The organism is Sphingopyxis sp. LC363, assembly GCF_000756385.1.
Classification (GTDB): Bacteria; Pseudomonadota; Alphaproteobacteria; order Sphingomonadales; family Sphingomonadaceae; genus Sphingopyxis.
Window position 1 is genome coordinate 170752 of record NZ_JNFC01000001.1, and the last position, 57671, is coordinate 228422.

General features: G+C 64.6%; 54 protein-coding genes and 1 tRNA gene (2 of these 55 only partly in view). 25 read left to right on the top strand and 30 right to left on the bottom strand.

The annotated features are described in order from the left end of the window. Positions 1-477: the start of an FtsK/SpoIIIE family DNA translocase gene (locus FG95_RS00725; protein WP_037553265.1), read on the bottom strand. It extends 1836 nt beyond the left edge of the window; the window shows 477 of its 2313 coding nt (coding positions 1-477); the start codon lies at positions 475-477; the stop codon falls past the left edge of the window. Positions 478-601: 124 nt separating this feature from the next. On the opposite strand from FG95_RS00725, the gene FG95_RS00730 reads away from it, so the two are divergent. After that, positions 602-1843, top strand: coding sequence for an FAD-dependent monooxygenase (locus tag FG95_RS00730; RefSeq protein WP_037553266.1), 1242 nt, complete (start codon positions 602-604; stop codon positions 1841-1843). A gap of 97 nt (positions 1844-1940) precedes the next feature. Next, positions 1941-2624 (top strand): sigma factor, encoded by a 684-nt coding sequence (locus FG95_RS00735; protein ID WP_037553267.1) that lies wholly within the window; start codon positions 1941-1943, stop codon positions 2622-2624. Between the two features lie 2 nt (positions 2625-2626). On the opposite strand, the gene FG95_RS00740 is transcribed toward FG95_RS00735, so the two are convergent. Both FG95_RS00740 and FG95_RS00745 read right to left on the bottom strand, forming a co-directional pair. Further along, entirely contained in the window at positions 2627-3277 is a 651-nt protein-coding gene (locus FG95_RS00740) for an LON peptidase substrate-binding domain-containing protein (protein WP_037553268.1), read from the bottom strand. Continuing rightward, positions 3277-4188: a tetratricopeptide repeat protein gene (locus FG95_RS00745; RefSeq protein ID WP_037553269.1), complete on the bottom strand. Its 912-nt coding sequence runs from the start codon at positions 4186-4188 to the stop codon at positions 3277-3279. Before FG95_RS00745 ends, FG95_RS00740 begins: the two co-directional genes overlap by 1 nt. A gap of 270 nt (positions 4189-4458) precedes the next feature. Here FG95_RS00745 and FG95_RS00750 point away from each other — a divergent pair. Then, positions 4459-4533, top strand: a tRNA-Gly gene (locus tag FG95_RS00750). 195 nt (positions 4534-4728) lie between these two features. Here FG95_RS00750 and FG95_RS00755 read toward each other — a convergent pair. The 6 genes from FG95_RS00755 to FG95_RS00780 form a co-directional block, all read right to left on the bottom strand. After that, on the bottom strand, positions 4729-5325 hold the full coding sequence (locus FG95_RS00755) for a cation transporter (protein ID WP_003046522.1): 597 nt from the start codon (positions 5323-5325) through the stop codon (positions 4729-4731). A gap of 117 nt (positions 5326-5442) precedes the next feature. Further along, complete coding sequence (locus FG95_RS00760) at positions 5443-8604, bottom strand: efflux RND transporter permease subunit (RefSeq protein WP_037553392.1); 3162 nt, start codon at positions 8602-8604, stop codon at positions 5443-5445. 17 nt (positions 8605-8621) lie between these two features. Beyond that, a complete protein-coding gene (locus FG95_RS00765) occupies positions 8622-9884 on the bottom strand; it encodes an efflux RND transporter periplasmic adaptor subunit (protein ID WP_003046516.1) in 1263 nt (420 codons plus the stop codon). Next, complete coding sequence (locus FG95_RS00770) at positions 9881-11116, bottom strand: TolC family protein (RefSeq protein ID WP_003046513.1); 1236 nt, start codon at positions 11114-11116, stop codon at positions 9881-9883. The genes FG95_RS00765 and FG95_RS00770 overlap by 4 nt, the downstream gene beginning before the upstream one ends. Before the next feature lie 65 nt (positions 11117-11181). Continuing rightward, positions 11182-11520, bottom strand: a complete 339-nt coding sequence (locus tag FG95_RS00775; protein ID WP_003046510.1) for a hypothetical protein — start codon at positions 11518-11520, stop codon at positions 11182-11184. A gap of 49 nt (positions 11521-11569) precedes the next feature. Further along, a complete protein-coding gene (locus FG95_RS00780) occupies positions 11570-11944 on the bottom strand; it encodes a DUF3703 domain-containing protein (RefSeq protein ID WP_037553271.1) in 375 nt (124 codons plus the stop codon). 446 nt (positions 11945-12390) lie between these two features. Between FG95_RS00780 and FG95_RS00785 the strand changes: the two genes are divergently transcribed. From FG95_RS00785 to FG95_RS00840, 12 genes are all read left to right on the top strand, one after another. Beyond that, positions 12391-12753, top strand: a complete 363-nt coding sequence (locus tag FG95_RS00785; protein ID WP_003046504.1) for a hypothetical protein — start codon at positions 12391-12393, stop codon at positions 12751-12753. A gap of 65 nt (positions 12754-12818) precedes the next feature. After that, positions 12819-14126, top strand: coding sequence for a TolC family protein (locus FG95_RS00790; RefSeq protein ID WP_037553274.1), 1308 nt, complete (start codon positions 12819-12821; stop codon positions 14124-14126). A gap of 109 nt (positions 14127-14235) precedes the next feature. Continuing rightward, positions 14236-15405 carry an efflux RND transporter periplasmic adaptor subunit gene (locus tag FG95_RS00795; protein ID WP_003046498.1) on the top strand — a complete coding sequence of 390 codons (1170 nt, stop codon included), beginning with the start codon at positions 14236-14238 and terminating at the stop codon, positions 15403-15405. Between the two features lie 3 nt (positions 15406-15408). Next, positions 15409-18651, top strand: a complete 3243-nt coding sequence (locus tag FG95_RS00800; protein WP_003046495.1) for an efflux RND transporter permease subunit — start codon at positions 15409-15411, stop codon at positions 18649-18651. A 12-nt stretch (positions 18652-18663) separates the two neighbouring features. After that, positions 18664-19008 (top strand): DUF190 domain-containing protein, encoded by a 345-nt coding sequence (locus FG95_RS00805; protein WP_003046493.1) that lies wholly within the window; start codon positions 18664-18666, stop codon positions 19006-19008. Between the two features lie 81 nt (positions 19009-19089). Next, complete coding sequence (locus FG95_RS00810; RefSeq protein WP_003046490.1) at positions 19090-19560, top strand: SRPBCC family protein; 471 nt, start codon at positions 19090-19092, stop codon at positions 19558-19560. 190 nt (positions 19561-19750) lie between these two features. Further along, positions 19751-22291, top strand: a complete 2541-nt coding sequence (locus tag FG95_RS00815) for a heavy metal translocating P-type ATPase (protein WP_003046486.1) — start codon at positions 19751-19753, stop codon at positions 22289-22291. Positions 22292-22335: 44 nt separating this feature from the next. Beyond that, the gene (locus tag FG95_RS00820; RefSeq protein ID WP_037553276.1) at positions 22336-25515 is read left to right on the top strand and encodes an efflux RND transporter permease subunit; all 3180 of its coding nucleotides are present in this window, start codon (positions 22336-22338) and stop codon (positions 25513-25515) included. Positions 25516-25528: 13 nt separating this feature from the next. Beyond that, entirely contained in the window at positions 25529-26014 is a 486-nt protein-coding gene (locus tag FG95_RS00825) for an SRPBCC family protein (protein WP_003046480.1), read from the top strand. Further along, positions 26011-26445, top strand: a complete 435-nt coding sequence (locus tag FG95_RS00830) for a disulfide bond formation protein B (RefSeq protein ID WP_003046478.1) — start codon at positions 26011-26013, stop codon at positions 26443-26445. Before FG95_RS00825 ends, FG95_RS00830 begins: the two co-directional genes overlap by 4 nt. After that, a complete protein-coding gene (locus tag FG95_RS00835) occupies positions 26442-27086 on the top strand; it encodes a DsbA family protein (RefSeq protein ID WP_003046475.1) in 645 nt (214 codons plus the stop codon). Before FG95_RS00830 ends, FG95_RS00835 begins: the two co-directional genes overlap by 4 nt. Before the next feature lie 191 nt (positions 27087-27277). Next, positions 27278-27583, top strand: coding sequence for a hypothetical protein (locus tag FG95_RS00840; protein ID WP_003046472.1), 306 nt, complete (start codon positions 27278-27280; stop codon positions 27581-27583). Between the two features lie 27 nt (positions 27584-27610). Here the strand turns inward: FG95_RS00840 and FG95_RS00845 are convergent, their stop codons facing one another. From FG95_RS00845 to FG95_RS00860, 4 genes are all read right to left on the bottom strand, one after another. Further along, positions 27611-28270: a class I SAM-dependent methyltransferase gene (locus FG95_RS00845; RefSeq protein WP_037553277.1), complete on the bottom strand. Its 660-nt coding sequence runs from the start codon at positions 28268-28270 to the stop codon at positions 27611-27613. 47 nt (positions 28271-28317) lie between these two features. Next, complete coding sequence (locus FG95_RS19715) at positions 28318-28833, bottom strand: helix-turn-helix transcriptional regulator (RefSeq protein WP_161786522.1); 516 nt, start codon at positions 28831-28833, stop codon at positions 28318-28320. A gap of 300 nt (positions 28834-29133) precedes the next feature. Next, entirely contained in the window at positions 29134-31080 is a 1947-nt protein-coding gene (locus FG95_RS00855) for a cytochrome c/FTR1 family iron permease (protein ID WP_003046463.1), read from the bottom strand. 5 nt (positions 31081-31085) lie between these two features. Further along, positions 31086-31727: a cation transporter gene (locus FG95_RS00860; protein ID WP_037553278.1), complete on the bottom strand. Its 642-nt coding sequence runs from the start codon at positions 31725-31727 to the stop codon at positions 31086-31088. A gap of 70 nt (positions 31728-31797) precedes the next feature. Between FG95_RS00860 and FG95_RS00865 the strand changes: the two genes are divergently transcribed. Continuing rightward, positions 31798-32211, top strand: coding sequence for a MerR family transcriptional regulator (locus FG95_RS00865; RefSeq protein ID WP_003046458.1), 414 nt, complete (start codon positions 31798-31800; stop codon positions 32209-32211). A 35-nt stretch (positions 32212-32246) separates the two neighbouring features. Here FG95_RS00865 and FG95_RS21285 read toward each other — a convergent pair whose 3' ends face one another. Continuing rightward, complete coding sequence (locus tag FG95_RS21285; protein ID WP_081611194.1) at positions 32247-32474, bottom strand: GDCCVxC domain-containing (seleno)protein; 228 nt, start codon at positions 32472-32474, stop codon at positions 32247-32249. Then, positions 32467-32826 (bottom strand): mercuric ion transport protein, MerT, encoded by a 360-nt coding sequence (locus tag FG95_RS00870; protein ID WP_051066412.1) that lies wholly within the window; start codon positions 32824-32826, stop codon positions 32467-32469. The genes FG95_RS21285 and FG95_RS00870 overlap by 8 nt, the downstream gene beginning before the upstream one ends. Before the next feature lie 72 nt (positions 32827-32898). Between FG95_RS00870 and FG95_RS00875 the strand changes: the two genes are divergently transcribed. Beyond that, the gene (locus FG95_RS00875; RefSeq protein ID WP_003046453.1) at positions 32899-33300 is read left to right on the top strand and encodes a MerR family transcriptional regulator; all 402 of its coding nucleotides are present in this window, start codon (positions 32899-32901) and stop codon (positions 33298-33300) included. A gap of 84 nt (positions 33301-33384) precedes the next feature. Here the strand turns inward: FG95_RS00875 and FG95_RS00880 are convergent, their stop codons facing one another. From FG95_RS00880 to FG95_RS00910, 7 genes are all read right to left on the bottom strand, one after another. Continuing rightward, complete coding sequence (locus FG95_RS00880) at positions 33385-33753, bottom strand: copper-binding protein (protein WP_003046451.1); 369 nt, start codon at positions 33751-33753, stop codon at positions 33385-33387. Next, the gene (locus FG95_RS00885; protein WP_037553279.1) at positions 33750-36884 is read right to left on the bottom strand and encodes an efflux RND transporter permease subunit; all 3135 of its coding nucleotides are present in this window, start codon (positions 36882-36884) and stop codon (positions 33750-33752) included. The genes FG95_RS00880 and FG95_RS00885 overlap by 4 nt, the downstream gene beginning before the upstream one ends. Beyond that, complete coding sequence (locus FG95_RS00890) at positions 36881-38107, bottom strand: efflux RND transporter periplasmic adaptor subunit (protein WP_003046445.1); 1227 nt, start codon at positions 38105-38107, stop codon at positions 36881-36883. Before FG95_RS00890 ends, FG95_RS00885 begins: the two co-directional genes overlap by 4 nt. After that, positions 38104-39330 carry a TolC family protein gene (locus FG95_RS00895; RefSeq protein ID WP_003046442.1) on the bottom strand — a complete coding sequence of 409 codons (1227 nt, stop codon included), beginning with the start codon at positions 39328-39330 and terminating at the stop codon, positions 38104-38106. The genes FG95_RS00890 and FG95_RS00895 overlap by 4 nt, the downstream gene beginning before the upstream one ends. Positions 39331-39396: 66 nt before the next feature. Continuing rightward, the gene (locus tag FG95_RS00900; RefSeq protein ID WP_003046439.1) at positions 39397-39663 is read right to left on the bottom strand and encodes a hypothetical protein; all 267 of its coding nucleotides are present in this window, start codon (positions 39661-39663) and stop codon (positions 39397-39399) included. A 64-nt stretch (positions 39664-39727) separates the two neighbouring features. Then, positions 39728-40090, bottom strand: coding sequence for a hypothetical protein (locus FG95_RS00905; RefSeq protein WP_037553280.1), 363 nt, complete (start codon positions 40088-40090; stop codon positions 39728-39730). 102 nt (positions 40091-40192) lie between these two features. After that, positions 40193-41014, bottom strand: a complete 822-nt coding sequence (locus FG95_RS00910) for a MauE/DoxX family redox-associated membrane protein (RefSeq protein ID WP_003046430.1) — start codon at positions 41012-41014, stop codon at positions 40193-40195. An 80-nt stretch (positions 41015-41094) separates the two neighbouring features. Between FG95_RS00910 and FG95_RS00915 the strand changes: the two genes are divergently transcribed. Beyond that, positions 41095-41493 (top strand): MerR family transcriptional regulator, encoded by a 399-nt coding sequence (locus FG95_RS00915; protein WP_003046425.1) that lies wholly within the window; start codon positions 41095-41097, stop codon positions 41491-41493. Between the two features lie 642 nt (positions 41494-42135). Next, entirely contained in the window at positions 42136-44250 is a 2115-nt protein-coding gene (locus FG95_RS00930; protein WP_052181951.1) for a TonB-dependent receptor, read from the top strand. A 307-nt stretch (positions 44251-44557) separates the two neighbouring features. Here FG95_RS00930 and FG95_RS00935 read toward each other — a convergent pair whose 3' ends face one another. The 8 genes from FG95_RS00935 to copC all read right to left on the bottom strand — a co-directional run bounded on the left by FG95_RS00935 (position 44558) and on the right by copC (position 52740). Next, on the bottom strand, positions 44558-45835 hold the full coding sequence (locus tag FG95_RS00935; protein WP_037553287.1) for a hypothetical protein: 1278 nt from the start codon (positions 45833-45835) through the stop codon (positions 44558-44560). Positions 45836-46020: 185 nt separating this feature from the next. Next, a complete protein-coding gene (locus FG95_RS00940; protein WP_223181176.1) occupies positions 46021-46614 on the bottom strand; it encodes a c-type cytochrome in 594 nt (197 codons plus the stop codon). 264 nt (positions 46615-46878) lie between these two features. Next, positions 46879-47355: a YybH family protein gene (locus tag FG95_RS00945; RefSeq protein WP_037553291.1), complete on the bottom strand. Its 477-nt coding sequence runs from the start codon at positions 47353-47355 to the stop codon at positions 46879-46881. 52 nt (positions 47356-47407) lie between these two features. Further along, positions 47408-49729: a heavy metal translocating P-type ATPase gene (locus FG95_RS00950; RefSeq protein WP_037553293.1), complete on the bottom strand. Its 2322-nt coding sequence runs from the start codon at positions 49727-49729 to the stop codon at positions 47408-47410. A gap of 166 nt (positions 49730-49895) precedes the next feature. Beyond that, a complete protein-coding gene (locus FG95_RS00955) occupies positions 49896-50573 on the bottom strand; it encodes a class I SAM-dependent methyltransferase (protein ID WP_003046415.1) in 678 nt (225 codons plus the stop codon). A 137-nt stretch (positions 50574-50710) separates the two neighbouring features. Then, positions 50711-51400, bottom strand: a complete 690-nt coding sequence (locus FG95_RS00960; protein ID WP_003046411.1) for a helix-turn-helix domain-containing protein — start codon at positions 51398-51400, stop codon at positions 50711-50713. A 32-nt stretch (positions 51401-51432) separates the two neighbouring features. After that, positions 51433-52401, bottom strand: a complete 969-nt coding sequence (gene copD / locus FG95_RS00965) for a copper homeostasis membrane protein CopD (RefSeq protein WP_003046408.1) — start codon at positions 52399-52401, stop codon at positions 51433-51435. 6 nt (positions 52402-52407) lie between these two features. After that, positions 52408-52740 (bottom strand): copper homeostasis periplasmic binding protein CopC, encoded by a 333-nt coding sequence (gene copC, locus FG95_RS00970; protein WP_231732871.1) that lies wholly within the window; start codon positions 52738-52740, stop codon positions 52408-52410. A 215-nt stretch (positions 52741-52955) separates the two neighbouring features. Between copC and FG95_RS00975 the strand changes: the two genes are divergently transcribed. From FG95_RS00975 to FG95_RS01000, 6 genes are all read left to right on the top strand, one after another. Continuing rightward, positions 52956-53201 carry a hypothetical protein gene (locus tag FG95_RS00975; RefSeq protein ID WP_137870392.1) on the top strand — a complete coding sequence of 82 codons (246 nt, stop codon included), beginning with the start codon at positions 52956-52958 and terminating at the stop codon, positions 53199-53201. A 2-nt stretch (positions 53202-53203) separates the two neighbouring features. Beyond that, complete coding sequence (locus FG95_RS00980) at positions 53204-53641, top strand: periplasmic heavy metal sensor (RefSeq protein ID WP_003046401.1); 438 nt, start codon at positions 53204-53206, stop codon at positions 53639-53641. Beyond that, positions 53638-54222: an RNA polymerase sigma factor gene (locus FG95_RS00985; protein ID WP_003046398.1), complete on the top strand. Its 585-nt coding sequence runs from the start codon at positions 53638-53640 to the stop codon at positions 54220-54222. Before FG95_RS00980 ends, FG95_RS00985 begins: the two co-directional genes overlap by 4 nt. A gap of 119 nt (positions 54223-54341) precedes the next feature. Beyond that, positions 54342-56177 carry a copper resistance system multicopper oxidase gene (locus FG95_RS00990; protein WP_374046507.1) on the top strand — a complete coding sequence of 612 codons (1836 nt, stop codon included), beginning with the start codon at positions 54342-54344 and terminating at the stop codon, positions 56175-56177. Continuing rightward, positions 56174-57385 carry a copper resistance protein B gene (locus FG95_RS00995; protein WP_003046391.1) on the top strand — a complete coding sequence of 404 codons (1212 nt, stop codon included), beginning with the start codon at positions 56174-56176 and terminating at the stop codon, positions 57383-57385. Before FG95_RS00990 ends, FG95_RS00995 begins: the two co-directional genes overlap by 4 nt. A 92-nt stretch (positions 57386-57477) precedes the next feature. Next, positions 57478-57671: the 5' portion of a DUF305 domain-containing protein gene (locus FG95_RS01000; protein ID WP_223181178.1), read on the top strand. 196 nt of this gene lie beyond the right edge of the window; the window shows 194 of its 390 coding nt (coding positions 1-194); the start codon lies at positions 57478-57480; its stop codon lies beyond the right edge, outside the window.

Here is a 57671-nt window from a genome sequence, read left to right on the forward strand (position 1 = left end):
CTGCGCGAAGAGTGGCGCGATCGCGCCGCCGAGCAGCAGCGCGATGATTCCGCCCCAGCCCGCGGGCAGCGGCGCGTTGGTCGCCGGCGACCAGAGTTCGGCGCCCAGCCCCACGAAGAGGATGCCGATGAAGCTGTAGGCGAGCTGGCGCGGCCAATAGGGCTGCGCTTCGCCGGTCCATAGCCGCCAGGCGATGATGCCGAGCAGCGGCAGCAACAGCGCGACGCCGACGCCGCCGATCGACAGGCCGAGGTCGGCGAACCAGGCGCCCGCGCTGCCCATCCAGTTGGCCGCGGTGCCGTGCGCCGCGGTGTTGAGCGCGGCGTCGGTGCTGTCGTAGGTGATCAGCGCGAGCGTCAGGAACAGCGTGAAGAGCCCGAGCGCCACCGCCGCCGCGATCACGAGCGATCGCGCGACGCTCTGGCGGAAAACGGTGCGCCAATCGGCCTTTGCGGGTGCGGCCTTGCGGCTTGCCATGCTCTCTTCCGGTCCCTGTCAGTTAACCCCGGCGATATGCGCATGCGGCGGACTCGCCGTCAAGCGCGGCTCCGCGCTCGCCCACAGCCTTTCCAACCGTCCCGCCGCACGCTAGGGCGAAGCGATGAAAGAAACGCTGCGCAGCGATGTCCTGATTTCGGGCGGCGGCCTTGTCGGCCAGGCGCTCGCCCTTGCTCTCGCCCGTCACGGCCTGTCGGTCCAGATCGTCGATCCCGCCGACCCGGTGACGACGATCGCGCCCGGCTTCGATGGCCGCGCCTCGGCGATCGCCAGCGCGACGTGGCAGATGTTCGAAGTGCTGGGGATCGCCGGCCGCCTCGCCGGGCACGGCTGTCCGATCCGCGCGATCAAAGTGGGCGACGGCGCCCCCGACAGCGGCCGCGGCGGCGAACTCGACTTCGTCACCGCCGACGGCGACCCGCCGCTCGGCACGATGGTCGAAAACCGCCAGCTCCGCCTCGCGCTCGCCGCCGCGCTTGCCGATGCGCCGCTGGTGCGGTTCTGGATGCCCGCGACCGTCGTATCGCGCGTGATCGACGGGCATGGCGTCACGCTGACGCTCGCCGACGGCACGAAACTCGCGGCGCCGCTGCTGGTCGTGGCCGAGGGTCGCCGCTCGCCGACGCGCGACGCCACGGGGTTCAGCATCGCCAACTGGTCCTACCATCATCATGCGATGATCGGCGCGGTCGCGCACGAAAGGCCGCATGGCAATGTCGCGCACGAAATCTTCTATCCCTCGGGGCCCTTCGCGCTGCTGCCGCTCGTCGATGACGAACGGGGGCGCCACCGCTCGGCCTTTGTCTGGACCGTGTCCGAAAAGGACGGCCCCGGCTTCGCCAAGCTCGGGGAGCGCGGCTTCGTCGCCGAACTGCAGAAACGCGCGGGCGGTGTGCTCGGCGCGATGGAACTCGTCGCGCCGCGCATGACCTATCCGCTCGGTTTCCACCACAGCGCCTCGATCGTCGCCGACCGCATCGCGCTCGTCGGCGACGCGGCGCACGGCATCCACCCGATCGCGGGGCAGGGGCTGAACCTCGGGCTTCGCGACGTCGCGGCGCTCACCGAAGTGCTCGTCGGGGGGGCGCGGCTCGGGCTCGACCTCGGCGATGCGGCGCTGCTCGCGCGCTATCAGCGCTGGCGCGGGCTCGACAATATGATGGTCAGCCTCGCGACGGACGGGCTGACGCGGCTGTTCGGCATCCCGGGGCGCACCGCCGCCGCGATCCGCCGCACAGGGCTCGGCGCGGTGCAGCATATGCCGGCGCTCAAGCGATTCTTCATGGACGAGGCGCGCGGCGAGGCGGGCGACCTGCCGCGCCTGCTCGCGGGAGCAGAAATCTAGGTATTATTACCTAGGCGTCCGGCAGGTCGCGGCTAAGCATGACCGCCTATCCCCTACCCATGCGGCAACCACGCCGCGGCAGGATGGGGGCAGGGCCATGTCGACAAAGAGCGATGCGCTCGAGACGGCGGTAACCGATTATATCCGGGCGCGGACGGCTCTCGACGCGATGCCGGGCGCCCGGGCCCGGGCGCTCGCCGATCGCGCCTTCGCACGCCTCGCGGCGCTGGCGGCGCCGCGGATCCGCTATTTCACACGCCGCTATGGCCTCGCCGACGTCGCCGAGGATGCGGCGCAGGTGTGCGCGATCGCGCTCCACCGCGCCGCCGAACATTATGATCCCGCGCGGGCGCGCTTCACCACCTATGTGACCTGGCAATTGCGCGCCGAACTGCAGGCGCTGCGCCACCGCCTGCACGGCGACCAGCGCTGCGCGGGCCGCCGTCACGTCACCGCGACGCTGTCGCTCGACGCCATGCAGGCGGAGGGCATCGACGATTGGCTGGTCGATCCCGCCGCCGAAATCGAAACCGAACAGGGCGCCGCCGACAATCTCGCCGCGCGTCTCGCCGACCGGCTGGTCGCGGATTGGGCCGACCGCCGCGGCGCCCGGTCATGCGGGCCGCGCGGCAATGCGCGGCTTGCGGCCGAGAAGGAACTCGTTCGCCGCCATCTGACGGTAAGCGACGCCGCCGCGCGCCTGCGCGAAAGCGACCGCCATGTCGTGCGCCGCGCGCTCGCCGACATCGCGCATCACGCATCAGCCCGCAAGCTCCACTAAATTTATTGCAGCGTCGCGCGCCCGTCGTCGCTGTCGAAGCGACCGAAGAATTGCATCAGCTGGACGACCAACTCGGCGCGCGCGTCGATCGGCGACGCTTCGAGCAGCGCCTGCTTCGCCGCCGCGTCGAACGGCGCGACCTGCGCGATGCCGTTGACGAGCGTCGCGTCGTCGAGCTGGCCGACCGAATCCCAGTCGACGACATAACCCTGCCGCTGCGCAAAGCGCTTCGCCTCGCGCTCGAGGCTGGCGCGCTCGATGCTCGCGAGCACGGCGTCGTCCTCCGCCTCGACTTCGATCTCGGCCTCGACCTGCCGGAAGGGCGTGGTGACGTCGAGTTCGCGGCGGACGCGAAAGCGCGCGACGCCTTCAAGCACAAGGTTGAAGCGCCCTTCGTCGAGCGCTTCGACATCGATGATCCGCCCGACACAGCCGACGTCATAGAGCGCCGGCGGCTCGCGATCCTCTTCGCCCGGAATCTGGCGCGGCTGGATCATTCCGATCTGCCGGTCGCGCGCCAGCACCTCCTGCACCATCGCCGAATAGCGCGGCTCGAAAATATGCAGCGGCAGGTGCAGCCCGGGAAACAACACCGCGCCGGTGAGCGGAAAGATCGCGATCCGCTGGATAGTCAGAGGCGCGTCGGTGTTCATCAGCCGAACAGGATCAGCGACAGGCGGCGGCGTTGCGCGGCGACCCATGGGTCCTCAAGCCCGACGGCTTCGAACAGCGACAGCAATTTCGCGCGCGCCGCATCGTCGTTCCATTCGCGGTCGGCGGCGACGATGTGGAGCAGATTGTCGGCGGCAGCATCGCGCTGGCCCGCGCCGATCTGCGCGCTCGCAAGGTCGAATCGCGCCTGATGATCGCCGGGGTCCGCCGCGACCGCGGCTTCGAACGCCGTGAGTTCGCCCGCGTCGGGTGCGTCCGCGGCAAGCGCGAGGGCGCTCTTCGCCTGCGCGATCGCGGGATCGGCCGCGATCCCGGCGGGCACCGCGTCCAGCACCTCCTGCGCGCCGGCAGCATCGCCCGTCAGCACGAGCGCGCGAATCAGCCCGCCGTGCGCCGCGGCATTGTCGGGCGCCATGTCGAGGATTTGCGCAAAGATGCTCGCGGCGCGCGCGCCGTCGCCTTCGGCGAGCACATTCTCGCCCATTTCGATGAGCGGCGCGATCTCGACCGCCAGATCCTTCGCCGCGCTTTCGATCGGCAGTTGCGCGAGCAACTGGTCGAGAATCGCCTTGAGCTGGCTTTCGGTGCGCGCATTGGTCAGGTTCGCGACCGGCTGGCCCTGAAAGATCGCATAGACGGTCGGGATCGACTGCACCTGGAACTGGCCGGCGATGAAGCGATTCGCATCGACGTCGACCTTGACCAGCACGACGCCCTTGTCGGCGTAATCCGCGGCGACCTTTTCGAGCACGGGGCCGAGCTGTTTGCACGGGCCGCACCATTCGGCCCAGAAATCGAGGATGACCAGGCTGGTCATCGACGGCTCGACGACATCCCGGCGAAATGCTTCGACGGCTTCCTTTTCCTGCGGATTCAGACCGAGAGTGGCCACGAAAGGGGTGCTCCTTATATATTTGTGAGTCCCGGCGCCGGCCCGCTCCCCACCGGCCTCCCACAACCTGTATGATATGGGAGGCCGGGTGGGGAGCGGGCCGGCGCCGCTTCCGCGCAAGCGGAAAGGACTCTTGTCCCGCTTATGTGGGATTTGCGGACGATATGCCAACCCTTCGGAGAAAATGCGCAATCAGGGGTTGCCGAGTCAAAAAGCCGGTGCTAATCGCCCGCCTCACCCGCTGGAGCCGACCGGTTTCCAGCCGCCAGAGCGGGCGTAGCTCAGGGGTAGAGCACAACCTTGCCAAGGTTGGGGTCGAGGGTTCGAATCCCTTCGCCCGCTCCAGTTTTCCTAACAATTTCAGACACTTACGCCGAATGGCGGCGTAATACGCGTCGTTACGTGGGCTCGATTTTTGCCTCGCGTAATAAGGACGTAATATGATGGGAGCGAGCTGTCGGGTGCCTCTAGGGCAGGATCGGCGACGTTGTTCGCAGAGGTCCGAACATTCTTCCGCCGATCCGACACGCCTCACATGCTCTAATCTTTCTGCTGTTTGGCCTCTTGGCGGGCGTCGCGAAGGATTTCGATGCCGCCCTTGATCGCGATCAGCGCAGTCGCAAATCCAACCAGAAGGTCCGGCCAGTTCGTACCGAGCCACCAGACGAGGACACCCGCGATCAGGATGCCGCCGTTCGAGATGAAGTCGTTGTAGCTGAAGGTTGTCGCGGCTCTGAGGTTGACGTCCGGATCCTGAATGCGCTGCAAGAGCTTCAGACAAGCATAGTTCACCACCGCAGCGACGGCCGACATGATCATCATTGTCGGACCGATCGGTTCGCTGCCTTCGAAATAGCGCCGTCCTACATCGAACAGGACGCCGGCCGCGAAGACCAGCAGCATGACACCCGATGCCGTGGCAGCACGGGTTTTCCATTTCAGGCCGTGGCTGAGCGCAACGAGGCTCAAGGCATAGACCGCGGCGTCGGACAGATTGTCGAGCCCATTGGCGATGAGCGCGCTCGAATCGCCGAGCCCGCCGGTTACGAGGAAGGCGATCGCGATAGCCGAGTTCAGGACGAGAACGATCTGGAGCGTTCGCTTTTCGCGTTCGCTCCCGGATGCTTTTTCATTCATTGCAAGCTCCTCAATCCTCACCATCCCTAAAAGGAGGCGGAACCCGCTTGGGTTCCGCCCCAGTCAGCACTCTCGGTTGCCGCCGACAGGGGGGAATGGCGGCCATCCGGGAGTGTCTCAGCCTTCGGGGCTGGGGACGCTGCTCGGGCGCGCCAGCTCTTCCTCTTCGGCCTTCGCGGTCCGTCGATGGACCAGGAGGTACAGGGCCGGCAGCACGAGCAAAGTCAGGATCGTCGACGAGATGATCCCGCCGATGACGACAGTTGCCAGCGGCCGCTGCACCTCGGACCCAGCCCCGACATTGAGCGCCATCGGTACGAACCCGAGCGACGCCACCAGCGCCGTCATCATCACCGGTCTGAGGCGGGTCAGCGCGCCTTCGCGGATCGCCTCGACGAGCGCTTTTCCGCGTTCGCGCAGATCCTTGATGAAGGATAGCATCACCACGCCGTTCAGCACCGCGACCCCGGACAAAGCGATGAAGCCGACGCCCGCCGAGATCGATAACGGAATGTCGCGCAGCGCCAGCGCCGCGACCCCGCCCGTCAGCGCCAGAGGCACGCCCGAGAAGACGATCGCAGCATCGCGCACCGTGCCGAACAGCATGAACAGCAGCCCGAAGATCAGCAGCAGCACCAGCGGCACGACGATCTGGAGGCGCTCGGTCGCGGACTGAAGCTGCTCGAATGTGCCGCCATATTCGATGTAGTAACCATCGGGCAGCACGACCTCAGCTTCGACCTTTTGCGTGAGCTCGTCGATGAACGAGCCCAGATCGCGCCCACGAACATTCGCCGTGATCACCGCGCGGCGCTTGCCATTTTCGCGGCTGATCTGGTTCGGCCCCGCCGCGAGCGATATCTCCGCCAGCTCCGAAAGCGGCACGAAGCCGCCGGCCGGAAGTGCAACGGGGAGATTGCCGAGCGACGCGAGATCGGTGCGAATGGCCTCGGGAAGCCGGACGATGACGTCGAAGCGGCGGTCACCCTCGAAAAGCTCGCCGGCCTGACGGCCGCCGGTCGCTGTCGAAACCGCATCCTGCACCGTTTCCATGCTGACACCGTAGCGCGCGAGCTTGTCGCGATCGGGCGTGACCGAGAGCATCGGCAGGCCGGTGACCTGTTCGAGCTTCACGTCCTGCGCGCCCGCAATCCCGCCCGCGACTTCCTCGATCGCCTGCCCCGATTCGAGCAATTGATCGAGGTCGTCGCCGAACAACTTGATCGCCACGTCGGCGCGAACGCCGGCGATCAGCTCGTTCATGCGCATCTTCACCGGCTGGGTGAACTCATAATTGTTCCCTGGCACCTCGTTCGCCGCCTTGTTGAGTTCGGCAACGAGCTGGTCGCGCGTCTTTCTCGGATTGGGCCATTCCTTCCGGTCCTTGAGCATGATGAAATTATCGGCGACCGACGGGGGCATCGGATCGGTCGCTACCTCGGGAGTGCCGATCTTCGCGAACACCCGCTCGACTTCGGGGAACTGCCTGATCCTCTTCTCCAGCGCCTCCTGCATCGCGATCGACTGGGTGAGGCTCGTCCCCGGAATGCGCATCGCGTGCATCGCGATATCGCCTTCGTCGAGGTCCGGGATGAACTCGGACCCGAGACTGGTCGCCGCCACGCCGCTCAGCGCGACAAGCGCCAAAGCACCAGCCAGCGCAGCCTTCGGCCAATTGAGGACGCGGTCGAGCATCGGGCGGTAGCCCTTGCCGAGCCCGCGCATCAGCCAATTTTCCTTTTCTTCGACCTTGCCGGTCACGAACAGCGCCACCGCGGCCGGAACCAGGGTGAGCGACAGCAGCAGAGCGGCGGTAAGCGCGAGGACGACGGTGATCGCCATCGGATGGAAGGTTTTGCCCTCGACGCCCTCGAGCGCGAAGATCGGCAGATAGACTGCGGTGATGATAATAATGCCGAAGATGCTCGGCTTGATCACTTCTGCGCTTGCGGAAGCGACTAGGCCGAAGCGCTCGTCGCGGTCGAGCAGGCGTCCGAGCCTGTGCTGAGCCTCGCCGAGCCGGCGGAGGCAGTTCTCGACGATGATGACGGCCCCGTCGACGATGAGGCCGAAGTCGAGCGCCCCGAGGCTCATGAGGTTTGCCGATGTCCGCGTCTGGAGCATGCCCGTCAGCGTCATCAGCATCGCGACCGGAATGACCGCCGCCGTGATCAGCGCGGCCCGGAAATTGCCGAGCAGCAGGAACAGGATCACGATGACGAGCAGCGCGCCCTCGGCGAGATTCTTCTGCACCGTCGAAATCGTCCGCTCGACGAGCGCGGTGCGATCGTAGAGCGGCTTGGCAACGACACCCTTCGGCAACGCACGCGAGGCTTCGACGAGGCGTTCGGCCGAGGCCTGCGCCACCACGCGCGGATTCTCGCCGATCAGCATCGAGACCGTCGCGAGGACGACTTCCTTGCCATTTTCGGTTGCGGCGCCTGTGCGGAGCCCCGAGCCGATCGCGACATCGGCGACGTCGGCGATCCGGATCGGAACCCCGCCGCGGGTGGTGACGATGATCTGCGACAGGTCACGCTCATTATTGGCCTGACCCGGCACGCGGATCAGAATCTGTTCGCCGCTGCGCTCGACATAACCGGCCCCGCGGTTGGCATTATTGGCCTCGAGTGCGGTGACGACATCGTTGAGCGAGAGATTGAGCGAGGCGAGCGAGGCCGGGTTGGGTGTCACATGATATTGGCGGGCATAGCCGCCGATCGTGTTGATCTCGGCGACCCCCGGAATCGTGCGCATCTGCGGCCGGATGACCCAATCGGACATCGTCCGGAGGTCTTCCGCCGTATAAGGCGTGCCGTCGGGTTTTCGCGCGCCCGGTTCGGCCTCGATCGAGAACATGAAGATTTCGCCGAGGCCCGTCGAGATCGGGCCCATTTCGGGCTCCATCCCGGGCGGAAGCTGGCCGCGCGCGGCCTGGAGCCGCTCGTTGACCTGCTGGCGCGCGAAATAGATGTCGGTCCCGTCCTCGAAGACGACAGTGACCTGGCTCAGGCCATAGCGCGAGATCGACCTGGTATAGTTGAGGTTCGGGATGCCCGCGATCGCGGTCTCGATCGGATAGGTGATGCGCTGCTCGGACTCGAGCGGCGAATAGCCTTCCGCCTTGGTGTTGATCTGGACCTGGACGTTGGTGATGTCGGGAACGGCGTCGATGGGCAATTTGGTCGCGCTCCACGCGCCGATCGCGCAGAGGAGCGCGACCACCGCGAGGACGAGCCATCGTTGCCGGATCGAAAAGCCTATGGTTCTGGCTAGCATGTTATCCTGCTCCCCGATCAATGGTCGTGGCCCGCGCCGGACTTTTCGATGTCGGCGCGAACGAGGAAACTGCCCTTGGTGACATAGGCGGTGCCGGGCTTGATGCCCGACAGGACCTCGGTCCATTCGGGCGACGAACGGCCGAGCTTCAGCATCCGGACCTCATAGTCCTGCCCGAAATTGGCATAGACCACCTTGAAGTCGCGGAAGGGCTGGATCGCCTCGGTGCGCACGGCAAGCGGCACGGTGACGGGGTTGACCATCACGCGGCCGCGCAAGGCCATGCCAGGGCGGAGCGTTCCCGAGCGGTTCGGGATGGTCGCGCGGATGAGCGCAGTGCCCGCCTCGACATTGCCGTCGGGCAGGAACTGCCCGAGCGGCGCGGTCGCGATTTCGGCGCCGTCCTGCGTCTCCACCGTCACCCGCATGCCCGGACGTATGATCGCGAGGTCGCGGGGGAAGATGTTGAAGACGACCGTGGTCTGCGCCGGGTCGGTGACCACATAGAGTGCGCGCCCGTCGGTGACGTCGCCGGGGTTGGCGTTGCGCTCGGCGATCACGCCGCCGACCGTCGCATATACCGGATAGACCTGGAGGCTCTCGCTCGACTCGATGCGCGCGAGCAGTTCCCCACGGCGGACGCTGTCGCCCACCGCCTTGGTCACCGAGACGACGCGGCCGGGGAACTGGCCGCGAATTTCGGAGCGGGCGGTCGGCGACAGTTGGACGGTGCCGTAGAGTTCGCGCATTTCGCCCACCGTCGCCGGTCCGACGACCGCGGTTTCGATGCCTCCGGCCTTGGCGGCGTCAGCCCCGATCCGCGTGCGCCCTTCGGGGTTCGCATATTTCCAAACGTGCCGCTTGCCGCCCGTCACCGCGACAACCTCGACGTCGAAGCTGTGCGGTTCGGTGACGACACCTTGCCCTGCGAGGAATTTGCCCTGCGGGCGGAAGGTGAAGCGATCGACGTCGCCGCCAAGCCGCGTGAGGGTGATGGCGAGCTGGACATCCTTCGGGTCGACCGGTTTGCCGTCCCGCGTTGCGAAAACGCGGAATTGCGGCTCGGTGCCATTCTCGAAGATTATGACCTCGACCGCGAAATCGCCATTCTTGAGCAATTTGCCACCGTTCGGGCCTTTGGCATCTTCCTCGCCTTCGCCCTCAGCGTGGCTTTCGCCTTCTTCATGCTTGTCTTCGCCCTCGGCTCCGCCACCGCAGGCAGCGAGAGGCACAGCAAGGAACAGCGCCGCAGCCGCGGCGGGAAATGGAAACTTCTTCATGGAATATTCTCCGCAAGGGGAGCCGCATCGAAGCGGCCGGTCAGGCGATCGATCTCCGCGAGCAAATCGCGGTAGCGTGTCATGGCCTCGGCCCACTGACCCTGGATCTGGATGATGACGTCGGCGGCATCCTGTACGTCGGCGAACAGGAACCCGCCGCGGGCATAGCCTTCGCGCACCTGGCCGAGCGTCTTCACCGCCTTGGGATAGACGTCGTTCATGATGCCCTCGGCCCGGACGCGTGCGGCGTCGGCATCGGCGCGCAGCGACGCGAGGCGCCGCAGCCGCTCGAGCCGGCTCGCTTCGGATTGGAACTCGAGCTGCCGCCGTTCGGCCTGCGCCCGGGCGATATTGCCCTGGTTGCGGTCGAACCGTCCGAGCGGGATCGAGATGCCGCCAAGAACGGCGACATCATTGGTCTCGCGAAGAAAGCGCGTGCCGCCCGAGACCGTATAGTCTTGGTGCGCACGGCTCTGCTCGACGACGACCTGCGCGCGGGCCCGGTCGACGGCGGCGTCGAAGACCGCCGCGTCGGCTTCGGCGAGCGGCGGATCGCGCGGATCGGGTTTCTCGATCCCCTCGGCGATAACGAGGCTGTCAGGCGTGCCGCCCCAGAAGGAGGTGAGCAATGCGCGTGCGGACTGCCGCTTCGCCTGGGCTTCCTTCAGGGCCAGTTCGGCTTCGAGAATGCGGGCATCGGCGCGCGTCTCGACGAAGAGCGGATCCTTGTAGCCGCGCACGCGCCTGATCGCTTCGGTCCGCATCTCCTTTTCAAGTTTGACGCGATCCTCTGCGATCCAGACCATCTGCTCGGCGATCTGGACGTCGATATAGGCGCGCTGCACTTCCTGGGCGATGTCGAGCCGGACGAGCCGCCACTGCGCCTCGGCGAGAACGACACCGCGCTCGGCAAGCGCCATTCGCGCCTCGCGCTTGCCCCCGCGTTCGAGCGGCTGCGAATAGGTGACGGTGAGTTCCGATTGCCGGAACAGGCCATAGCCGCCCGTCCCGACGCCATTGTCCATGTCGACCGACACGGTCGGATTGGGACGGACGCGGGCTTGCAGCTGGTCGGCGCGCGCGGCGTCGACCCCCGCTTCGCCCGCTCTAAGCTCGGGCGATGCAGCGATGGCCCGCTCGACCGCCTGGTCGAGCGTTAGCGGCTGGGCCCAAACGGACCCCGCCAGCAGCGCAGCCCCGGCCAACAGGGCGGCGCGCATATGGATATGCATGAATGATCACTCCTGAACGATTCGACTGAGCGCAGGCCGAAAAGGGGCCGCGCGGCAGGCGGCGTTCAGGCGAGGGGAGGGTTCAGGGGCGGTGCGAGCGCGCGCGAAGCGAGGCGCGTCGCGGGCAACGCAAAGTGCAGGCCGCCGGAAAAACAGGACAGATCGTCATGACCCGAAAGGGCCTGATCGGATGCGACCGGGCAATTATGGTGACTGCCGTGGAGGTCGGCGTCCTGCTGACCTTTTTGCGTGTCCTTGTCCGACGCATGGCCCGGCTCGACATGGTGCGAAAGATGCGAATCCGTCGCATGGTGCGTCATGCCCGCCATCGCCGGCGCAGCATTGTGGAGCCCGCTGAGCAGCAGGATGAACACAAGCAACAGGCGAAGGGTAGCGCCGGACATGGTCGCGCCCCTAACAGCGAATGACCCGTTCCGGAAGTCCAAAACCGGATCAATCGGTTCGCGCAGCGCGGCTCTCCGTCGACCGGGCCGTTTCGATCAGCGCTTCGAGGGCCTGCGGCATCGGCATCGGCTCGAAGGCGCTCACCCGCGCGCGACCATTATTCCCTGCGGGGAGGCGGCCGGTCAGCGAACCGAGCGGGACGAGCAGGAACCGCATTGCCTGACCGGTAGCTTCACGGGCATCGCCGAGCTCGATCGCATAGCGAAACATGTGCCAGTGGGAGGCGAGATGCGCGCCCATATAGGGCTGGCTCAATATATGTTCCCATTCCAGCGCCTGCCACGCAGCGGCTTCATCTCCGATTCGGCGTGATTCGCAAAACAGGCGATATTGCTCGCGCAGCAGCGGCTCGATGACGGCCATGCTCACGGGATTTACTGTCGGCGGCACCATCCTCTTTCCCCCTTTTTTGTGCAGGGCAGGCTCTTGCACCCTGTAGTAGATACAGGGTCAAGCCCTGATGTTCCGGCAGGACGCTGTGCCGCTCTGCGTCCGATTTACCCCCTCGTCTCACGGGAAGCATATCGCTCGAATGTCGTCCCGAACAAAGGAGGCGGGAGCCAATAGCGAAGCGATAGAAATAAGAGTGAAAGACAATTGTAGAATTATTGTGCTTAACGCGTGATTGTTCGGCCGATATCCTGTTTCTTGAGGCGCATCTGCAACTATAGAGGGGCAAGGTGCACTGCTCTCTTACCTCCATGAGATAAAATTACGGAGCCGGTTCGGGGGTTCGAAGAGTGCCGCCGAAGTTGATTGAAAATCTTCTACTTTTCACCGCGCCGTTTCGATGCTAGGGGCCGGTTTCAATGCGACGGGTGATCCTCTTCCTCCTGACCCTTCTCCTTGCATCCGGAACGGTTGCGGGGTCGCTCGCACATGCGACCGAGGATCGGGCCGAGGCGAGCCTTTTCGTTGCTGTGATCGAAGCCGGCTGCGTTCCCGCACCGGCGATCGAAGGCGCCGAAGTCGACAAGAAAAAATCCTCTCCCGGCGAAAAGCAGCAGGTGCCTGCCGCCGCTCATGGCTGCCACGGTCACCATTCGGGCGTCCCGGCGGAATCGCTGTCGGCAGCGACCGAAACGCCTGCCCCTGAAGCGCATACGCGCATCCTGACGGCCGCCTTGCCGCCCGTCGCCTATATCGGGACGTTCCGCCCTCCAATCGCCTGACGCTCTAGGTCTGCGCGTGCCCTTCGCGTGCGCTTCTCCCTGGAAACGTCAGGAGTCTCCTTTTCATGAAATCCATAGTTGTCGCCGCGAGTCTCGTGGCGCTCGTTGCAGGCTCAAATTCCGCGCCCGCCGCTGCCCAGTCGGCAGCGACGGAGCTGGTGGGACCGCCTTCTTCCGCAGGCGAGGCCGTGCGTACCGGCCCGCTTCCCGCTCGATTGTCCCTCGCGCAGGCGATGGAGGAAGCCGACGCGCGCTCGCCGCGCGTGGTTGCCGCCGAAGCCGAAGTGGAGGCCGCTCGCGGTCGCCAGCGTCAGGCGGGCTATCGCTACAATCCGACGCTCAATGTCGATGTCGAGAATTTCGCAGGCACCGGCCCCTACTCGGGCCTGAACGGTCTCGAAACGACCGTGTCGGTCAATCAGCGTCTCGATATCGGGGGCCGGCGCCGGTCGCGCATGACGCTCGCCGACGCCGAGTTTCTGGCCGCGAAGTACAAGTTGGAGATTGCACGCGCAGATCTTGCGCTCGATGTCCGCAACCAGTTCGCGACCGCTCTCGCGGCCCGCGATAGCCTCGCGCTCGCACGCGAAAATGAAGCGCGTGCCCGCGAACTCGTCCGCGTGGCACAGGCCATGGTCGATACCGGCAACGAGCCGCCGCTCCGTGCGTTCCGCGCCAATGCGGCTCTCGTTCAGGCCACCGCCGAGCTACGCACGGCCGAGGCCGAAGAAAGGACCGCCCGGCGTTCGCTCGCGGCGCTCCTTGGAAGCTCGGTCCCGCCTGCCGAGTTGATGGAAGGCGATATGTGGGTGGCACCGGAGACGGTGGACTCGCTCGCGACGCTCGACGTTCGCTTGGCAGAAACCGAGAAGCTGATTGCTGAAGCGCGGCTCCAGGGGCAGCGCGCCGATGGCCGGCTCGATCCGTCGGTCGGCTTCGGGGTGCGTCAGCTTCGCGACACCGGCGATCGCGCATTGATCGCCAATGTTTCCGTGCCGCTCCCCGTCTTCGACCGCAACCGCGGCAACATCTCGGCAGCCAAATCCGATGTCGCCGCCGCCATTGCGCGGCGCGAGAATGCAGTGGTCAATGCTCAGGCGGAGATCGCCAATGCGCAGGCCGAACTCGAAGCCGCAGAGGCCCGCCTCGCGGCGCTTGAGGGTAGCGGCATCGAGCAGGCGCGCGAAGGTGTCCGGCTCGCCGAACTCAGCTACCGCGCCGGCAAGTCCTCGCTCGTCGAATATATCGACGCGCAGCAGGCCTATGCGGCAACGCAGGCCGAACTGATCGCGGCGCGCCAGGCCCGGGCCGAAGCCCGCGCCATCCTATCGCGCCAGGCAGCCGCCGACGGCGATGCGGATCATCAGCCATGAGCGCGCCGAGCCTTCCAGTGGACGGAGGCGCCTTCGCCATCGTCCTTCCAAGTCAACAGGGGTGCGCCGCCGGTCGGCGCGCGAACCGCATCAACAGCGGAGATAGAATATGATCACCAAGGACAAGCGTCTCCTCGGCACTGTCGCGGGCGCCATGATACTCGCTGCCGTCACGGGCTTCGGCGTTGCACGCTGCACCGCCGACCCGGCCGCCGCGCCGGCTGCCGAAGGCGAAAAGGAAGCGGCGAGCGAAGCCCTTCCGAGCAGCCTCGCCATCACGCCCGAAGCGATCAAGGCCGCCGAGATCGGCGTCGAGACGATCGGCGCCGGCGGACTCGGTTCGGAAATCATCTCGCAAGCGACCGTTACCGCCGCGCCGAGCGGCGAGGCGATCGTCACCGCCCGCGCGGGCGGCGCGGTCACCCGTCTCTTCAAGCGGCTCGGCGATCCGGTCAGCGCCGGTGAGACGATCGCGATCGTGCAAAGCCGCGACGCCGCCCAGATTGCGGCCGAACGGATTGCCGCCGATGCGCGCTCGACGCTCGCGCAGAAAAATCTCCACCGCGAGAAGACCCTGTTCGACCAGAAGGTGTCGGCGCGCGTCGACTATGAGCAGGCGCAAGCCGAAGCCGCGGCCGCCGCGGCCGAAGCGCAGCGCGCGCGTGCCGCAGCGAGCGCCGCGCAGGTCACGCGCGATGGCAGCAGCGTCATCGTGGCAAGCCCGATCTCGGGACGGATCACGGCCGAGAACGCCAGCCTTGGCGCCTTCGTTCAGCCCGAAACCGAATTGTTCCGCGTTGCCGATCCCAGCAAGGTGCAGATCGAGGCCGCCGTCGGTCCGGCCGATGCCCAGCGGCTCTCGCCCGGAGACCGTGCGATCATCGAACTTCCCGACGGACGGACGATCGATGCCCGCGTGCGCGCCGTCACGCCCGGCCTGTCGGGCGACACGCGCTCGGCAACCGCCGTGCTCGACGTACCCGGGGCGCTCCAGCCGGGCTTGGCGGTCCGGGTGCGGCTGCTTCCGAGCCGCGGCGCCGAAACCGGTGGGCCGGCCCGTATCGTGATCGCGGACGAAGCCCTCCAGACGCTCGAAGGCCGCGACGTGGTGTTCGTCCGCACGAAGGACGGCTTCCGCGCGCAGCAGGTGACCGTCGGCCAGCGCAGCGCGGGCCGTGTCGAAATCCTCGCCGGGCTGAAGCCGGGCCAGATCGTCGCGACCAAGAACGCATTCCTGCTCAAGGCCGAACTCGGCAAGGGCGCGGGCGAGGAGGAATAAACCGTGATCGCGAAACTGATGGCGCTATCCGTCCGCGCGCGCTGGGCGGTACTCTTTCTCTTCCTCGTGATCGCGGGACTCGGCGTATGGCAGCTCACCAAGCTGCCGATCGACGCGGTTCCCGACATCACCAACAAGCAGGTGCAAATCAACACGATCGATCCGCGTCTCTCGCCGGTCGAAATCGAGAAGCTCGTAACCTATCCGATCGAAATCTCGCTCGCCGGCATTCCGGGGCTCGAGACGACACGCTCGATCTCGCGCAACGGCTTCAGCCAGGTGACGGCAATCTTCACCGATGAAACCGACCTCTATTTCGCGCGCCAGCAGGTGGGCGAACGGCTTCTCCAGGCGGGCGAGAATCTTCCCGACGGGGCCCAGCCGCAGATCGGTCCCGTCACGACGGGTCTCGGCGAGGTCGTCATGTACACCGTCGGCTACAAAAATCCCGACGGGAAGGGCGCCAAGAAGGTCGCGGGCCAACCAGGTTGGCAACCCGACGGCAGCTATCTGACCCCCGAGGGCGATATCCTCACCGACGAGATCGCCAAATCGGGCTATCTTCGCACGGTCCAGGACTGGATCGTCAGCCCGCAATTGAAGTCGGTCGGCGGCGTCGCCGGCGTCGACTCGATCGGCGGCTATGCCAAGACCTTCGTGGTCGAACCCGATCCGACCCGCCTCACCAGCTACGGCATTTCCTATAGCGAACTGGGCGAAGCCCTTGAACGCGCCAACCTCGCGGTCGGTGCCAACTACTATAACCGGGCAGGCGAGGCCTATCTCGTGCGCGTCGATGCACGCGTCCGCTCGGTCGACGAAATCCGCAACGCCGTCGTCGCGACGCGCGGCGGCGTGCCCGTGACGGTTGGACAGCTCGCCAATGTGAAGATCGGCGGCGACCTCAGAACCGGTGCGGGCAGCATGAACGGCAAGGAGGCGGTCATCGGGACCGTGCTCATGCTGATCGGGCAGAATAGCCGCACTGTTGCGGAGGATGTTTCGGCGAAGATCGCGCAGGTGTCGAAGACCCTGCCGCCCGGCGTCGAAGTGAAGGTGGTACTCGACCGCGCCAAGCTCGTGAACGCAACCGTCGGCACGGTTGAAAAGAACCTCACCGAAGGCGCGCTGCTCGTAGCGGCCGCGCTCTTCTTCCTGCTCGGCAACTGGCGCGCCGCGATCATCGCGGTGCTCGTCATTCCCTTCTCCTTCCTGATGATGGCGATGGGCATGAACGCCTTCCGGGTCCCCGGTAACCTGATGAGCCTCGGCGCGCTCGACTTCGGTCTGATCGTCGACGGGGCGGTGATCATCATCGAAAACTGCCTCGCCAGACTGGCGCACCGGCAGGAGCATGAAGGGAGATTGCTCAACCTTCGCGAACGTCTCGAGGAGACGATGCGCGCGAGCCAGGAGATGATCAAACCGACCGTCTTCGGCCAGGCGATCATCCTACTGGCCTTCGCGCCGTTGCTGATGTTTACGGGCGTCGAGGGGAAGACCTTCTCGCCGATGGCCATCACCATCATGCTCGCGCTCGTTGCGGCCTTCATTCTCGCGATCACCCTGGTTCCGGCGCTTGTCGCGCTGATGATTCGCGGCAAGGTTGCCGAGAAGGAAGTCTGGGCGATCCGCAAGTCGAAGGAGCGCTACCTGCCCTTGCTCGACAAGGCGCTCGCCAAGCCGTGGGCTTTCATCGCCGGCGGCTTTGCCTTCTTCGTCCTTGCGATCCCGGCGTTCGGACTGCTCGGCTCGGAATTCATTCCGCAGCTCGACGAGAAGAATATGGCGCTTGCCTCGACGCGCGTGCCTTCGGTGAGCCTCGAACAGTCTCTGGTCATGCAGCGCAACGTCGAGACGGCGATCTCGAGCCTGCCCGAAGTCGAGCTGATGTTTTCGAAGACGGGTACGGCCGAGGTGGCGACCGACCCGATGCCGCCGAACATCTCCGACGGTTTCGTGATCCTGAAACCCCAGGATCAGTGGCCGGCAGGTGTCGATTCGAAGGCCGATGTCGTCGAGCGTATCGAGAAAGCCGCTGGCGGCCAGCTCGGCCAGCTTTATGAAGTCAGCCAGCCGATCCAGCTTCGTTTCAACGAACTGATCGCGGGCGTTCGCGGCGACGTGGCCATCAAGCTCTACGGGGACGACCTCGACAAGATGTCGCTCGCGGCGAACGAGATGGTGCGCGTGCTCCAGGGCATACCGGGTGCGGGCAGCGTCAAGGCCGACCAAGTGGGCGGCGCTCCGACGCTCGACGTGAAGCTCGATCGCAATGCGATCGCGCGCTACGGTCTCTCGGTACAGGAGGTTGCCGATACGGTGTCGGCGGCGCTCGGCGGGCGGGAATCCGGCCTGCTCTATGAGGGCGACAGGCGCTTCGACATCACGGTTCGCGTCCCCGACGCGACCCGGGTCAATCTCGACGACATCCGCGCGCTGCCCGTGTTGCTGCCCTCCGAGGGCGGCAATCGCGGACAGATACCGCTCGCCCAGGTGGCGCAGATCCGGCTGACCGAAGGGCTCAACCAGATCAGCCGCGAAAATGGCAAGCGGCGCGTCGTCGTGCAGGTGAACCTCGAAGGCCGCGATGCGGGATCCTTCGTGGCCGAAGCGCAGGCGAAGATCGCCAATGTGAAGCTTCCGGCGGGCTATTACCTCGAATGGGGCGGGCAGTTCGAAAGTCTGCAGGCCGCATCGCAGCGGCTCTCGATCGTGGTGCCGCTCTGCTTCGCGGGCATCTTCATCCTGCTTTACATGGCGCTCGGCACGTTCGGGCGCGCGACCGCCGTGTTCCTCGCCGTGCCGCTTGGGCTCGCGGGCGGGGTGTTCACTCTCGCGCTTACGGGCATCAACTTCTCGGTGTCGGCGGCGGTGGGCTTCATCTGCCTTGCCGGCGTCGCGGTGCTCAACGGTCTCGTCGTCATGACGGCGATCCGCGAACGGCTCGAGAATGATGTCCCGCTCACGGAGGCAATCCGCGAGGGCATGACCGAGAAGATGCGTGCGGTGATCATGACCGGCTTCGTGCCCGCGATCGGCTTCGTGCCGATGGCGATCGCGACCGGCACGGGTGCCGAGGTGCAGAAGCCTCTCGCGACGACCGTCATCGGCGGTCTCATCGCGGCGACCATCCTGACGCTGCTCGTTCTCCCCGCGATCGCAAAAGTCGTCCTCGGGGCGAACTGGCAGCCGAAGTTCCTCAAGCGAAAAGCGGAGTCGGCGGTCCAGCCGGTCACGGAATAGGGAGAGACTGTCATGACAAAAGCATCCAAGCTCTTGCGCATCTACACCGATGAATCCGCCTTCTTCGGTGATCAGCGGGTCTTCGAGTTCATTTCCGAACTCGCTCGCCAGCAAAAGCTGGCAGGCGTTACGGTGCTCGAAGCGGTTCTCGGTTTCGGTCGCTCGGCGCATCTCCACCGCAAGCATGCGCTGGAGAATGACCGGGCGGTCGTGATCGAGATCATCGACGAGGAGCAGCGGCTCCGCGACTTTGCGGCGCAGCTGACCGAAATACCGGACATCGGGCTCATCACGCTCGAAGCGGTCGAAATCCTCGGCGGGAAATCCGCCGCGGAGCCCCCCGATGTTCAGAGCTGACCGGCATCTTGCCGGTCTACACCGCGGCGCAGGTCCCCGGCCTGCGTCGCGGACCAGCTCGTGCGAGCGAGGAGGTCTCCGATGTTCTCGGTAGGCACCTCGCTCCGCTTGCCGGTCCCGATCGGGCGGGTCTGGCGACTGCTCGTCGATATCGAGCGGTACGACGACTGGCATCCGACGCTCCGTTTCACCGATCGTCCGGGAGATGATGAGCGCGTAGGCTATGTCTATTCTCCGCGCGGGAAGCGGGGTCCGGAATTTGCATCCGAGGGGCGGATAACCGGCCTCGACTGGCTGACGGGCTTCTCCTGGCGGACAGGCACGCGCGGGCTGCTCGTCATCGAGGAGAGCTACCGGCTCGAAAAGCTCGGCCAAGGGGTGGAGGTTACCCATCGCCTGGAATGCGCGGGTCTCTTCTCATGGCTCGGCTATCCCATTCTGCGGCGGGTTTGCAGCGTTTTTCTCAAGCGCTCGAACATGGCGCTCGAACAGCAACTCCGTCGCACGACAGTTCAGTCCCGCTACGCGCGGCCAAGCGGGCGCCGCGCATGATCTTGAATTCGAAACCTGGCCGTCGGAGGCCCCTCTCAATCGCCCCCCTCACCACGGGCAGGGATTTCCGGCTGTCAGGGAGGTGCGGGAGCCGGGTCGCATCCCGCAATGGCTCCCGCACCTCATCCTGCCGCGCGTTTAACATGCGCCCGGATCGCATTGCCGACCGCCAACAGAAAAGGATGGCATCATGAGTGACCAGTTGCGGCTCGATATTCCGCTTCTCCTCCCCGAAGTCGCCGATACCGCCGACCGCTGCGTCGCGCGCCTGACGAGCGAACTCGAAGGACGCGAAGGCGTCGACAAGGTCCATGTTGTCCGCTCAAGCGACGGTTCGCCGCCACAGCTCTGCATCCATTACCGTCCGGATATTCTCCCGCTCGAACGCGTGCGGCAGCTCGCGCGCAGCGCCGGTGCCGAGCTCACCGGCCAGTATCAGCATCTCTTCTGGGATGACCTCGAAGGCGTCGGCCACGCCCGTCGCGCGCGGACGATCGGACTGAAGCTTCGCGAAATGCCGGGCGTGATCGAGGCCGAAGTCGGCGCCGCCGGTACGCTGCGCGCCGAGTTCCAGCGCTCGGAGACCTCCATCGAAATGATCAGAAAGACACTCTCGGATATGGGCGTCACTCAGAAATCGACTGCCGTCGCCGCGGCTGCCCCGGCACAAGCCGCCCACCAACATGGCGATGATGGCCATGACCATGGTCCGGATCACGCGCATGGGCCAGATCACAAACATGGCCATACGGGCGAGGATAGCCACGACCATGGCCATGATCATGGCGGCATCTTCGGCGAGCGGACCGAGCTGATCTTCGCGCTGCTGTGCGGTCTCGTCCTCGGCATCGGCTTTGCGATCGAGAAGCTCGCCGCGGCGCCGGAGTGGGTGCCGCTCGCATTCTATATTGCCGCTTATGGCTTCGGTGGCTGGTTCACTGTCCGCGAGGCCATCGAGAATCTGAAGCTCAAGCGCTTCGAGATCGACACGCTGATGCTCGTCGCCGCGGCCGGCGCTGCCGCGCTTGGTGCGTGGGCCGAAGGCGCGCTGCTCCTCTTCCTCTTCAGCCTCGGCCATGCGCTCGAACATTATGCCATGGGCCGCGCCAAGCGCGCAATCGAGGCGCTTGCGGAGCTGGCGCCGCAGACCGCGACGGTGAAGGATGCCGACGGGACGGCTCGCGAAGTCCCGGTCGAGCAGCTGGCGATTGGCGACACCGTCATCGTCAAGCCCAACGAGCGTCTTGCCGCCGACGGCTTCGTCGTCGTTGGCCGCACGGCGATAGATCAGGCTCCGGTGACCGGCGAGAGCGTCCCCGTCGACAAGGAACCGGTGGCCGATCGTGCGCAGGCCGCGGCAAAGCCCGATGCACTCGACGCAAAATATCGCGTCTTCGCGGGCACCATCAACGGCTATGGCGCGATCGAGATCGCGGTAACCCGTCTTGCGGCCGATACCACGCTCGCTAAGGTCGTGAAGATGGTGAGCGAGGCGGAAACGCAGAAATCGCCGACCCAGCGCTTCACCGACAAGTTCGAGCGCATCTTCGTGCCGAGCGTGCTCGCGCTTGTGTTCGTCCTGCTCTTCGCCTGGGTCGTTGTCGACGAGCCGTTCCGCGACAGCTTCTATCGCGCCATGGCGGTCCTTGTCGCGGCAAGCCCGTGCGCGCTCGCGATCGCGACGCCGAGTGCCGTCCTGTCGGGCGTTGCGCGTGCGGCGCGCGGCGGCGTGCTGGTCAAAGGCGGTGGCCCGCTCGAAAATCTCGGCTCGCTGACCGCGCTGGCGTTCGACAAGACGGGAACGCTCACCGAAGGAAAGCCGCGCATCACCGACGTCCTGCCGGCCAGCGGCGTGCCGAAGGAGGAACTGCTGCGGATCGCGGTGGCGGTCGAGCGGCTGAGCGATCATCCGCTTGCCGCTGCCATCGCGCGCGATGGCGAGGCCATGCTGACGTCGACGCGCGTACCGGTGGCGGACGACCTTAACAGCCTGACGGGTCGCGGCGTCACGGCAAAGGTCGAGGGCGAAACCGTCCTGATCGGCAAGGCCGAAATGTTCGGTGCCGACGGCATCGCGCCGATCGGCGGCGAAGTGGCGGCTGCGATCGCCGGCCTCCGCGAGCAGGGCCGCACGACGATGGTCGTTCGTATGGGCGACCGCGATCTTGGCGCGATCGGTCTGATGGACACGCCGCGCGAAGCGGCGCGCACCGCGATCGCCAAACTGCGCGAGCTCGGCATCGGCCGGATGATCATGATTTCGGGCGATCACCAGAAGGTCGCGGAATCGATTGCCGCCGAGGTCGGGATCGACGAGGCCTGGGGCGACCTGATGCCCGATCAGAAGGTCGACGCCATTCGCGACCTCAAGGCGCAGCAGCCGGTCGCCATGGTCGGTGACGGCGTCAATGACGCACCGGCGATGGCGAGCGCCACCGTCGGGATCGCGATGGGCGCCGCGGGGTCCGATGTTGCCCTCGAAACCGCCGACGTCGCGCTGATGGCCGATGACCTCGCTCATCTGCCGTTCGCGATCGGACTTAGCCGCCAGACGCGCCGCATCATCCGCCAGAATCTGGTGGTCAGCCTCGGCGTCGTCGTGGTCCTCGTGCCGGCGACGATCTTCGGACTCGGAATCGGTGCGGCGGTCGCGGCGCACGAAGGCTCGACCCTCGTCGTCGTCGCCAACGCGCTTCGCCTGCTCGCCTATCGCGATCGCAGCATGGGCTGAGGGCGCACAGTCGCGGTGGGATCGAACCGGAAGGGGGAGAGAGGATGAACTTCAAGAATATCTCGGCCTGGTCCATCCGGAACCCGATCCCGCCGCTCGTCATGTTCTTCGGTCTGACGGTGGCGGGCATCGTCTCCTTCCTCATGATGGGGGTCCAGAGCGATCCCGACATCGATTTTCCGGGCGCCATCGTCATCATCGCCCAGCCGGGCGCCGCGCCCACCGAACTCGAAACGCAGGTCACGCAGCGTGTCGAGGCGGCGGTGCGGACGATCGAGGGGATCGACGAGCTCAATTCGACGGTTACCGAAGGCCAGTCGCAGACCTTCGTCCAGTTCGCGATCGGCACGCCGATCGACCGGGCGGTGACTGACATTCGCGACAAGATCACCCAGATCCGCAGCAACCTGCCGAACGGCATCCTCGAACCGCAGGTTATCCGCCTCTCTACCTCGGGCAACACGCTTGCCTATTGGTCGGCTTCGGCCACCGATATGACGCTCGAGGAATTGAGCTGGTATGTCGACAATGTCGTCGCGAAGCGGCTGATCGCGGTCCCCGGCATGGGCGACGCCTATCGCCGGGGCGGCGTCAGCCGCGAAATCCGCGTCATCCTCAACCCCGAACGCATGCGCGCCTACGGCCTTACCGCCGCCGCGGTGAACACCCAGCTCGTCCAGCTCAATGTCAATGCGGCCGGCGGCCGGATGGAGGTCGCGGGCTCCGAGCAGGCGGTGCGTATCCTCGGGAACGCGAGCAGCGCCAACGCGCTCGGCGAGACGCTAATCTCGGTCGGGACGAACCGGACCGTGCGCCTCGCCGATATCGCCGAGGTCAAGGATCTCTACGCCGAGCAGCGCTCGGTCTCGAAGCAGGACGGGCGGCAGGTGCTGACCTTCGGCTTCGAGCGCGCCAAGGGCGCCTCGGATGTGACCGTCTATGACGCTGCGGTCGAGGAGCTGCGAAAACTCGAGAAGGAAAACCCCAAGGTCAAATTCACCGAGCTGTTCAGCGATATCGAATATACCAAAGGCCAATATCATTCGGCGATCAATGCGATGGTCGAGGGCGCGATCCTCGCGGTCGTCGTCGTCTTCCTTTTCTTGCGCGACTGGCGGGCGACGTTGATCTCGGCGCTCGCCATCCCGCTGTCGGCGGTCCCGACCTTCCTGTTCATGGACCTCATGGGCTTCTCGCTCAACATGATGACCTTGCTCGCGCTCAGCCTCGTTGCCGGCGTGCTGGTCGACGATGCGATCGTCGAGATCGAGAATATCGTGCGCCACATGCGGATGGGCAAATCGGCCTATCAGGCCTCGATCGATGCGGCCGACGAGATCGGCCTCGCGGTGCTCGCGACAACCATGACGATCGTCGCGGTGTTCCTGCCGGTCGGGCTGATGCCGGGCGTCGCCGGGCAATATTTCAAGAATTTCGGACTGACGGTCGTGGCCGCGGTGCTGATGAGCCTCGCGGTCGCGCGCATGATCACACCCATGCTCGCCGCCTATTTTCTCTCTGCGCAGGGTCCGCAAAAGCATGGCGAGGGCCCGCTGATCGACACCTATATGCGCATCTTGCGCTGGAGCCTCGACACCAGCGGGGCCGCTGCCGCGCGTGCGCGCGGCGGGCGCTGGAAATGGCTCGGTTACATCAAGGACCATCGCGTCTGGGTGGTCGGCATCGGTGTGCTGGCGCTCTTTGCGACCATTTTCAGCTTCTCGCTGCTCCCGATGACCTTCCAGCCGTCGATCGATTCCGACACGAGCCGCGTGGCCATCCAGCTCGCCCCGGGCGCAACGCTCGAACAGACCGAGGCAGTGGCCGACGAGGTGACCGATCTCATGAAGCGCGACCCGCTCGTCGAATCCGCCCTGTCGCGGATCGATGTCGGCACGGCGACGGTCTATCTGAAATTGCGCAAGGACCGCGAGCTGACCTCGACCGAGTTCGAAAAGGACCGCGCGCCGCGGCTAGCGCAGGTTCCCGATGCCCGAATCAACTTCCAGTCGCAGCATGGCGGCGGCGGCGGCAGCAGCCGCGACATCTCGATCACGCTCGGCAGCGACGACCCGAAGAAGCTCGAAGATGTCGGCAACCGGCTGCTTGCCGAGATGGCCCGCGTGAAGGAAATCCGGTCGCCGCGTGTCGAGGGCAATCTTCAGCGCCCCGAGATCGTCCTTCGCCCGCGCTTCGCGCTCGCGGCGCAGCTCGGCGTGACGACGCAGGCGCTCAGCCAGTCGATCCGCGTCGCGACATTGGGCGAGATCGACCAGAATAGCGCGAAATTCTCGCTGTCCGACCGGCAAATCCCCGTTCGCGTCGCGCTTGCGGAAACCGCGCGCGAGCGGCTCGATACGCTGCGCAATATGCCTGTTCCGACCCGGAACGGGGGAACGGTGCCGCTCTCGGTTGTGGCCGAGATCGGCTTCGGCGCCGGCCCGACCCAGATCAATCGGACCAACCAGGTGCGCCAGCTCACCATCGGGGCCGACCTGGCTCCGGGTCTCGTGACCGGTCAGGCGATGGACAAGGTCGAGGCGCTGCCGGCGCTCAAGGCGCTGCCCGCCGGGGTCACGCGGCTGGTACTCGGGAGCGCCAAGTGGCAGGCCGAGATGCTGCGCAACTTCGCGATCGCGGTCGTATCGGGGATTTTTCTCGTGCTCGCTGTGCTGATCCTACTCTATCGCAAGATCATCCCGCCCTTCGTCAACATGGGCTCGCTTCTGCTCGCCCCGCTCGGCGGGGCGGTCGCGTTGCTGCTGACGGGCTATCCGCTCTCGCTTCCCGTGTTCATCGGCGTGCTGATGCTGCTCGGTATCGTCGGCAAGAACAGCATCCTTCTCGTCGACTTCGCGATCGAGGAAATGGCGTCGGGGGTGCCGCGCGACGAGGCGATTGTCGACGCCGGACACAAGCGCGCGCAGCCGATCCTGATGACCACGGTCGCGATGGTCGCGGGCATGATCCCGACCGCGCTGTCGCTCACCGGCGACGGCGCATGGCGCGCGCCGATGGCGGTCACGGTGATCGGCGGGCTCATCCTGTCGACGATGCTGACACTGCTGATCGTGCCGGCGTCCTTCAGCCTCGCGGCGGGCTTCGAACGCCGGATGGTCCCGCGCTTGCGCCGCTGGTTCACGACGGGCGGCGCGCACGCCGACCCATCGCCTGCGGGCGTCACCGACATCGGCGCGGGGCAAAGCCCGGCGGCCGATCGATAGAGGAGTTAAGCTGATGGAGTTCGAGCGGGAGCATGACCTCCCCTATAGTCCGGAGCAGATATGGGCGGTCCTCGGCGATTTCGAGAACCACCGGATCTGGAATCCCTATGTCCGGATCGAGCAGCTTGCCGAGGACCCGATCGCGATCCGCTATTCGATGCGCATGGATCCGCACAAGCCCAAGTTTCTCGAAGTCTCCGCGGCGGTGCTCTCCGCGCGCCCGGGCGAGGAGCTGATACTCGACGTCAAGCCGAGCTTCATCCTCCAGTTCGAGGAGAGTTATATCCTGACGCCGACGGCGAGCGGGACGAAGTTCGTTCACCGCTATCGTTGCCGCGGGCCCTTTGCCTGGCTCCGGCTTCCCGGCATCAAGACCAGCTTCCAGCGAATGATCGCGTCGATCGACGGCATCCTGCTCAGCTACCTCAAGTCCAAATACAGCAAGCCGCCACCGCCGCCGCGACGGCCCAAGTCCAAGTTCAAAGGTGGCCGGCGATGACGAGCTTTCCGCTGCTCGCGCCGCACAAATGGCGTCCGCTCGGCGCGGCCTGGGCAATCGCCCTCCTGTCGAGCCTGGCCGTCCTCTTCGTCGGCGAGGTCATGGGCCAGGCGCCGTGCGACCTCTGCTGGTTCCAGCGTAGCTTCATGTTCCCGCTTGCGATCATTCTCGGCATCGCGGCGTTCAGGTCGGACCGCGCCATCGTTCCTTATGGGCTGGCGCTGGCTGCGGGCGGTGGTCTCGTCGCTTTCTATCATAGCCTGCTCTACGTCGGCGTCATTCCGGCCCCGATCGTCCCCTGCACCGGCGGTCCATCATGCTCGGGAGAGAGCATGGCAATCGGAGGCGTGCCGCTGCCCCTCCCGTCGCTGACCGCGTTCGCGCTCATCCTCACCCTCTTGCTCAACTTCCAAAGGAGACTGAAATCATGAACAAACGCATCGGAGTGGTGGCCACGCTTGTCGTTTCCGCACTCGCTTTCACCGGCGGCGCGATGCTCTACAGCGGAACCGCCGAGGGCGAACCCACGAAGAAGGTCGTGGCGGGGCCCGTCGACAGCCTCATTCGCCCGCATTCGCCGATCATCGGACCGAAAAATGCCCCGGTCACCATCGTCGAATTTTTCGACCCGTCGTGCGAGGCCTGCCGCGCCTTCTATCCCACGGTGAAGGGCATCGTTGCCAAATATCCCAAGGATGTGCGTCTCGTTATGCGCTACCTGCCGCTGCACCCCGGCTCGGCCGAGGCGATCGTGATCCTCGAAGCCGCCCGCGTCCAGGGCAAGCTCGAGCCGGTGACGGCCGCCCTGCTCGAAGCGCAGCCCGAATGGCACGACGGCAAGATGGACGGTGCCTGGGCGGCCGCCGAGAAGGCCGGCCTCAATGTCGCGAAGGCGCGCGCGATGCCGACAACCGATGCGATGGCCTGGATGGAGCAGGACATCGCCGACGCGCGTGCGGTCGGCGTCCGGGGCACGCCGACCTTCTTCGTCAATGGCGAGATGCTCGTCCAGCCGAGCCCCGAACAGGTCGAGGCCCGAGTCCAGGCCGCGGTAGCGGCAAAGGGCAAATGAGGGCCCGCACCCGTCCCGCTTCGTCCACGCGGGACGGGTGCCCACCATGCGGCGCGATACTGTCTCTCCCGCCATCGGCCTGTCGCATGGAGACGCCGGGTCACCGTCCGATCGGCAGCATCGGAGCCAATATTCACAGCGCATTCAAACATGAAGGGGGATTTTGAACGCCACGAAAAGGAGAGACTGACATGCGAAAACTGATGACGATCGCGGCCGCGATGCTCGCCTTCGCGCTCCCCGGAACAGCGCTTGCCCAGCACCATGGCGATCGCGGGGGATATAGCCGCGGACATGACGCGCCACGTGGTCATGACCGCGACTATCGTTCCTCACGCCACGGCGTGCCCAATTATGGCTATGATCGTGGCTATCGTGGCTACGATCCCTACTACCGCGGCCATGATCGCCGCTATGAACGGCGGGACCGCTACGAGCGGCGCTATCAGAAGCGCCGGATGCACCACCATCACCGCGGGCGTCACTGGCGCGGCTAGCCGCGACCGCGCGGGCCGGGCGAGAAACTACCGCTTCGCCCCATAGATTGAAATCGAGCCGGTCGGCGTCGGGATGACTCTCATCTCTTCGACCGCCTCGAAACCCGCGGCTTTAAGGATCACCGGGACGCAGCCCTTAGCGTTGGGTTCGGTATATTCGAACCCGTCGAGCAGCTGGATCTGTCGAAAAAGCATGCGCATCAGCAGCGAGCGCTGCTCGCCATAGTCGGCTATGAAAAGGGTCCCGCCCGGCCTCAGGAGCCTGAACATCTGCGCGGCAATCGCTTCCTTAACGGCCATCGGGCACTGGTGAAGGACCAGGCTCGATACGATCTTGTCGCATTGCCGGAGTGCGTCGATGCCGTCCAGCTCGTCGCCCATAGCCTCGAACCATCGAATCTCGGCATCGGCAACCTCAGCCTTGGCGCGCGCGATTTCCAGCACGGCGGGGTCGGGATCGACCGCCAGAACGATGCTCTCCGGCGCCGCCTGCTTGAGGGCGATCGCAAAGGTTCCCGTGCCGCACCCGATATCGACGATCCGCTCGCCCGGCCGCGGTTCGGCGAAGCGCAGCAAGTCGCTTCGCCATCTTTTCTCTCTGGTCATGAGGGCTATGGCGGCATCGTAGCGGTCGAGCGATCCGCTCTTGCCGAGTGCCGGGACGAAGTCTCTGTGTGCGTCTGACATGATGCGCCTCTACCAGGCGCGATCACGCACCGGCTTGAACGGAGAGGCTATGATTCGATGAAAAGGTCGCTTGCCCGGATACCGAACATCGCCTTGATCGTGCGGGCGAAATGCGCGCTGTCGCTGAACCCTGCCATGTGTGCGGCCTCGGTCGCGCTGCGGCGCATTCCCAATTCGTCGAAGGCGATAATCAACCTTCGCCAGAGCACAAAGCGCTGGAAGGGCATGCCGATCTCGGCGGCAAAGAGATGCCGGAAGCGGCCGAGCGAAAGGCGGCTCTCCTCCGCCACAGCCGCGAGACGGACAGAGCCCATGGGGATCAGGCGGTCAATCGAGGCGGCGGCGCGGGTGATGCGCGGATCGAGCGGGGGTCGGGCGCCTCGCGTGAGCCAGTTTTTCCAGAAGGACCGCTGTCCCGGCAGCGCGACATGAATCGGATCGGAGCAGATCAGCCGGTCTTTCAGATCTACCGGCGGACCGAAGACCACTGTCGGCTCGACGAACCATAATTCAGCCGTGGGCGCGGGGAGCAGCCGGTGCACGGTATCGGGTTCGATGAGCAAGCAACGCCCCGACAGGCGCGCGCCATCAGCATCGACCACGGTAAGCGGCTCGGCACAAAACACTGCCTGCGCCGCAAAATGGCGGTGCGCGGCGGCATCGCCAACCGAACCCGACCAGAGAGCATGATAGTCGCCGAGGCTAAGTCGGCCGTTCCAGTTGGACGTTTCGGGCATCGGGTCGCAATAGCAGGCCTAACTCGTGTGCGTAACGGGCGCCGGGTAAGCACTCTGGCTCGGAGGCTCTTTTCGGAAGCCGTCTTACGGCCAAGGAGGAGTGCGCCGACCCCGTGATGATTCCCCTCATCGACCGGGCGCTGTCTCGATGCGGCGATGTTGCCGACTGTTGTAACGATAGCCGATCCAGAGGATTGCAAGCGCGAGAAGCTGGAGCAACAACGGTTCGAGCGAAGGAAATATCCCCATCGCCGGGAAGCGGGGAAAATGAGCTAGCGGGGTGATGCCGAGGAGGCCGGCTTCCTGTAGCGCGCCCGCGCCCTTGCCGGCCAGGACAACCGCGAGGATAGCGATGAGCGAAGAGCTGTAAGCGAAAAATCTTCCGATCGGCAGGACCCGGCTGTAACGAAGCATGACCCATGCGATTGCTGCCAGGATCACCACTGCGGTTCCGGCTCCGGCGGCGATCGCGCTGCGGCTTCCTTGCGCGGCGAGAGCTGCGAAAAACAGGATGGTCTCAAAGACTTCCCGATAGACCACGAGGAAAGCGAGCCCGAACAGGAACCAGGCCGAGCGACGTGAAAGCGCTTTGCCCATCGCTTCGCGAATATAGCGCTGCCAGCTCTCCGCATGTGACTTTCCGTGCATCCAGATGCCGACCCAGACGAGAACGACTGCGGCGAAAAGCGAGCCAAATCCCTCTGTCAACTCGCGGTTCGCTCCGCTGATCGAGATTGCATAGGTCGCGACTGCCCAGGTTGCGCCGCCGGCTGCCAGGGCTGCGATCCAGCCGCCATGGACATAGGGTAGGACCTCAGGCCGTTCGGCCTTTCGTAAGAAAGCGATCATCGCCACGATGATCAGAAGCGCTTCGAGACCCTCGCGCAGCAAGATGGTAAGCGCCCCGACAAAGGTCGATGCGTCGCTGGCTGCATCGGGAGACAGTGCAGCTTCGGCATCGGCGAAAAGGGTTTCGACTGCGGCGGCTTTACCCGCGACCGCATCGACCGGCACACCTCGCGCGATGGACACGCGATAATCGGACATCGCGGATTCGATTTGCGCCATAAGGGCGGAATCGCGCGTCGTCAGGATCGGCTCAATCGGTTCGAAACCGTCGAGATAGGCGGACAGCGCGAGACGCTCTGCCTCGCTCCGATTTCCCTTGCGGTACGCGGCAAGGCTTTGCGCCAATTTGTCACGGGCAACCGCAAGCGTCGCGGGCGAAGCGGTTGTCAATGCTTGGGGATCTGAGCGCAAATAGGCGGTAAGCGCGTCGGCCTGCTCCGATCCCAGCCCACGACCAAGCACTTCCGGGCTGAGACTCGTGAAGGCTTGCAGGTCGGGGACCAGTTCGCGCGCCGCAGGGGTCTGGTTCCAGACACGCCGGCCGGCTGCGACGTCGCGAAAGGCAAATCCACCGGCATAGGCTGCTACCGCCCAGCGGTCGTCGGAGGGCAAATGGGCAAAACTGGGCATGGACGTGCCTTCGAGCCCCTGTCCTATCACCTGATAGAGCGCGAACAGACTGCGCTTGCGAGCGCGTCCGGCGTCGGTGAAATCGATAGGTGCCGGGTCGAGCCCCTTGGCCTGAGGTCCATTGCCATCGCCGCGCGCGCCGTGACAGCTGGCGCAATTTTCCAGATAGACTTGGGCTCCGCGCCGGGGATCTGGAGCGTTGCGCGGCGCGAGGGGCACAGGGTAGGCGGCGAGGAGGTCCGCCGCGAGTCCGCGCGCCTGGCCAGCCACCTTGCCGGGGTCCGCCTTCGATGCGATCGCCGTCTGGAGTTGTCCCGCTTCACTGACAAGGCGAGCCCGCGCCGGGGATACCGGAAGCGCTTCGATCCCCTTGCGAACGGTGGCGGAAAACTCGGTCATCTCGGCATATTCGACCGTGCTCGTCACCGCGCCATTCGAGACCGCTCCACCATAGTCGACCGCAACATAGTCCAGCAGGCGCCAGATGGTCTGGACTTCGCCGGCATCAGTGCGGGCCTGTGCCGTCGGCACGACGAGGCCGCAGATTGCAGCGAGCGCGATCAGCAGAGAGAGAAAGCGGCGGGCGGGGGGCATTGGCCCTATTGTCCGGGCACAGTCGACAGTTCGCGCAATTCGGTCCGCGCGCTGCGTAGAATCTCATAGGCCGAATGCAGGAAAAGCGTGGCAATGATGGCGGCGACTGCAAGGTCGGGCCAGGCTTGCCCGGTCCATGCGACGAGGCCGGCGGCGATGATCACCGCCACATTGGCGATCGCGTCGTTGCGGCTGAACAGCCACACCGCCCGGACATTGGCGTCGCCTTCGCGGAACCGCGAGAGGACCGCGGCCGAGGTGAGGTTGACGAGGAGGGCGGCGGCGCCGATGCCGCCCATCAGCTCGGCTTCGGGCGGAACCGCGGTCAGGGCACGCCACAGCGCGACGCCGATGACCCCTATGCCAAGCGACAGCAGGAACAGGCCTTGGGCTAAGGCGATACGCGTGCGGGCGAGCGCAGTCCAGCCTATCGCGACGAGGCCGGCCAACGTGATCGTGCCGTCGCCGATAAAGTCGAGCGAGTCGGCTTTCAGCGCCTGGCTGTTGGCGATGAACCCGCCGACGATCTCGATCGCGCCGAAGCCGAGATTGAGAATTACGACGATCCACAAGGCCCTTCGATAGGCGGGATCGCGTTCGGCCCTGACGGTGTCGCCCGTGCAGCCGCAATTGCTGTCGTTGCTCATTCCCCTGTTCTACATTCTACAGTAACTGTAGAAGCAAGCTGAAATCGAAACGAGACTGAGAGGAAGGGAGATGGCGCGCGACACGCGGCTGCCGATCGGCGGCCTGGCGAAACGCACCGGCACCAAGGTAAACACGATCCGCTTCTATGAGGATATCGGATTGCTGCCTTGCGCAGCGCGCACAGCCTCTGGCCGGCGCACCTACGGGGATGAGGATGTCGGGCGCCTCGCATTCATCCGCAATGCCCGCGGCCTCGGCTTTTCGATCGATGAAATCCGGTCGTTGACGGCGCTGGCCTTGGGGCCGGGGCAGGACTGCGCCGAAATCCGCGCAGTTGCGGCGCGTCACCTGCTCGATGTCGATGAAAAGCTGGAACGGATGGCGCGGCTCCGTGCTGAACTTGCCCGTATCGTCCAGCTCTGCGATGGCGGGCCGGTGTCGGATTGCCGGGTCATCGAGGCCATCGCCGCCGGAAATGCCTAGCCGCCGCGCTATCGGGACTGTCGGCGGCTTGCGGCTCAGCCGCAGCAACTGCCCTTGCCGCCGTCAACCTGTATTGGCGGGCAGGGTACCGTGCCATAGGAACAGAAGACACAGCAGTCTCCTGGCAGCGGCTTGAGCAGCGCGCCGCATCCCTTGCAGTCGTAGAAATACTGACACGCATCGGTGGGCATGATTTCGTCGGCGATTTGACCGCAGAGCGGACACGTCAGCGTCGATTGCAGGACCGGCGAGGGATCAAGCATAGCGATAGCCGAGCCAGAGGAGGACGGCGGCGAGGAGCAGTCCGATCAGGGTCACAAAGCGCAGCGACGCGGGCACGCACAGGCCATCGGCGCCGCAGCGCGCCGCGCGCATCTGCTGGCGCGCCAGCAGGACGCCACCGGCGACGAGCGAAATTGCGCCGAATGCGACGAACCAGAGCCGGTAGGGCGCGGCCGGGACCGCTATGCCGACGAGCCAGGCGGACCCGAGCCCCGCCGAGGCCAGCAGCATGGGGAGGGCGCAGCAGGTGGCTGCGAGAAAGCCCGATGCGATCCCGCCAAGCGCCAGCGAAATGGCCCCAAATCCTTTTGGACGCCTTGCATCTCCAGCCAAATTCAAACTCCTTGTTTCGCGGTAGCGGCAAGTCTACCATCTGTAGTGACTACAGATGCAAGCGGAATCGCAATGGCCCCCTCAAGCACCATCCCCATCGGCGAGCTTTCTCGGCTTACCGGCTGCAATATCGAGACGATCCGCTATTATGAGCGCATCGGCATTCTGCCCGCGCCGGTCCGGTACGGGCGATTTCGCCGTTATGATTCAGCTGGTGTGCGGCGCCTTGCATTTGTGCGCCGCGCGCGCGAACTGGGGTTTCCCCTCGATACGGTCCGGACTTTGCTCCTTCTTGCCGAAGGCGGCGGCCATAGCTGCGATCAGGCGCGCCATATGGCCGAGAGCCAGCTTGCCGACGTCCTCGCCAAGCGCGCCGACCTCGACCGGATGGCCGCTGTCTTGGGCGATCTTGTCGAGGCGTGCGGCGCCGGCGATGCCGGGGGCTGCCCGCTTCTGGAGGCGCTGTCCGACTAGGTTCGAGTACAGCCGTCTTCCGCCAGCGCCCCAAAGCAGCCATTGCGCGCGGCAACTAGGGCCACCGCGCGCAATGGCGGCGCGTTACGGCGCCTTGTCGAGCTTGGTGATCGTCCCGGCCTTGCCGTCCCAATTGAGCTCGAACGCGACCTTGTCGCCGACCTTGATGTCCTTCAGCAGCTCGGGTTTCGCCGCAAAACCCATCGTCATCGGCGGCCATTCGAGTTCGGCGATCGCGCCATGATCGAGCGTGACCTGGCCTTTTGCCGTATCGATCGCGGTCACGGTCGCCGTGCCCTTGCCATGCTTCGTTTCGGCCGGGGCCGCCATGGTCCCTGTGTCATCGGCCATCGCGGCCTTTTCTTCCGTCTTCGGTGCTTCGCCTTGCTTGCCGCAGGCGACAAGTCCAGCGCCGAGCGCAAGGCTGAGCGTAATCGCAGTGAGTTTATTCATGTCGTTTCTCCTTCGGGTTGGACGGGATGAGCCGCACGCCTTCGCATCAGCAGATAGGCGGCGGGAATGATAAGCATCGACAGCAGCGGCGCGGTGAGCATGCCGCCGATCATCGGCGCGGCGATGCGGCTCATCACTTCGGAGCCGGTGCCGGTCCCGACGAGGATCGGGAACAGGCCCGCGAGGATAACCGCAACGGTCATCGCCTTCGGGCGGACGCGGAGCAGCGCGCCTTCGCGAACCGCGGCCAATATGTGGCCGTCGCTGCGATCGGCGAGCGCATGCTTGAGATAGATGAGCATGACGACCCCGAACTCGGCGGCAACGCCCGCAAGCGCGATGAACCCGACCGCGCTCGCGACCGACTGGTTATAGCCAAGCAGATAGAGGAGCCAGAGCCCGCCGGTGAGCGCAAAGGGCAGGGTCGCCATGATGAGCAGCGCCTCGTCCCAGCGGCGGAAGGTCAGGTAGAGCAGCAGGAAGATGATCGCGAGCGTGACCGGCACGACGACCTTCATCCGCTCGGTCGCACGAACGAGGAACTCGAACTGCCCGGTGTAGGAAACGCTGACGCCGGGCGGCAGATCGACATCGCGCGCGATCGCCCGCTGGATGTCCTGCACGAGGCCCTGCAAATCGCGGCCGCGGCTGTCGACGTAGATCCAGGTCACCGGGCGGCCATTCTCGCTGCGCAGCATCGGCGGCCCGTCGCTGACCTTGACTCTGGCCACCGTGCCGAGCGTGATCTGCTGGCGCGACGGCGTCAGGACCGGAAGGCTCGCGAGCTCGCCGATACTGTCGCGCAGCTCGCGCGGGTAGCGGACGCTGATCGGATAGCGGGCGAGCCCCTCGACCGTCTGGCCGATCGTCTCGCCGCCGATCGCGCCCGAGACGATCGCTTGCACGTCGGCGACATTGAGGCCGTAGCGTGCTGCGGCGGCGCGATCGATGTCGACATCGATATAGCGCCCACCAGTCAGCCGCTCGGCCAGCGCCGACGCTACGCCGGGTACGGTCTTGACGACCGCTTCGATGCGCTTGGCGGTGCGATCGATCCCGGCAAGATCCGAGCCCGCGACCTTGATGCCGACCGGGCTCTTGATCCCGGTCGCAAGCATGTCGATGCGATTGCGGATCGGGGGAATCCAGAAATTGGCGAGCCCCGGAACCCGGACCCGCGCGTCGAGCTCCTCGATCAATTTCTCCTCGGTCATGCCGGGGCGCCAACGGTCCTTCGGCTTGAAGCGGATCGTCGTCTCGAACATCTCGAGCGGCGCGGGGTCGGTCGCGCTGTCGGCCCGCCCCGCCTTGCCGAACACGCTCTCGACCTCGGGCACGGTCTTGATCAGTCGGTCCGTCTGCTGGAGCAGGCTCGATGCCCTTGCGGCCGAGATGCCGGGTAGCGCCGAGGGCATGTAAAGGAGGTCGCCTTCGTGCATCTGCGGCATGAACTCGCCGCCGATCTGGGTCATCGGCCACAGGCTGGTGGCGAAGACGAGGCCGGCGATCACGAGCGCTTTTTTCGGCCGTTCGAGCACCCAGTCGAGTGCCGGGCGATAGATGCGGGTCAGCCAGCGGTTGACCGGATTACTCTGTTCGGCGGGTATCTTACCGCGGATCAGCCAGCCCATCAGCACCGGGATGAGCGTGATCGAGAGGATCGCGGCGGCCGCCATCGCATAGGTTTTGGTGAAGGCGAGCGGCGAGAAGAGCCGTCCCTCCTGGCCTTCGAGCGTGAAGATGGGGAGGAAGGAGAAGGTGATGATGAGGAGGCTGAGGAAGAGGGCGGGCCCAACCTCGGCGGCGGCGTCGGTGATGACGCGCCAGCGTTCGGCGCCTTTCAGTTCCTCGCCCGGATGATCGCGCTCCCAATGTTCGAGATGCTTATGGGCATTTTCGATCATCACCACCGCAGCGTCGACCATCGCACCGACCGCGATGGCGATGCCGCCGAGCGACAATATATTGGCGTTGAGTCCCTGCAGCCGCATCACGATGAAGGCGATGAGGATGCCGAGCGGCAGCGTCAGGATCGCGACCAGTGCCGAGCGCGCGTGCCAGAGGAAGAGCGCGCAGACGAGCCCGACGATGATGAACTCTTCGACGAGCTTCGAGGTAAGATTGTCGACCGCGCGGTCGATCAACCCCGAGCGGTCATAAGTGGTGATGATCTCGACCCCGGGCGGCAGGCTGCGCTTGAGCTCGGCGAGCTTGGTGCGCACGCCGTCGATGACTTCGCGGGCATTCTTGCCCTCGCGCATGACGATCACGCCGCCCGCGACTTCGCCCTCGCCGTTGAGTTCGGCGATGCCCCGCCTTGTGTCGGGACCGATCTGCACCGTCGCGACATCGCCGACCGTTACCGGGAGTCCGCCCGCGGCGGTGCGGATCGGGACGGCGCGGAAGTCGTCGAGCGACTCCAGATAGCCGCTCGCGCGGACGATATATTCAGCCTCAGCGAGTTCTAGGGAGCCGCCGCCGCTTTCCTGGTTGGCGCGCTTGAGGGCGTCGGCGACGTCGGTTGCAGTCACCCCGAACGCGGCGAGCTTCTGCGGATCGACGATGATCTGATACTGGCGCACCATGCCGCCGATGCTCGCGACCTCGGCGACGCCGGGAACCGATTTAAGCTCGAAGCGGAGGAACCAGTCCTGAAGACTGCGGAGTTCGGCAAGATCGTGGCGGCCGCTTTTGTCGACGAGCGCATATTCATAGATCCAGCCAACCCCGGTCGCGTCGGGACCGATGCTCGCGCGCGCGCCCTCGGGGAGACGGCTTTGCACCTGGCTCAGATATTCGAGCACGCGGCTGCGCGCCCAATAGGGATCGGTGCCGTCGTCGAACAGGACATAGACGAAGCTGTCGCCGACGAAGCTGTAGCCGCGCACCACGCGCGCGCCCGGCACCGAGAGCATCGTCGTCGTGATCGGATAGGTGACCTGGTCCTCGACGATCCGCGGTGCCTGTCCCGCATAGCTGGTGCGGACGATGACCTGGACGTCCGACAGGTCGGGCAGGGCGTCGACCGGAGTCGTGCGCACCGCGGCGATCCCGAGCAAGGTCAGGATCAGCGCCGAAGCGACGACAAGCCCGCGCGCCGCGACCGAGGCGCGAATAATGCGTGCGATCATTGCGCTGGCTCCAGCGGACGAACCGTGAGACCGGTCAGGCTCGCCTCGGAATCGAGCAGGAACTGGCCCGACGCGACGACCTTCTCGCCGGGGGCGAGCCCTCGCAATATCTCGGTCTTGCCGCCGCCTTCGCGTCCGGCGACCACTTCGGCGGGATGGTAGCGTCCGTCGCCCTTCTCGAGCATCACGATGCTGCGCGTGCCGGTGCGGATCACCGCTTCGCTTGGCACCAGCAGCGTTGGCTTGGCGTCCCCGCCGAGCGCGACGACGGCGAACATGCCGGGGCGTAGGCGACCGCCGCGGTTGGCGAGCTCGATGCGCACTGTCAGCGTCCGGCTGTCCGCCGCTGCGGTCGGCAGGATCGCGACGACCCGCCCGGTAAAAGCCTCGCCGGGAAAGGCGGTGAGGTTCGCGGTGGCAGGTTGGCCGATCTTCACCAGTCCGGCCTGCGCTTCGGGGAGCGCGGCATTGAGCCACACCGTTCCAAGTCCCGAGATTTCGGCAAGTGTCTGCCCCGAGGCGAGAGTCACGCCTGCACGGGCATTGAGCGTCTGGACCACGCCGCCGATCGGCGCGCGCACCGTCAGTCTGCCGCCGGTCCGTCCGCTCCGGTCGACCTCGGCGATCACGCCTTCGGGCATGCCCATCAGCCGCAGCCGCTGCCGCGCGGCCGCCGTGAGTTCAGGTTTGCCGAGCTTCTTGACGCTCAGATATTCGGTCTGGGCGCTGCCCCATTCAGGCAATTGCAATTCGGCGATCGGCGCACCGGCGCCGATGACATCGCCAGGCGCGAGGCGATAGACGCGTTCGACGAAGCCGCCCGAGCGCGCCTGGACGATCGCGACATCGCGCTGGTTGAAATCGATACTGCCGTTGACGTCGAAGGTTGCGGCAAGGCTCCCCATTTCGGCCGCGACCACTCTTATGCCGAGGCTCTGACGCGCCGACGGGTCAATCGACACGCCGGGCGCCGCGCCGCCACCCTCGTCGGCATATTTGGGCTCGAGCTGCATGTCCATGAAGGGCGACTTGCCGGGCTTGTCGAACTTCTGGTTCGGGAACATCGGATCATAATAGTAGAGGATCTTGCGCCCGCCGCTTGCCGTCTCGGTTGGTGCATCGCTCTTGCCGCTCTGTCCCAACCAATAACCGCCGCCGCCCGCGATCAGCACCGTGGCCAGGATTGCGACGCGCCAGCGCGCCGCTGATGTTGCATCGGTCATCGACCTGCCTCCCCATAAATATAATTGATCCGGATCGCGTCGCGCGCGACCTCGGCTTCGCGCGCCAGCGCATCGACTTCGGCCTCGGCAAGCGCGAGAGTCGACAGGAGCGCGGTCCCGAGGTCGAGCTTTCCGGCGGCGTAGCTTGCAAGATCGAGCTCGGCGCGCTTCTTCGCGAGCGGCACGAGCCGCGTACGTGCATTGGCGAGCTGCTCATGATGCATGCGGTGATCGGCGAGATCGGCGTCGAGCGCTGCCGCGATGTCGCGCTTGGCAGCCTCGCGGTCGAGCCGGGCGCGCATCGCCTCGCTGGCGCGCGCGGCGATCTTGGGGTCCTGCCGCTTTTTCGAGAAGAAGGGCAGGTCGACGGTGACCCCGACCGTGACGAGATCACCGTAATTGGGCTCGCGGCGCCCATAGGCCGCGTTGACGCTCCAGTCGGGTCGCTTGTCGGCGCGTGCGAGACCGGTCTCGGCGTCGGCGGCGAGGGCGCGGGCATCGAGTGCTCTGAGCTTTGGCAGGGCGTCGATGCCGGCGCGCAATCCTTGTTCGTCGATCGACTGCGGCGGCAAGTCGCCGAGCGTGTCGGCGGCGGGGTCGCCGGTGAAGCGGGCGAGCTGCGCGCGGGCGCGGGCGATCTCGGCGGCGAGCGCGCTGCGGCGATCGTTGATCGCGGCGCGAAGCTGATCGGGTTCGAGCGCCTGCGCCGGGCGCGCCGCACCGCTGGCAAGCCGCGCCGTCACGGTCGATTGAAGGTCCTCGAGGCCGCTATCGAGCAGGTCGAGTTCCTTCAGCTCCTTCTTGGCATAATAGAGATCGACCCAGGCGAGCGCGGTCGCGAGCCTGATGTCCTGCGCGGTGACCGCTTCGTCGGCGCGGGCGATTCCAATGTCGGCCTGCGCGCGGGTCGCGCGCGCGCGGCGTTTGGCGGGGTTCGGAAAATCCTGGCTGACGCCGATGACCTGCATCGTGAAATCGTCGCGATTGAACCGGCCCGCGTCGGGTCCGGTCACCGGGAAATCCTGGAGGACGATATTGAGTTTCGGGTCGGGCAGCCGGTCGGCGGCGATCGCCGCCGATTGGGCGGCGTCGACGCCCGCTTCGCGGCTTTGCAGTTCGGGTGCCTCCGATGCTGCTCGGCTGAGCGCCGAATCGAGCGTCATCGGCTCGGCGTGAAGAGCCGAGGGCAGCGCAAGCAAGGCTGCCGTAAAATATGGGCGCATGATGTCCCCCTGCTGTGGACTGGGCGAAAGCCTCCCCGGCGTCTGTACGCCGGGGAAGAAAGACCGTTACCCTTGCGGGGGCATCCTTTGGTCGCCGGACATATTCTTCATGCAGTCCGCCGGACTCACCTTCATCATGTCGCAGTCGCAATGCGCCATCTGTCCCGGCTTGTCCTTGACCCAGACGCGGACTCGCGAGGTGGTATTGGACTTGTTCGGCCCTGGCACCTGGCGGGTCTGCCATTCATGATGGCCGCCGGACGGTTCTTGGGCGAGGACGGGAGCGGCAAGCGTTGCTGCCGCGAGCGCGGCAACGGCAAAAAACGGTTTCATGTTGAATTCCTTGATTGAAAAGCGTGAAACCGCGCGCCGGGACGAGCCGGTGCGCGTCGGCAATTCAGGCAAGAAATAGGGGCGGGGCGGGTTCGGGGCCGAATGTTCTTCCGGCGAGGCGCCGGACAGGAAGCGGATCGAAAGAGCCGGCGACAAATGTCTTTTCGGCAAGGGGGGTAGCCGGAGAGACGACGGCGGGCGGTAGCGCGCAGCCCATCTTGGCGATGCAGTCGAGCGTGAGGCCCTTGCACGGAGCGCTCTTCTGGGATTTTTTAATCCCCATCATCTCCGCGCATTCGTCGCTCATCGCCGCCGCGAACGCCGTCTCGGCCGACGGGAGCGCGGGCGCCGAGGCGAATGCGGTCTCCTGCGCCAGAAGGCCGAGTAAGGCTCCGACAAGAAGTAGAAAGGTGAGCCAGCGTTTCACGGTCGAAGCATGATCCTTGTCAAACTTGGCGTCAATCTAAACCGGGGTGGAGATCCCGCTCACTTGTTCGCCGACTGTCCCGTCGTGGTTACGCCGGACCCGTTAAGAATGGCCCATTGTCATGGCGGCGGGCGCGACCAGCATCCACAGCGCCATGGCGATCATCATCAGATTTTCGGTCAGTGAGATGAAACCCAGCGGCACATTGCTGTCGCCGCCGACGCAGGCGCATTTGAGTTCGCGCTTGTCGATATACACCGCCTTGAACACCGACACGGCGCCGATGATCCCGATGAACAGCGCCACCGGAATCGATATCCAGTTCAGCGCGCCAGAAATCATCAGGATGCCGGCAAGACCCTCCGCAAAGGGATAGATGGTAGCATAGGGTACCCAGCGTTTGGCGAGCAAGTCATAGTTCAGGAACATGCTCGAGAAGCTCTCGATGTCGCGGAGCTTGAGGAAGGCAAGCAACGCCATGCTGAACCCGATAAACCATTCGGCGGCACGGATTGTGAAGGGCGTGCCCGACACCGCTTGGCTGGCGGCCAGCGCCATCAGCGCGGTGATAGAGAAGAGCGCGATGACGGGCTTATAGGTAAGCGCCTTAGGATCGCGGACTTTCAGACCGAGATGGCGCCTCAGATCGTCAAGACCGCCGATCCGCTCGCCTTCGATGAAGGTCTGCGGCGTCGTCGCGACGCCATGTTTCGCCTTGAATGCGTCGGTTTCCTCGCGGGTCGTCAGCCAGACATCCTCGACGTCATAGCCGCGGCTGCGCAACAGATGCAGCGCCTTCAGGCCATAGGGGCAGATATGCTGCTCCATCACCATGCGATAGATGGTCGCCCGCGGCTTGCCCGAAACCGCCGCACCAGTGTGCGCTGGCGCGCTTTCGTTCGCGCGCTGAACCTGCATATTCATCGATTCGCCTTTCTTGATTCCCGATCGCTTCCCGCTATATAGGCTCCGTACCATAGTACGGAGTCAAGGCCTTGCGTGACATGACCATCGGCCAGCTTGCCCGGCAGGGCGGCGTCAATGTCGAGACGATCCGCTATTACCAACGCCGCGGCCTGTTGCCCGTTCCGCCTCAGTCGGCCAGCGCCCCGTCGGAAGGCCGAGTCCGGCGTTACGACGAGGCGGTTCTGCGCCGTCTGCGCTTCATCAAATCGGCACAAGCAGCGGGATTTACGCTCACCGAGATCGCCGAACTGCTCGAACTCGACGCGTCGAGCGATCGCGCGCGAGCGCGCGAACTGGCCGATGCGCGCATCGCGGCGATCGAAAAGACGATCGCCGAACTCGATGCGGCGCGGCGCGCGCTCATGGGCCTGTCGCGCCAATGCGCTGCCGCCGACACGCTCCACTGCCCGATCATAGCGGCGTTCGAGCAGGTCTAGCCCGACTGGCCTTGGCGGCGGATGGTGCTGACGGCCGGTCTCACCTCCCAACTGGTGTCAATCGGTCGCAAATGGTTCCAGCATCCCGGCTACAAGCGATGGGATGGTAATTCCGGCTGCGACATCGAGCAGAAGGCTAGCGCGGATCGCAGCCGCAGGTCTCGCCGCTGCCGCGTCCGGAGTTGCGACGGCCGTCCGAAGTGCCTGGGTCAGGCGCCATCGAATCTCCGCGGCTAGGACCGGCATCAGAGCGAACAAATAGGCTTCCACGGGGAAGACCTGACCATAGGGTCAAGCGAGCGATTGCGTCACGTGCACGGCGCCGACCAAGGCTCCGACGAGGGGCAGAAGCGAAAAGCGCCGCTTCTGGATGAAGGTAGGAGCCTTTGGGCGTTCCGGATCAACTTCATCCTGGCGATCTGAACAAATCGGGGAGCCCAATTCCAATGGTTTTACGTCGCCCGAACCATTTTTGAGGGATGAGTCGTTCTGGTGCGTAATCAATGTCAGTAGGGGATGTTGGGTGCTTGAACTCGGAAGCCGTAAGCAGCGGTTTCCGGGCATGCATGTTTTTGTCCTCGACTTCCCCGAAACTCATTTGGGCTGCGCGAAAGGGCAGTTCTTCGAAACAGGGGAAGCATAATGAACAAATTATACTGTTATTCGTCGACGAAGCGCGCAATGCAGCGAAGCTCGATGGCGGCGATTGCGGTGGCGGTCGCGTTTCCCGCGCAGGCTCAGGAAGCCCAGTCGGACGGCCTCGCCGAGATCATCGTAACGGCGGAGAAGCGCGAGGAAAATCTGCAGTCCGTTCCCGTCTCGGTGACAGCGATGACCGGCGAGGCGCTTACGGCAACGGGCATATCAAACGTCGAAGACCTCCAATTTTTTGTGCCGGGCGTGTCGATCACCAACGATTCCATGGCGATCATCAATATTCGTGGAATTGGCACCTCGGCGTTCGGCGTTGCGACCGACCCCAGCACGACAGTCCATTATGACGGCGTCTACATCTCGCGCCCGACCACAAGCTATCAGGATTTGTTCGACGTCGAACGCATCGAGGTGCTGCGCGGACCGCAAGGCGTTCTCTTCGGTCGCAACTCCGCCGGCGGCACACTCAACATCATTTCCAAAATGCCTACGGAGGATTTGACTGGCGCGCTGGGGCTCACCGTCGGAAATTACGAGAAGCGCTCGCTGAGCGGCACGATTTCTGGACCGCTTGGAGCGGGCGTCCGAGGCCGCCTCACCTTGCTTGCCAACCAGCGCGACGGCATCTACCGCGACGTCGTCTCGGGACGGCGATACCAAAACGAAGATAATCTCGCTGGACGACTGACGCTTGCGATTGACGCGAGCGACCGTCTTGAGATCGTGTTGCGGGCGGATGCCAGCCGTGATCGCGAGACCGGCGCGCGGTCTGTTCGGCCCTTTTATCCGCAAGGCTTCGTCGATGCGGGGGCGACGATCCCGGCCAATGACAAAGAGGCCGCACTCGACCGCCTGCCGCGTTACGATGTCGATGCCTGGGGCGTGTCCTCGACCATGAACTGGGACGGCGGCCCGGTCACGCTCCGCTCGATTACGGCGCTGCGCAAGAGCAAGGTCGTCCAGGCGCTCGACGTTGACTCGACTGACCTCTTCCTCCGCGATATCGAATTTTACGAACGTTCCCGCAGTTTCACGCAAGAGTTCCAACTTCTCAACAACGATGCGGACAAGCTGCGCTGGATCGTCGGAGCATTCTATCTGAATGAAAAGGGCAACGACGAAATACGGATCATCGAACCGGGTCGTCGGCTCGCGATCCCGGAAAACAATACGACGAATGCATTCGCGCTCTTCGGACAAGCAAGCTACGAACTCATCGACCGCCTGCGATTGACCGGAGGGCTTCGATACTCATACGAAAAAAAGGATTTCGGATATCGTGTCCTGCTGAACGGAAATCAGGTCGATGCCGGTCAGCCCAAATCATCCTGGACCGCCTGGACTCCGAAAATTGGGATCGATTACGACCTTGCCGATGACGTCATGGCTTATGCGTCGGCAACCCGCGGGTTCAAATCGGGTGGATTCCAGCTGGGAGACGGGCGGCCTTTCCTCCCGGAGTATGTCTGGAGCTACGAAGTCGGCCTGAAGTCGACGCTCCTCGATCGCCGGCTTCGAGCTAATTTTTCCGCCTTCTATTATGATTACACCAATCTTCAGGTGGTCGAGTATAATAATGGCGTTGCCAGTACCACCAACGCCGGCAAGGCGACGATCAAGGGCGTTGAAGCGGAACTGATGGCACGGCCGTTCGATCGCCTGACGCTTACATCCACGATCGCTTATCTCGATGCGCGCTACGATGTCTATTTTGACGACGTCGGCGCAAGCCTCAAGGGCAAGCGGCTGCCGAACGCGCCGAAGTGGAACATCACTTTCGGCGGAGAATATAAGGCCTCCCTGGGCGGCGGAATGCTGACATTACGGACCGATATCTCCTGGCGCGACAGCGTCTTTTTCAAGCCCAGCAACAATCCGCTTTTTTCCGGAAACGCCACGACCCTTATAAATGGGCGTGTCACATGGCAGCCGGCGAGCGAAGCGTGGGAAATTGCGCTTTATGGCCGAAATCTCACCAACGAGCGCTATGTGAGCTATAGTACGATCGGGACGGACGCGACGGGTGTCTCGAACCCTACTCTTCCGCTCTACATCTACGGCGAGCCGCGCCAGTATGGACTGCAGCTGCGCTACTTTTTCTGAGGTTCCTCGTCCTGCGAGGTCCCCCGGCGACTCCCCTACGGTCGTCGGTCCCCCTGGGCGCTTGCGCCCGGGGGGAATACTTCCTCTGAACGCAGGACATGATATGTCCCTGTTCTCACCGGCGCCGTTACTTGAACGGCCCTGCTGATGGCACGATGAGCCGGGCAGTAAGATGGCACGAACAGATACGGGCTAGTCCCATCCTGAACGTCGGTAGCGCGCGCGATTTCGATGCCCGGCTTTCCCTGTGACGCCGCGAGGATGCAAAGACCAACTGCTTTCGGAGGCCTACGCGTCGTCGGCTGCCTCACGGCAATGGATGGGAGATCGCCTTGATCGCCTTCAGGCCCGTACCGAAGCGGGCAATGGCGACCCTGTTCTGTTCGAGCTCGGCGTAGGGCAGGTAGGAAATGTCGAGATCACCGATCCGGCTGAAAGCCGGGCGTCGGAGCTGAGCGCGGACATCGGCTTCTCGCGCATCGGGTGCAACCAGGAAAAGTGGCGTCGACAAATGAAGATTCTCGCTGCTCAGCGCGAGATCAAGCATGCGGACAATTCCGGAATAAATGGATGTCGAATGCTCCACTTCGAATGCCGCCGCGACCGTAGCCGTCGATTGCTCGAGCCATAAGATGTCGATCAGTCTTATGGCATCGCTTCCTTGAGCGGTTGCGATGGCATGCGGCAAGCTATCGAGGCATCGAGACCCGAGCGGCACACCCTCATGAAGGCGCCCCCGGTCATTTGCCGCTACCCAGACGTCATATCCAAGTGCAAGCCCGAGGTCCCGAAGCCAGGATTGGACTTCGCTATGCGTCCGGTCGGTCTCTTTCTGATTTGCAAGCCCCTTATCGAACTTGTCGGACTGTGAGCGCGTTTCATTCAGCAAGGCCATCCAATCGCGCGCATTTTCGCTCGAACCGCTGAGCGGTGGGGCTGGAAACCGTCCCGATCCGATATCGAACAGCAGCCCTCCTATCGCCCCCAAATCGTTGGAAAGAAGATCCCGGTAGCGATCGTTGAGATCCAGAATGCCCGCGCGCATCGCGAGAAAATGCTCCCAACTGCCAAGCTTCACATTCGCACCCGTTAGCGCGTTGTAGCCCTTTACGATTGCCGTATTGAACGGAGGCACAAGAGTGGGATGCAGAAAATAGAGAATGTTGGCCACCGCAGGACCCAACCCCTTGATCTTCTGTCTATCGATTGCGAGGATCCCGGCGACGACCTCCTCGGCGGTATCGCAACAGGAGCAATGGTGAAGAAGTCTGCCAAAAGCTCGTTGATTGTCGGCGTTCTCGTAGATGTCCGGGATTCGGAGTTTGGGCTTCCACAAGAAAGCATGATCCGCACCTTTGAAAATCTGTCGTTGCTCGGCGATTGAATGAACAATGATCTCCAATGACGAGCCCCGATATGCCGCTCCGAAGGTGCCGGCCTCAATTTCGGCGACGACCTGCGAGATGCCTCTTCTGATCGACCGAAAATTCTTCAGTCGCTCCTCCCACAGGAACCAGCTTTGATAGGTCGAGCCGGAATCGCCGCGCCAGCGCTCGATCAGTTCGCGAACAAGGTCGCGCTTCATGTTTATAGCCCCCGCTTGATCCATTCCGAATTGCTGTTTTCCACCTGCGGCTTGCCGGCCAAGACAGTTCGCTCGATTCGGCCCTTAGCGAAAGGCGAAACCTTCCGTCCCACCGGCAAGGTGGGCGGGAATGGAAGGTCGAAACGAGCCCGTTCACGCCCGGCGCTGCATAATTGTCGACGACCTCAGTGCCCTGCGTGTTCGCCCGCTCCGCTTGGTTTCTGACTCGCGCCTTCCGCCTCTGTCATGCCCTTCATCATCGCGTCATGGTCCATTGGCGCATTCTGCGTAATAGCCTGATATTGTGCCGGCGACAGGCCAGGGAGTTTTCGGACAAACGCGACCATATCCCAGATGAGACGATCATCATGCGTTTTCCCCCAGGCCGGCATGGCGGTCATCTTGATGCCATGCTTGATGATCCAGAATTGCTCCGCAGCCGAACGTTCCGAACCTTTGAACAAGACGGGCGCTTGCGGATACAGCCCTTGACTCATTTCGGTCTTTTCCATCCCGGGCGCGAGATGGCAGCCGCTGCACATCTCGGTATAGAGACCTGCGCCCGACGCGATCCGCGCCGGAGCCGCCAAATCTGCCGGCACCGCGATCGATCCGGATCGCGCTGCGATGGACTTCTCCCTGAATGTTTCGATGACGCTGTAAGTCAGCCGGTTATGGGGGGCATCGGCCGCTATATTATATAGGCCGAGATAGACGGTGATCGCACCCGCGCCCGCTATCAGGGCCACCGCCAGCAGCGTGAACGTCACGCTCGGCATATGCTTTCGGAAATCGAAAGTTCGAAATCGCTCCATTATCTATCTCCCGCATAACAGGCCTTGAGCTTTGCAGCCGAACGCAATGCGGCGGCTGTTCAACAGATGATACGCACCCCAACAGCTTTGCCCTTGTCACAGACGAGGCAGGCGTTTCCGTACTTGCCGCGACGAGCCATTTCAGGGTGCCCACACCCGCTCGGGCTCATGCGTCCTGCTAGGTGTGGGTTCGGAGAGATCGTGAGGACTAGCCCCTTTTTTGCCCGCTCAGCTGCCACCCGCCGGTCGCACCTTCGGCTTGCGTGAGGAGCTGTGGAGATTGAAGATCTGCCACTTTCCGTTGTCCTGTTTGAGGACACTCGTAGCGACGCCATCCCGTTCGATGGTCTCGCCGCTCGCGAGCACAATCGAGAAGCTGTAGGTCTCGGTTGCGATCGCGATATTTCCTTCGCCGCGAACCGAAATCTTGTAATTGCGGAAGGTGAAGGATTTGAATTCCTTGAGTTCGGGACCCAGGTGATGGTCGCGATAGTGGGCGAAATTCCCTTCAACGCCGCCGGATTCGAATATCTGGGCGTCTGGCGAAAAGAGGGCCTCGACGCCGGTCAGGTCCAGTTTCTCCATCGCCGATTTATACTGCGCGAGCGCTGCCGCCGCGCCCTGAAAATCCGCAGGCTCGGTCGCCTGAGCCGGGACGGCCACCAGCATGGCCAATGCGATTGCTGTAATCGTCAGTCGTCTCATATCATTTCCCCTTGTTGTGCCGACACTTCACGAGTGCCTCCCGTGGTTTCGATCAGATTCTGGCAAAGCGCAGCCGCAAAGAATTGGCAATGACGCTGACGGACGAGAGTGCCATTGCAGCGGCGGCAATGACCGGCGAGAGCAATAGTCCGAAAATCGGATAGAGCACGCCCGCAGCGACGGGAATCCCGGCGACATTATAGGCGAAAGCGAAGAAGAGATTCTGACGGATGTTCGCCATCGTCGCATGGCTGAGATGCCGCGCCCGCACGATGCCCAGAAGGTCGCCGCGCAGTAGCGTCACACCCGCGCTTTCGATGGCGACATCGGTTCCCGAGCCCATCGCGATGCCGACGTCGGCGGCGGCGAGCGCGGGGGCGTCGTTGACCCCGTCGCCGGCCATGGCGACGATCCGGCCCTCTTCGCGCAGCCGCTGCACGACCGCGCTCTTCTGGTCGGGGAGGACATCGGCCTCGACGTCGTCGATGCCGAGGCGCCGCGCGATCGCCTCGGCGGTGACGCGATTGTCGCCGGTGAGCATGATGACCTTGATTCCGGCTTCGCGCAGCGCAGCGAGCGCGTCGCCCGTCGTTTCCTTGACGGGGTCGGCGATGGCGATGACCCCGGCCGCCTTGCCATTGACCGCGATGTAAATCGCCGTCGCGCCGTCTGTGCGAAGGCGGTCGGCTGCCTCGGTGAGCGCGCCCAGATCGACGTCATATTCTTCAAGAAAGCTCGCATTGCCGAGGACTATCGCCTTGTCGTCGACGACCCCGACGATACCCTTGCCGACCGGCTGGTCGACCCCCGATGGCTCGACCAGCGCGAGGCCCCGGTCCTCGGCGGCCTTGACGATCGCGGCCGCCAATGGATGTTCGCTGCTGCGCTCGAGGCTCGCGGCAATCCGGAGCAGATCCTGCTCCTCGAAGCCGCCGGCGACTTCGATGGCGACGACCGAGGGTCTGCCTTCGGTCAGCGTCCCGGTCTTATCGACGACGAGCGTGTCGACCTTCTCCATCCGCTCAAGCGCCTCGGCATTTTTGATCAGCACGCCGGCTTCGGCGCCGCGCCCCACGCCGACCATGATTGACATTGGCGTCGCGAGGCCGAGCGCGCAGGGACAGGCGATGATGAGCACCGAGACGGCGGCGATAAGGCCATAGGCCATGGCGGGCGCGGGCCCCAGAAGCGACCAAACAACGAAAGCGACAATGGCGACGACGATGACGCCGGGCACGAACCAGCCCGAAACGGTATCGGCGAGACGCTGGATCGGCGCCCGGCTGCGCTGCGCGTCGGCGACCATTTGTACGATCCGCGCGAGCATCGTGTCGCGCCCGACCTTCTCGCTGCGCATGAGCAGGCCGCCCGTCTGGTTGATCGTTCCGCCGATCAGCGCCGCGCCGGCCGCCTTGGTCACCGGCATCGATTCGCCCGTGACCATCGATTCGTCGACCGTGCCGCGGCCTTCTACGACGATGCCATCGACGGGGACTTTTTCGCCCGGACGGATGCGCAGCATGTCGCCGACCGCGACTTCCTCGAGCGCTACCTCCTCGTCGCTTCCATCGCTGCGGACGCGCCGGGCGAGCTTCGGTGTCAGGTCAAGGAGCGCGCGGATCGCGCCGCTCGTCGTCTCGCGGGCCCTGAGTTCGAGCACCTGCCCGAGTAGCACCAGCACCGTGATGACCGCGGCGGCCTCGAAATAGACCGCGACCGAGCCATCGGCGGCGCGGAAGGCTGCCGGGAAGATTTGCGGGAGAATCGCCGCGATCATGCTGTAGCCCCAGGCAACGCCCGTCCCCATCGCAATGAGGGTGAACATGTTGAGGCTCTTGTTGCGGATCGAGAGCCAGGCGCGCTCGAAGAAGGGCCAGCCCGCCCATAGAACGACGGGGGTCGCGAGCAGCATCTGGACCCAGTTGTTCGTCTGGCGGCCGACATATTGGTGGAGGCCTGTCAGATGGCCGCCCATTTCGAGCGCAACCACCGGGAGTGCGAGAAGGAGCCCGATCCAGAAGCGCCGCCGCATATCGCGATATTCTTCGCTGGGGCCGCCCGATGCTGTCGGCATGACGGGCTCGAGTGCCATGCCGCAGATCGGGCAGCTTCCGGGGCCGGCGCGCTGGATCTCGGGATGCATCGGGCAGGTCCAGATGGCGCCTTCGGGTGCATCGGCTGCGGCCGGCTCGCGTTTTGCGGCATAAAGATCGGGATCGGCCTCGAATTTGGCGAGGCAGCCTGCGCTGCAGAAATAGTGATGCTTGCCGCTATGCGTCGCGATATGAGGTGTGGTGGCCGGATCGACCATCATGCCGCAGACCGGATCAGTCGTGCTCCCGCTGCCTTTTTCTGCGCCCTGATGATCGTGCATCGCCGCCGCTCCCGTATGTGTCGGATGCCCGCCTCGCGGCGGGGCGGTCCAAACGCCACCGGTCGAGTTCGCCGTTGGCGTCGTTCCTGGCGGTTCCAGAATGGAGCCGCTTCTATCGATACGCAAGAAGAGCGGTTATCCCTTGGATTTTCTTTGCCCCGTGCCGTCAGGTCCCGGGCTTTCGGGCCTCGATGATCCCGATCGCACCGGTTGGCGTGCGGAACGTCTCAAGCTCGCGAACATCGCAAAAGCCTGCCTCTCTCATCAGCACCGGGAGCAATCCATCGGCGTTGGGCTGGGTGTCCTGGACGCCGTCGAGCTGCTGGATCGTGAGGCGGAACAACAACCGCATGAGGCGGCTGCGCTGTTCCCCATAGTCGGCAACATAGAGTTTGCCGCCCGGCGCGAGCACCTGCCGGGCCTCGCGTAGCAGACGTGCCTTTTCCTCAAGCCCGACCTGATGAAGGACGAGGCAGATCGCAATCTTGGCAGGCGGGGGCCAGTCATCGATCGCCGAAGCCGCGAAAAAGCCAACTCGAAACTCCGGCGGTGGAACAATCTGCGCGGTCTTCGTTCGGGCAATTCGCGTCGCTGCCTCGTCGGGGTCGAAACCAAGATAGCGGACGTCCCGGCTATGGCGAGCGATCGCCAGCGCAAGATTTCCCGTACCCGAGCCGATATCGAGAATGACGTCACCCTCGCCGAGCGCCATATGGCGAACGAGACGGTCGCGCCACACGCGCTCGCGCGTTGTCACCGCGACGCCGAAATCATAAAAGGGCGTCAGGAAGTGATATCCTGCCGCTGGCGTGTAGGATCTTGCTACGGGTTTCGGGTCGGGCATGGCCGTCTCCTTTCGACGCTTTGGCTTGCCGCCGGATTGCGGCCGCAATCGCCGGTCTCGACGAGACGCTTAAGGGCAAACAGGCGCGGCAGTCTTGAATGTTTCGCCGGGGCGACGCGGTGCGAGGCGCATCCGGCTCAGGGCACGATTTCGAACGCGAAGGCACTAAGGCCGGCCGAAGGCGTCACGCCTAGCCATTGAGCGCAGCGGCGCGTGAAGTGCGACTGATCGGCGAAGCCTCCCGCCGCCGCGGCGTCGGCAAGACCTCCGCCGCCGACCAGCGTCCGCACGGCGCGTTGAAGCTGGAGCCATTGCAGCAATTTGGCCGGAGGCACGCCGAAGTCGCGGCTGACGATTTCGCGGAGGCGCGAGGGCGAAAGGCAGGCGACGTCGGCCAAGGCGCGCGCGGTCGACAAATCGTCAGGGGCCGCGAGCACTTCGGACAGGCGGGCATCCACCGGACGCGCCTGCGAGCGGTCGAGATAGTCGGACGCCCAGCGCTTCGCGTCCGCGCCGCTTGCGATGTCACCTAGTCCGGCTGTCTCTATCGGCGTCAACAGGACAGGCGCCGATCCGGCGGACAGCCGGGTGCCGGCACGAAAAAGCGGGTCGAGATAAAATGACCGCACGAGGGCGCCCGGCGGCCCGAGGCGGTGCCGGACATGCGACGCTATCGCAATGGCGTGTCCGGCGGGAACTATCAGGTCGGCATCACCGGAAATTTCGAGGTCGCGTTCGATGGCGAGGCTGATCTGGTGCGCCACATGGTTATGGGGACGGCTGCTCCCGATGCGCGCGTCAATGAGCGCCCAGCCGGTCCCGAGCATGATCGAACCCGACCAAGAGGCGGTGCTTGGGGTCAAACCGGATCGGCGGTGACGAAGGGTTCGAGCGTACCGAACCAGGCAACCAGCGCGAGTATGGCGAGCGCGGCCGACGCTTCGATGATGAGGCTTCTGCGCATGGCTGCAATCGCGAGGTCGGGGTCGGCGTCGACATTGTCGGTATCGGTCCCCGGGACGGCGGCCGCGAGCGCCGGGGTCAGCCGCCAGCGGTTCGCCGCCGCGAGCGCCAGCATCAGTCCGAACAGCGCAAGCTTGGCGAGAAGCAATTGTCCATAGGGCGAGCCGAGGGAACGGCCGAGATTCTCGGCGCCGACGATCATCTGGCTGTTGACGAGGCCGGTGGCGGCGATGACGAGGACGCAGATCGTACCGACGCGCGAGAATTGATCGAGGCTCCGCGCCGCAATTTGGAGTCCGCCCGGCCATTCGCGGACACGACGTGGTGAGATCAGGATCAGGAAGGCGCCGATCGCGCCGATCCAGACCGCCGCTGCAATCAGGTGCAAGATGTCGCTGATCCGGTGCACGGTGCCTGCGGCGCCTTCGGTCGCGCCGGCGTGGCCGGACCAGACCAGACTCGCGACGGCCACCGAGCCCGCGGCCGCGAGTACGGCGGCCGAAGTTGTCGGCCAGCGGACCATCCAGATCGCGACTCCCAGCGCGAGCAGCAGCGCTGCGCTCCGGTAGACCCAGGCTGTGCCGACCTCGGTCTCGCGAACAAGGTCCCAAAAAGGCTGGAGTTCCAGGGAGAGGAGCCCCACACCCTGCATCGAAGCCGCGAGCACGCCCATCCCCAAGATGGAGAGAAGCAGTCCGGCGGCGCAGAGCCATCGCTCTGCGCGCCAGATCGAGGCCATCATCGACTGCGGCGCAAGGCGTTCGCTCCGTGTCAGCGCAAAAAGCGGGAACGCAGCAAGGCCGGCGATGAGCATCAGGTCCGCATAAAGTGCGAACCTGATGCCGATCAGAACGGGGTCCCCCACCGTCTTTTACTTTACGGTGAAGCTGAATTCGCTGCCCATGCGGTGGGTATCAGCGCCCGCCGCCGACCATGTGACCTTGTAGGTTCCGGCTGTCAGCGGCCGCTTGAGCATCAGCATCGCCGACTTGCCCTCTTTGCCCATCATCGACGAGTAAGGCACCTTCATCGGGGCATGATTGGCCATGCCGGGCATGCCGGTCATGACCAGCTCGGTCTTGAGGGTCGAGGCGACGATCTTTTCGTTGAACTGAAGATTGACCGACGTGACCTTCGAAACGGTCGAATTGGCGGCGGGCGTCGAGCTGACGAGCTTGGTGTGCGCGCTTGCCGTGGCCGGCATGAGAAGCAGAGCGAAAGCCGCCGCTGCAGAGGGGAGAAGAGACTTGAACATGAACACCTCCAAATGCGTGTCTGTCCTGCTAATACGCAGGATATCGGCATGGCCCTCAAATATTCCGGAATAATATTCTGGTGTGAGGGGTGAGGCGCTTCGGCGCGTATGTACAATGATGGAAAGGTTTGAAGAGACGATCGATGGATAAGGAGCTTCGCATTTTGAACAGGATCGATCTGCCCGCAGCGCTCGATGCGCTCGATGATCGCATCATGGGCGCATTGGCGATCCGCCGGCGCGAAGCGGTAGCGATGCGCCGCCTGATGGCGCTCGCGGCCTTTGTCTCGCTCGGCGGCGGTGTCTTTGCGGGGAGTGCGATTTCCCAGCCGGCGGTCGCGGCAAGCCCCCTGACCCCATTCGGCCCGCCTAGCGCATTGGTGCCTTCCACCTTGCTGGATGTACAGTAGCGATGCCGTCGCGCCGTCTTCTTCTCTTGGGGCTCATTGCCTTCGCCGCGGCGATTGCCGGCGTGTTCATCGGCCGTCTGGTAGCCGATGCGCCCAAAGCCAGCGAAACCGAACTTCATGCGCTTCTCCACGGCCAACTCGACCTGACCCCGGAGCAGGAAAAGAAACTCGAGCGGATCGAAGCCGACTTCGCCGGTCGCCGCCAGGCGCTCGAACTCGAGATGCGCGCCGCCAATGTCCGGCTCGCGCAGGCGATCGAAGCCGAGCATGGCTATGGACCGCGCGTCACCGAGGCGATCGACGAGACGCATGAGGTGATGGGGACATTGCAGAAGGAAACGCTCCAGCATCTCTTCGCGATGCGCGGGGTTCTCAACCCCGATCAAGCGGAAATGTTCGACAAAAGCGTGGTCAAGGCGCTGACCGCCGATGCGCGGTGAGCGCCGACCTATCGCAATGTAGCGACCAGGATCTGGCGGCCTTTGCGCGCGCGCACCGCGAAGACGCCTATCGCGAGTTGCTGCGCCGTTACAAAACGGGCGTCTACCGGCTCATCGTAAAGCAGATCGGCGATGCCGACGAGGCGATGGATTTGACGCAGGAGACGTTCGTCTCCGGCTTTTCGGCGCTCGATCGCTATGATGGCGAACGCCCCTTCCGCACATGGATCGCCCGTATCGCGCTCAACAAATGTCGCGACTGGGCACGACGGCGAAAGGTGCGCGCCTTTTTCTCCCGCGCGCTCCCGCTCGAAAATGCGCATCACGTAGCAAGCGATGGTCCTGGGCCCGATTCCGCGGCGACCGACAGGCGAGAGCTCGCCAGGGTTCGCGGGGCGATCGATCAGCTGCCGCAGAATTTGCGCGAAGTGTTGCTCCTCCGCGGTGTCGACGAGGTCAGCCAGGCCGAAACAGCGGTCATTTTGCGGGTCAGCGAGAAAACAGTCGAAACGCGCCTCTATCGAGCGCGGACCAGGCTCCGGGAATTGCTCGCGGGAACATCTGCGAGCGCCGAGGGTTGAGGGTTCGACCGCTCGTTCAGGCGGCATCTCCTCATCGTCCGGCATTTTTATTGAGGGGCAGGCGTGCCGCCTGCGTATAGCTTTAGGAACAGTCAGTAACGGTCGGAAAGAATATGCAGATGGAAAGGCGTCGGTTCGTCAGTGGAGCTTTGGGTGGAGGGGCTGCTGCGGCGATGGCCGCATGGTTCCCGGCCTGGGCCCAGCCGGTGTCGTCCGGCATCACCGCGCCGCTTCCGACCGTATCCGGCAATGACATAACGCTGCGCATCGCGCGCCAGACGATGCGCATCGACGGCAAGGTCAGTCGCGCGATCGGGATCAACGGCACCGTGCCCGCGCCGCTCGTCCGGCTGAAGGAGGGACAAAACGCGCGCCTCACCGTCGTCAACGATCTCGACGAGGACAGCTCGATTCACTGGCACGGCCTGATCCTGCCGTTCCAGATGGACGGCGTGCCCGGCGTCAGCTTCCCCGGGATCAAGCCGCGCTCGAAGTTTGTCTATGAATTCCCGGTCGTTCAATCGGGGACCTATTGGTATCACAGCCATTCGGGGCTTCAGGAACAGCTCGGCCATTATGGCCCGATCGTCATCGATCCCGCGGGCGCCGACCCGATCGGCTACGACCGCGAGCATGTCGTCGTCCTGTCCGACCACAGTCAATTGTCGCCCGAGGCGATCTTCCGCAAGCTCAAGGTCAATCCCGGCCATTTCAACATGCAGCGCCAGACGCTGGCGGGCCTGCTTGCCGGCAAGGATCAACCGCTCAAGGAGCGGATCGATTGGGGCAAGATGCGGATGGACCCGACCGACGTCGCCGACGTCAATGGTTCGACCTACACCTTCCTCGTCAACGGCCATGGTCCGCGCGACAACTGGACCGCGCTCTTCAGCCCCGGCGAGCGGGTACGCCTGCGCATCGTCAATGCGTCGGCGATGACGATCTTCAACGTCCGTATCCCGGGCCTCAGGATGACCGTCGTCCAGGCTGATGGGCTCAATGTCGTGCCGACCGAAATCGACGAGTTCCAGATCGCGGTCGCCGAAACCTATGACGTCATCGTGACCCCGGTCGAGGACCGTGCTTATACGCTCGTTGCCGAGGCCAATGACCGCTCGGGCATGGGACGCGCGACGCTCGCACCGCGCGCTGGCATGGTCGCCGAGGTGCCGCCGCTCCGCGAACGGCCGCTCGCGACCATGAAGGACATGGGCATGGGCGACATGTCGGGCGGCGCGATGGCGGGTATGGACCATTCGGGCGGCGATATGGGCGCCATGCCCATGCCGGCGAGCGACCCTTCTTGTCCTCCCGAACATGCCAAGATGGGCCATTGTACGCCAGCGGGGGAAAGCGGCGCGATGGCGGGCATGGATCATGGATCTGGCGGAGGCATGCAGCACAGCATGCGCGACTTCAGTGTCGCGCCGCAGGTCAAGCGCGATCCCAGCGTTCAGACGATCTCGCCGATGCCGATGGATCGCATGGGCGAGCCGGGGCAGGGACTGGAGAATGTCGGGCACAAGGTGCTGACCTACCATGACCTTGTCGCGCTCGAGCGCAACCCCGATACCCGCGCCGCCTCGCGCTCGCTCGACATCCATCTGACCGGCAATATGGAACGCTTCATGTGGTCGTTCGACGGCATCAAGATGTCCGACTATCACGAGCCCATCCCCTTCATCGAGGGAGAGCGCGTGCGGATCAACCTCATCAACGATTCGATGATGAGCCACCCCATCCACCTCCACGGCCATTTTTTCGAACTGGTGACGGGCAAGGGCGACCGGTCGCCGCGCAAGCATACGGTGCTTGTCCAGCCGGGCGGCATCGCGAGCTTCGATTTCACCGCCGACGCGCTCGGCGACTGGGCGTTCCATTGCCACCTTCTCTATCACATGCACGCGGGGATGATGCGCGTCGTCAGCGTCCGTCCGAAGGGAGACGGCGAATGACCCGGGTCGCGCTTCTCCTCGCGGGTATCGCCCCGCTGGCCTTTGCTGTGCCCGCCGCGGCGCAGTCGATGGATCATTCGATGCATGGTGCGGCGCCCGCGCCGACACCCGCTCCCTCGCCAACGCCAGCACCCGTAGCGCAGTCCGCGCCCGAAGCGCCCGCCGAAGGGTCGATGGAGCAGATGGACCATGGGAACATGCAGGGCATGGACATGGAACCCGAGGCTTCAAGCTGCCCGCCCGAACATGCGGCGATGGGTCATTGTACGCCTGAGGCGGAAGCTCCAGGCAAGGGCGCTTCGGACATGGGTGCGATGGATCATGGCGCACCGCAGCCGTCCGATCCCGATTGCCCGCCCGAACATGCCAAAATGGGCCATTGCACCCCGAAGGGCGGATCTGCGGACGCGATGGCGGGAATGGAAGGCATGGCGACCACGAGCAGCGCTAGCGGCACCGATTTGCCGCCGGGCGATGCTACCGCGCCTGCGCCTCCCGGCGACTGGTATGCCGATCGCATTTATCCCCAAGCCGAAATGGAGCATTCGCGCCACGACATGATGAAAGAGAATGGTGCGCAGACCATCGCTTTCATCAGCTTCAACCTTGCCGAATATCAGGCGCGCAAGGGCCGCGACGGGTTCCGCTGGGACGGTGAGGCTTGGTACGGCGGCGACATTAACCGGCTGACGATCAAGAGCGAAGGCGAGGGCGTGTTCGGCGAAGGCATCGAGAGCGCCGAGGTACAGGCGCTCTACAGCCGGGCGATCGGACCCTATTTCAACGCGCAGGCGGGTATCAGGCAGGATCTTGGGCCCGGCCCCGACCGCACCTATGCGACGATCGGCTTCGAGGGGCTCGCCCCCTATTGGTTCGAAGTCGAGGGCGCGCTGTTTCTTTCGAACAAGGGTGATCTGCTCGCCCGGCTCGAAGGCTATTACGACCAGCGCATCACCCAGAAACTGATCCTCCAGCCGATGGCGGAGGTCAATTTTGCGCTCCAGGATGTCCCCGAGACCGGCGTTGGTTCGGGGCTTTCGGATTTCGAGCTCGGGCTTCGCCTGCGTTACGAGGTCGTGAAGGAATTCGCGCCTTATGTCGGCGTCGAATGGGCGCGCAAGGTCGGCGATACCGCGCGTTTTGCCCGCGCCGCGGGCGAGGATGCGAGCGGCGTCAGCTTCGTGATGGGGGTGCGGGCCTGGTTCTAGAAGTTTCGCGGGGTGGCGACACGTCGAGGAGAAATGCCGTGAAACCAGCCTATCGCAGCCTCGCGCTGCAGACGATCGTCAGCGGCGTCATCATGTATCTGGTGATGTTCGTCATGATCGACCGCCTCTCGAGCTTCTACAATAATCTCAACATGCTCTACATGACGCTGATGATGGTCTCGCCGATGGTCGTGCTGATGATCGTCGCAATGCCGGGCATGTTCCCGTCGAAACGTCTCAATACGTTCCTGCTGCTGGGATCGGCAGTTGCCTTCTTCGGGAGCTT

Coding starts and splice junctions, on each gene's coding strand:
- FG95_RS00730 (WP_037553266.1), top strand. CDS start 602: ATGAAAGAAACGCTGCGCAGCGATGTCCTGATTTCGGGCGGCGGCCTT.
- FG95_RS00735 (WP_037553267.1), top strand. CDS start 1,941: ATGTCGACAAAGAGCGATGCGCTCGAGACGGCGGTAACCGATTATATC.
- FG95_RS00740 (WP_037553268.1), bottom strand. CDS start 3,277: ATGAACACCGACGCGCCTCTGACTATCCAGCGGATCGCGATCTTTCCG.
- FG95_RS00755 (WP_003046522.1), bottom strand. CDS start 5,325: ATGAATGAAAAAGCATCCGGGAGCGAACGCGAAAAGCGAACGCTCCAG.
- FG95_RS00760 (WP_037553392.1), bottom strand. CDS start 8,604: ATGCTAGCCAGAACCATAGGCTTTTCGATCCGGCAACGATGGCTCGTC.
- FG95_RS00765 (WP_003046516.1), bottom strand. CDS start 9,884: ATGAAGAAGTTTCCATTTCCCGCCGCGGCTGCGGCGCTGTTCCTTGCT.
- FG95_RS00770 (WP_003046513.1), bottom strand. CDS start 11,116: ATGCATATCCATATGCGCGCCGCCCTGTTGGCCGGGGCTGCGCTGCTG.
- FG95_RS00775 (WP_003046510.1), bottom strand. CDS start 11,520: ATGTCCGGCGCTACCCTTCGCCTGTTGCTTGTGTTCATCCTGCTGCTC.
- FG95_RS00780 (WP_037553271.1), bottom strand. CDS start 11,944: ATGGCCGTCATCGAGCCGCTGCTGCGCGAGCAATATCGCCTGTTTTGC.
- FG95_RS00785 (WP_003046504.1), top strand. CDS start 12,391: ATGCGACGGGTGATCCTCTTCCTCCTGACCCTTCTCCTTGCATCCGGA.
- FG95_RS00790 (WP_037553274.1), top strand. CDS start 12,819: ATGAAATCCATAGTTGTCGCCGCGAGTCTCGTGGCGCTCGTTGCAGGC.
- FG95_RS00795 (WP_003046498.1), top strand. CDS start 14,236: ATGATCACCAAGGACAAGCGTCTCCTCGGCACTGTCGCGGGCGCCATG.
- FG95_RS00805 (WP_003046493.1), top strand. CDS start 18,664: ATGACAAAAGCATCCAAGCTCTTGCGCATCTACACCGATGAATCCGCC.
- FG95_RS00810 (WP_003046490.1), top strand. CDS start 19,090: ATGTTCTCGGTAGGCACCTCGCTCCGCTTGCCGGTCCCGATCGGGCGG.
- FG95_RS00815 (WP_003046486.1), top strand. CDS start 19,751: ATGAGTGACCAGTTGCGGCTCGATATTCCGCTTCTCCTCCCCGAAGTC.
- FG95_RS00820 (WP_037553276.1), top strand. CDS start 22,336: ATGAACTTCAAGAATATCTCGGCCTGGTCCATCCGGAACCCGATCCCG.
- FG95_RS00825 (WP_003046480.1), top strand. CDS start 25,529: ATGGAGTTCGAGCGGGAGCATGACCTCCCCTATAGTCCGGAGCAGATA.
- FG95_RS00830 (WP_003046478.1), top strand. CDS start 26,011: ATGACGAGCTTTCCGCTGCTCGCGCCGCACAAATGGCGTCCGCTCGGC.
- FG95_RS00835 (WP_003046475.1), top strand. CDS start 26,442: ATGAACAAACGCATCGGAGTGGTGGCCACGCTTGTCGTTTCCGCACTC.
- FG95_RS00840 (WP_003046472.1), top strand. CDS start 27,278: ATGCGAAAACTGATGACGATCGCGGCCGCGATGCTCGCCTTCGCGCTC.
- FG95_RS00845 (WP_037553277.1), bottom strand. CDS start 28,270: ATGTCAGACGCACACAGAGACTTCGTCCCGGCACTCGGCAAGAGCGGA.
- FG95_RS00855 (WP_003046463.1), bottom strand. CDS start 31,080: ATGCCCCCCGCCCGCCGCTTTCTCTCTCTGCTGATCGCGCTCGCTGCA.
- FG95_RS00860 (WP_037553278.1), bottom strand. CDS start 31,727: ATGAGCAACGACAGCAATTGCGGCTGCACGGGCGACACCGTCAGGGCC.
- FG95_RS00865 (WP_003046458.1), top strand. CDS start 31,798: ATGGCGCGCGACACGCGGCTGCCGATCGGCGGCCTGGCGAAACGCACC.
- FG95_RS21285 (WP_081611194.1), bottom strand. CDS start 32,474: ATGCTTGATCCCTCGCCGGTCCTGCAATCGACGCTGACGTGTCCGCTC.
- FG95_RS00875 (WP_003046453.1), top strand. CDS start 32,899: ATGGCCCCCTCAAGCACCATCCCCATCGGCGAGCTTTCTCGGCTTACC.
- FG95_RS00880 (WP_003046451.1), bottom strand. CDS start 33,753: ATGAATAAACTCACTGCGATTACGCTCAGCCTTGCGCTCGGCGCTGGA.
- FG95_RS00885 (WP_037553279.1), bottom strand. CDS start 36,884: ATGATCGCACGCATTATTCGCGCCTCGGTCGCGGCGCGCGGGCTTGTC.
- FG95_RS00890 (WP_003046445.1), bottom strand. CDS start 38,107: ATGACCGATGCAACATCAGCGGCGCGCTGGCGCGTCGCAATCCTGGCC.
- FG95_RS00895 (WP_003046442.1), bottom strand. CDS start 39,330: ATGCGCCCATATTTTACGGCAGCCTTGCTTGCGCTGCCCTCGGCTCTT.
- FG95_RS00900 (WP_003046439.1), bottom strand. CDS start 39,663: ATGAAACCGTTTTTTGCCGTTGCCGCGCTCGCGGCAGCAACGCTTGCC.
- FG95_RS00910 (WP_003046430.1), bottom strand. CDS start 41,014: ATGAATATGCAGGTTCAGCGCGCGAACGAAAGCGCGCCAGCGCACACT.
- FG95_RS00915 (WP_003046425.1), top strand. CDS start 41,095: ATGACCATCGGCCAGCTTGCCCGGCAGGGCGGCGTCAATGTCGAGACG.
- FG95_RS00930 (WP_052181951.1), top strand. CDS start 42,136: ATGAACAAATTATACTGTTATTCGTCGACGAAGCGCGCAATGCAGCGA.
- FG95_RS00935 (WP_037553287.1), bottom strand. CDS start 45,835: ATGAAGCGCGACCTTGTTCGCGAACTGATCGAGCGCTGGCGCGGCGAT.
- FG95_RS00940 (WP_223181176.1), bottom strand. CDS start 46,614: ATGCCGAGCGTGACGTTCACGCTGCTGGCGGTGGCCCTGATAGCGGGC.
- FG95_RS00945 (WP_037553291.1), bottom strand. CDS start 47,355: ATGAGACGACTGACGATTACAGCAATCGCATTGGCCATGCTGGTGGCC.
- FG95_RS00950 (WP_037553293.1), bottom strand. CDS start 49,729: ATGCACGATCATCAGGGCGCAGAAAAAGGCAGCGGGAGCACGACTGAT.
- FG95_RS00955 (WP_003046415.1), bottom strand. CDS start 50,573: ATGCCCGACCCGAAACCCGTAGCAAGATCCTACACGCCAGCGGCAGGA.
- FG95_RS00960 (WP_003046411.1), bottom strand. CDS start 51,400: ATGCTCGGGACCGGCTGGGCGCTCATTGACGCGCGCATCGGGAGCAGC.
- copC (WP_231732871.1), bottom strand. CDS start 52,740: ATGCCGGCCACGGCAAGCGCGCACACCAAGCTCGTCAGCTCGACGCCC.
- FG95_RS00980 (WP_003046401.1), top strand. CDS start 53,204: ATGCCGTCGCGCCGTCTTCTTCTCTTGGGGCTCATTGCCTTCGCCGCG.
- FG95_RS00990 (WP_374046507.1), top strand. CDS start 54,342: ATGGAAAGGCGTCGGTTCGTCAGTGGAGCTTTGGGTGGAGGGGCTGCT.
- FG95_RS00995 (WP_003046391.1), top strand. CDS start 56,174: ATGACCCGGGTCGCGCTTCTCCTCGCGGGTATCGCCCCGCTGGCCTTT.